We start from the raw sequence: 56010 nt of genomic DNA on the forward strand, positions 1-56010 counted from the left end.
AGCGACAGCCCGCCAACGATCAGCTTGCTTACGGGCTTCTGCCAGCCCAAGCGCCGGAAAGCCGCCTAGGCCCATTTCGCGTCGCCTGCCGTGAACTGTGACGCGCAGCACCCATTGCGCGCCGCCATCATCCCGCTTCACCAGCCAAAGCCCGCCGCCGTCACAGTGCTTGCCAGCCGTTGCCGTCTTGATACCCGCTGCCGATAGCCGATTCGTTGCCCGCATTTTCCATCCACCAAATTGTCCACCCTTTGCGGCTGGGTGTCGCCGGGCAAGGTAAGGCATATTTGGGCAATGGCAGGCGCTTTACAAGAGGGTAAGGGTGGATGTTTGGACAAAGAAATACTAATTTGATCAATGGTTTGGTGCCGTTCATCTGCACCGACAGTGCGGCGCCGGGCGCGCGGTCCAAGCGGATCAGCGGCACCGAATGCAGCCAGCTGCCCTGCGGCCCGGCCGGTTCCAGCCCGGCGGCCTGCAATCGGGCGGCGAGGAAAGCCAGCGTTTGCGCCTCGCCCACCTCGCCCGGCCCCCGCCCGGCAAAGGCGTCTGATGCCAGTGTTTCCACGTCATCCCCGATTCGGGCGGCGGAGAAACTGAAGGGTGCAGCCGCCACCGGCGCGGTGAGGAGAAGGGCGGAGAGGAGAAGGGTGCGCATGGCGACAACCTTGGCCCTTTGCCCGCCTGCTCGCAAGCTCTGGCGGGATGGCGCGGCTGCGGCTATGTTCATGGCTCGTTCCTGTTTTCCTGCTGGATTTGCCCGTGATCGAAGCTATCATTGCTGTCGTTGCCCTGATTGCCGGCCTGGTTGGAGGCTGGCTGCTTGGAAACCGGCCGGTGGCGGCACTGACGGCCGAGCGTGACGAGGCTAGGCGCGAAGCCGACGAGCGCCGCACCAGGATCGCCGAAACGGCGGTGGAGATCGCTGCCCTGCAGGCGCAACGCGACGAACGCGAGCAATCGCATGCCCGCCAGCTGGAGGAATTGAACACCCGTTTCGAGGCGCTGGCCGGGCGCGTGCTGGAACAGGCGCAGAGCCAGCTGATCACGCGTGCCGAACAGCGTTTTGCCGAAGCCGAGACCAAAAATCAGGCCAATCTGAAAGCCGTCCTCGGCCCAGTCGCCGAAACGCTGGCCAAATATGAAACCCGGCTGGGTGAAGTGGAGAAGGTGCGCGCCGAAAGCTATGGCGCGCTCACCCAGGCGCTGGAACAGGTAACCCAGGGCCAGGTCCGCGTGTCGGACGAGGCGGCGCGGCTGGTGACGGCACTGCGGAGCAGCGGTAAGACATCAGGCAGTTGGGGCGAACAGCAACTGGCCAACACGCTGGAAATGGCGGGCCTGCGCGCCGGCATCGATTTCACCCTGCAAACCCACATGCCCGGTGACGGTGGCGGCAAGCGGCCCGATGCCATCATCAAGCTGCCGGGCGATCGCCAGTTGATCGTCGATTCCAAGTGCAGCCTGAATGATTATCTGGCCGCGCTTGAGGCCGGCAACGATGTTGACCGGCTGGCCGCGATGAAGCGCCACGCTGCCGCCGTGCGCCTCCACGCCCGCGGCCTGTCGGAAAAAGCCTATTGGACCGAGTTTGGCGCGGCCGCCGATTTCGTCATCATGTTCATCCCCGGCGAAAACTTCCTTTCCGCCGCAATGGAGCATGATCTGGCGCTGCTGAGCTGGGCCTTTGAACAGCGCATCCTGCTGGCCGGGCCGATCAACCTGCTCGCGATTGCCAAGACGGTGGCGCTCAACTGGCGGCAGGACAAATTGGCCGATGAAGCCCGCGAGATCGGCAAGTTGGGGGCCGATATCTACAGCGCGATTGCGGTGATGGCCGATCACCTGGCCCGGATGCGCAAGAATCTCAGCGAGACCGTAGGCAATTACAATGATTTCGTCGGCTCACTGGAACGCAATGTGTTGCCCAAGGCGCGGCGCTTTGCCGATATGGGCGTTGAACAGGGCAAGAAGCCGATGCCGCAACTCGCCGCCATCGATGTGCCGGTGCGCACCGAACAGGCGACTGAACTGCTGCCGCCGCCGCCCGCTGCCGAATGATCAGTCGAACACGCCCGCCACGATCAGGATCAGGAGATAAAGGCTTAGCGTGAAGGCCGCTGCGATCGACAGATAGACGGTGCGCCAGTCGGCGCTGAACACGCCAAGGCCATAGGCACCGCGCAGCGATACGAACATGTGCAGCGATGGCGCCAGCAGCAGCGGCACCCAGAAGGCCTCTGTCACGACGTTGGCTGTCAGCGCCAGGCTGCCGGCAATGAACAGCAGGCTCATGAAGCTGATCGAATAGAGCGCGAAAATGGCATGATCATACACGCCAACACCGCGTTTCCACAGGAACACCAGCCACAGCCACGGCAGCGACATCGGCACCAGCAGGAAGCTGAGTTTATAGGCCTTGGTCTGCAATTTGTAGAGCACCAGACGGGGATTCTTCGGCGCTTCGCTGCCCTTGGCGTCCAGCGCCTTGATGCCGGTGTTGACCTTTAGCTTGCCTGACCGGGCGGAGGCTTCGATCTCGTCGGCGATCTTGTCGGTGACGCCGACATTGGCGCCGGGCACGCCAACGGCGGTCACCAGGCGGCGCCCGGCTTCTAGCTCGGCCAGTTTTGCCGTGTCACCCTTGGCCCTGGCTTCAACAATGCCGGCATCGATGTCGGCCAGCACCTTGGCAATGCCGGCCTGGTCGCTGGCAACGGCAGCCTTGCCGGCATCCTGATTGGCCACGCCCACCGTATCGTTGATGCTGACGAACTACAGCACGAAGAACATCAGGAAGATGACCATCAGGAACAGCGGCACCGGCGCGACATAGCGGGCGCGGTGGCCGTCGATATAGCTGCGGATCAGCTTGCCCGGCCGGAACAGCAGCATGGGCAGGGTGGTCCAGGCCTTGCCGTCAAAGTGCGTAATGCCGTGCAGGAATTCGTGGAACACATCGCCGATGCTGCGGTGCAGATGGGCGCGTTGGCCGCACTTGCTGCAGAACGGGCCAGACAGTGCGGTGCCACAGTTGGCGCAGGCGCCGCTCTGCCCGCCGTCGCCCGCAGGCCGATCCAGCGGATTGGCAGCCAGGCCCGCCGTGACCAAGGCGCCTGCCGCTTCGATCTGGTCAGACATCAAGCCCCCCGGTGTCTTTGAACTGTGCCTGTGAACACGGTGATGTTTGGCGTGAAATCCACAGCAAAGGCAAGTGGACAAGCCGCCACCACATTGCTTCGCCTGTGCCCCGGCGCTAGGGTTCAGGCCAAGATAGGGAGATGATGATGGCGGGCGTGAACAAGGTGATCCTGGTCGGACGGCTGGGCAAGGATCCGGAATCGAAAACCTTCGCCAATGGCGGCACCGTGGTGCAGTTCACCATGGCCACGTCGGAAAACTGGCGCGACAAGGCCACCGGCGAGCGCAAGGAAAAGACCGAGTGGCACAACATCGTCATTCGCAACGAGAATATCGGCCGGGTTGCCACGCAATATCTGCGCAAGGGCAGCGAAGTCTATGTCGAAGGCTCGATCGCCACACGCAAATGGCAGGATCAGAACGGCGCTGACCGGCACACCACTGAAATTGTTATCGGCCCTTTCAAGGGTGAGCTGACGCTGATCGGCGGCCGTGAAGGCGGCGGCGGGATGGCTGGTGGCGGTGGTGGCCGCGGTGCCGATGATTTCGGCGGCGGCGGCGGCGGTGGCTATGGCGGCGGCGCGCCTGCGGGTGGCGGCTTTGGCGGTGCACCGGCCAGCGGCGGCAAGCGCCCGGGCGCGTTTGACGACGATCTCGACGACGACGTGCCGTTCTGAGGTTCAGCTCTTCTTCAGCACCGCAAACGGGCTGCGCAGGGCAACCGCTTCATCTTCGCTGATCACGCCGGCCACGCTTACGGCCGAGCGCGGATAGGGATCAAGGCCCAGCGCAAAGGCCTGGGCGGTGATCTCGCCAAGATCGACGATGTCGCCCTCCAGCGGTTCAACGTCGAGATCGGCGCTGGACAGTTCGATCTCGCCGCCCTCGGGCGTTGCTTGCGTCAGCAGCAGCGCGATGCGCTCCGTCACCAGGAATGGCACCGGCTCGGCGCTGGCCACGCAGGGCTGGGTGCCGGCACCGTGCACTTCGCCGATGATGCGGATGCCGTTGGTGTCGCGCTTCACATCCAGCGACGCCGTCAACCGATCGAGGCTGAGCAGGGTGAAGCGGGTGGCCAGCGCGGTGCGTTGGCCGGCATCGGCTTCGAGCACATGTTGCTTGGGGCTGCCGATTTCGTGGGCTCGCACGACGCGGCTGAATTCAGGGGCAGCGCTGCTCACGGGGTCGGCTCCAGATCGCCGGCGGCCAGCCGGTCATAGGGGGTGTCAGAAAGGCGGCTCCACAGGCCCAGCGCAGCCGCTGCCACGAAGGCGACCGCGGCATCGGCCACCGGTGCGCCGCGATAGAGGTTGCGGCGTAGGGCCTGACCCATGGCTTCGGCATCGCCGCGCGCGTCGCGATAGGCGCCGATGCGGCCGCCCAGCGCGGCCATCATGCGGCCCATGTGCTTGGGGATCACCTGATCACCAATGCCGTCCTGGCGCAGATTGCCCTCCATGTCGGTGAGGAAATGATCGGTCAGATCGGCCGAAAGCTGCGCCGCCGGGTGGTGGGCATCACCGCCGGCGACCTCTTCCAGCCGCAGCAGCAACAAGGACAGCACCAGCACCACCATGTCGAAGCGGCCATCCAGTGTATCCGGCACGGCCCCTTCCACATAATAGTGCGGCTGCCGCGCTTCGTTCACCACGGCGGCATACAGGGGCACGACCGGCGACGGCGATGCGCCGCCCACAAGGCGTTTCAGGCGATCAATCAGACCCATGCGAGGACGCGCTAGCATAATCGCCTCGGCTGGCATAATGAACTTGCCGAACAGGGATGTCGCAGCGGGGGCGGCGCTGGAGTGTGAGATGAAGACCGGATTTGCCACCATAGTATTGATCGGTGCCGCCCTGGCCACCAGTGGCTGCTCGCGCATCAAGGCGCAGCAGGGTTACCTGATCGATGAAACCCTGTTCACCTCGATCCTGCCGGGCGTGGATAATCGCGAATCGGTATCTCGCACCCTGGGCCGGCCCACGTTCGCAGCCCAATTCAATACCGGCAGCTGGTATTATGTCAGCCGCCTCACCGGCCAATATGCCTTTGTCGCGCCGAAAACCCTGCAGCAGCAGATCCTGATCGTCAGCTTCGATGAGCAGGGCAATGTGTCGACCGTGCAGCGCCGCGGGATGGAAAAGATCGCCCGCATCAACCCCGAAGACGACAAGACCGCCACCCTCGGCAAGTCGGAAAGCTTCTTCCAAGAGTTGTTTGGCAACGTGGGCCAGGTCGGCGCTGCTGGCGGCCCGCTGGGCGGACAGCCGACAGGACGCGACGGCCCGCGCTGATCTGCGCCGCCGCGATGCGCCGCGCGTTTCTGCTGGCCGGCCTGATTGCCGCCCCGGCTCTGGCCGCCGATCACCTTCCCGATCCTGTTGCCCAACCGCGCCTGGAAGGCCGCTGGCTGGGCCTTGCTGCCGCCGATGCGCCGGCTGCTCTGTGGTGGGCCGGCCCCGTCCAGCGCGATGCCACCGGGCCCGACACAGTGGACGAAGCGCTGGCCAGCGTTCCGGGCCTGATACTCACTCCTGCTCCCGGCAACGGCACGGCCGCGCTGATCGTGCGCCATGGGCGCAGCCAACCTGAAGTGCACTTCGGCCCTGTGGCCCAACTTGGCGCGCCGCTGCTGCTCGCCGGCCTGTTCGATCATGATCTGCTGCTGCTGGCGCCCGCTGGCGGGCTGGGCGGCGCGGCCGGCGATATCAGCCTGTCGCTGCGCCGGCCGGGTGACCGGCTGGCCGGGCTGGCCGAGTTTGCCGCCGGCGCATTTGGCAGCCGCCGCGCGCTGGCGCGGATTGATGTGCCGGTGGGCAAGGGCGTGCGGCTGGGGCTGGGCGGGCATGTCCAGCATGATCTGGGCTGGCTGCAGGGCACGACCACCGGCGAACGGCTCAATCGCGGCTTGCGTGCCGGGCTGGCGGGCACGCTCGACATCGATCTGGCGCCCACGCTGAGCCTGGCGCTGACCAGCCTTTATGCGCGCAGCAAGCCGGGCAATCTGCCGGCCTTTGTCTGCGATCCCAATGCGCCGGCAACATGCGATGGCCGCTTTGCCAGCACCGGCTCGGCCGATCTCGGCGCGCAACCGCCGGGCCAGCGCGCTGATGTGGGGCTGCATGATCTGCGGCTGGTGCATCAGCGTGAGGCGCTGCGGCTGGAACTGATCGGCACTCTGGCGCGGCAGACTGGGCAGCTTGGCCTTGATCTGGGCCAAACCAGTCGCTTGGCCAACCCAGTTGCCGCCGGCTATGGCCTGATTGCCCGAAGCGTTGAGGAAAATCAAGGGCTTGATCTGATTGGCCAGGCGCATGTGGGCGCGATGACCGTGCGCGCCGGGGCCGGTATCAGTGCGGCGCAGACACGCCGTGATGCCATTGATACGCTGGCCGGCGCGGTGCTCGCCGATCGCCAACTGCGCCAGGACCGCGACAGCGTTCATGGCTTTGGCCAGTTGCGGCTGGAAGCCGGCCATGGCTTGGCGCTGGAAGCCGGGGTTCGGGTCGACCGCCAGACGCTGACGCTGGCCGTGAGCGACCGCCGCACCGGCTGTGCGCCCAATGCCATATCCTGCCTTGCGCCGGCTGACCCGGCCCGGCAGGAACGCACGCTCTTCACCCCTGAACTGGCGCTGTCGTAGGCGCTTTCATCCCGTTTGCGGCTGTTTGCGCGCAGCGCCCGGCTGCCGGGCTGGAACCTGCTGGCTCGCAGTACGGCCGAACTGGCGCTGATGCCGGATGAAACCTGCTGGCACCACCAAGCCGGGGTGAAGGCCGATCTGTGGGATGGCCGCGCGCGCATGGACGCCAGCGGCTTTGTGGCACGCACCCGAGGGCTGGTCTCGCCGCTGCTCGGCATTGGTCCGCTGGCGATGGCAGTGGCGGCGACGCAACGGCGGGACATGCGCAATCACGGGGTTGATGTGGTGCTGAGCGCGCGCCCTCTGGTTCAGTTGGAACTGTCGGCGACTCTTGGCTGGCAACAGGCGCGCTGGACCGGAGCGGTGCCGGCGGGCGGGCCCAATCGTCCGCTCTATGCGCCCGATACCACGGCCAGCCTGTCGGCGGCGTGGCGGCAGTCGCTGGTGGGCACCGGTTCCGTGCTGGTACCGCGCGTGGCCGCGCGCTGGCGCAGCGCCATGGCGGTGGGGCCGGCACTGGGTCTGACCGATGGGATCTCGCCCGGCGGCTGGCAGGTGGCCGCCGCCCTGCAATTGGAGATCCCCGATGGCGGCTGGCTGATGAGCCTGGAGTGCGAGAATTGCCTCGACCAGACGCTCACCGACGGAGCCGTGGTTGGCTTGCCCACGCTGAACCCGCCGCGCTGGTGGCAGCTGCGCTTCACACGGCGCTTCTGATTGGCGGTTTTTGTCTGGTCCAAAGTGGCACGAAAGCCACGTTTTGGCGTCTTTTCGCGCCTTATTGCGCTGCGATGACAAAATTCCGCTTGCACCGTGGGGGACAAGCCCGCTTTAAGCTATTCATCAGGGGAAAACTGATACTAAGTGTCCCCCGAGGGGCGTGTTTCACGAGAAGGGGAATTTATGGCCATTGAAGCCAAGAGCGGACGCAATACCTCGGCGCTGATGAAGCCGCTGACGCCGCAAGGCCCGCTCGCCGCCATTGTGGGCGCCAGCCCGCTGCCGCGTGGCCAGGTTGTTGCCAAGATGTGGGACTATATCCGCGCCAACAATCTGCAGAAGCCGACTGACAAGCGCGTGATCCTGGCCGATGCCAAGCTGAAGCTGGTCTTCGGCAAGGACGAATGCACGATGTTCGAAATGAACAAGTTCATCGCCCAATATCTGAAGTAAGCATTTCGGAACGAGATGTGAGGGGCGCTGCCGGGGATGACCCGGCAGCGCCCCTTTCGCGTTCAGGGGCAGGCATTCAGTCTGGCAGTTTCCGGAAGCGCGCGATGAAGAAGCCATCGATGCCGCCTTCCACCTGGCCCGGCAGGGTGCGCACCCAGCCATCGGCGGCGGGTTTGAAGCCGGCGGGCAGTTCGCTGGCCTCGATCATCTCGCGCGGCAGGCCGGCAATCACGCGCTCGGCGATGCGCTCGCCTTCCTGCGGGAACAGGCTGCAGGTGGCATAGATCAACCGGCCGCCGGGTTTCAGCGAGGCCGCGGCGCGGCGGAGCAGGGCGGCCTGCAGCAGGGTGACGGGCGCCAGATCGGTATTGCCCTTCAGGTGCAGCACATCCGGGTGGCGGCGGAAGATGCCGGTCGCCGAACAGGGTGCATCGATCAGGATATGATCGAACAACGCGTCGGGTTGCCAGCGCAGGGCATCGGCGGCGACCAGTTCGGCCGTCAGCCCAGTGCGCGCCAGATTCTCGCGCACCCGCTCCAGCCGGTGATCCGACACGTCGAGCGCCGTCACATGGCAGCCGCGCGCCGCCAGTTGCAGCGTCTTGCCGCCTGGCGCCGCACACAGATCGAGCACGCGATCGCCGGCCTTGGCCGGCAGCAGGCGGGCGGGCAGGCTGGCGGCGAGATCCTGCACCCACCAGGCGCCTTCGGCAAAGCCGGGCCATTCGGTGATGCTGCCCTTCTTCGCCGTGCGAACATGGCCGGGCGCTAGGCTGATGCCTTCCACCGCCAACGCCCATTGATCAGTTTGCGAAGGGTCTTTGAGCGTCAGATCGGTCGCCGGCTCTTCGGCCAGGGCGGCGCTGGCGGCTTCGGCCACGGCCACGCCCCAATCGCGCGCCCAGAATATATCGAACGGGCTGGGCAGGCGCGGCGCTGCCGGCAGGGTGGCCGGGCGGCGGATCAGGCTGCCGAGCACGCCATGCACCAGCCGGCGTGGCCCGCCTTCCACCAGCGGCAGCGCTGTGGCCACCACGGCGTGCGGCGGCGTTTCCAGCTTCAACCAGCCGGCCAGGGCGACTCGCAGGGCGTGGCGGGCGCGGGCATCGATGGGGAGCGGCCGCGGCGTCGCGCTGTCGATCAGCGCGTCCAGTTCCGGCAGCCAGCGCAGTACGGTCAAAGCCAGCAACCGAGCCAGCCCGCGATCCTGCGGCAGCGGCAGATCATCGGCATGGCTGGTGGCGGCATCGAAGGGCGCACCGCGATCGAGCACCGCCTGGATGATTTTCAGCGCGGCGCGGCGGGCGGCAACGCCGGTATCATCGCGATTGGTTGGCGGGCGGCCAGAGCGTTCCGGCTTGCGTTCGGGTTTGCGGGGTTGGTTCATCGCCCGCCCCTTGCCGCAAATGGGGGCGCTTTCCCACCTATTTCCGTCTTCCAAGGAAACTGCCGATCACCTTGAAATAGGAAACGGGGAACAGGCGCACCATCCAATCGATGAAACGCGCATCCGGCCCAATCAGCACGCGGGTGCTCCGTTTGGCCATGCCGGTGATGATGGTTTCGGCCGCCTGTTCGGGCGTGGTGGGGGCGTTCTTCTCGAACTCGGCGGCGAAATCGGTGTTGGGGTCCTGCCCCGGCAACAGCGCGATCTGCTTGCTGTTCTTCGCCACGTTGGTCTTGATGCCGCCGGGGTGGACGCGGATCACGCTCACGTTGGGATCGGTCACCGCCAGTTCCAGCGCCATCGCCTCGGTCAACCCGCGCACCGCATATTTGCTGGCGTTATAGGCGCTTTGGGTGGGGTAGCCCATCATACCGAACACGCTGGAAATATTGACGATCCAACCGATACCATCCTTGGCGGCTGCACCCCGCACATGCGGCAGCGCGGCGCGGCAGCCGGCGACGACGGCGTTGAAATTCACGTTCATCACCCGGTCGAAATCCGCTTCCGGGCAATCGGCAAAGGGCGCCACCACGCTGAGCCCGGCATTGTTGATGATGCCATCCAGCTTGCCGAAATCCGTCACCGCGCCCGCAACCCAGGCGTTGAGCGCAGCCGTATCGGTCACATCCAGCGCCGTGATGCTTGCCGGCCGATTGCCGAGCAGCCGCTTGGTCTCCGCCAAGCCGTCCGCGTCCTTGTCGGCCAGCGCCAGCACCGCGCCGCGCCCGGCCAGGTTCAGCGCCAACGCCCGCCCGATGCCGCTGCCGGCGCCGGTTATGGCAATCACCTTGTTGTCGAACATGTTACGCCCCCTGCTTCGCTTCACCCCATTGCTAACAGGCGGGCGGCGGTGGCAACACTGATTTATGGACAAGGACAAGCCCCAGACCCCCGATCCGCGCGACAAGCAGCCGGAAGCTCCGCCACCGCCGCCAACCGACAAGGAAGTCGGCGGCCGCAAGGGCCCTGATCCGGTCCGCTATGGCGACTGGGAAAAGGGCGGCATCGCCGTCGATTTTTGAGAGCGCGCTATTCGGCTTTCAATGGCCGCGCCAGCAAAGCGCTGATGGTTTCGCGCACCGACGCGCCGGCCAGCAGGGCGGCGACAGCCTCGGAAATCGGCATCTCGATACCGGCGGCGCGGGCAGCTTCCACCAGTACGGGCGCGGTAGCAGCGCCTTCGGCGACCGCCGGGCCGGCGAGCAGGTCGGCGAGTGAGCGGCCCTGGCCGAGGCCGACACCCAGGCGGAAGTTGCGGCTGTTTTCCGAAGAGCAGGTGAGGACGAGATCGCCCAGCCCTGACAGGCCGGCGAGCGTTTCGGCGCGGGCGCCGCGTGCCACGCCAAAGCGGGTCATTTCGGCAAAGCCGCGCGCGATCAGCGCCGCGCGGGCGTTGAGGCCGAGGCCGGCACCGTCCACTACCCCGCAGGCGACGGCGAGCACGTTCTTCACCGCGCCGCCGATCTCGGCCCCCACGACGTCGTCTGACTGGTAGAGCCGGAAGGTCGGGCGGGCCATCGCGGCCACCAAGCGCTCGCCCAGCGCACTGTTAGAGCACGCCAGCGTGATGGCGCAGGGCAGGCCCTTGGCGACTTCTGCGGCGAAACTGGGGCCGGAGAGGACGGCGATGGGGTTGGGCACAAGGCTTTGCGCCACCTCCACCATGAGTTCGTGGCTACCGGCTTCAATGCCCTTGGCGCACAACACCAAAGGCGTGGTGGCGGGGATCGCAGCCTGGCTGAGCACGGCGCGGAGATGTTGGGCAGGCACAACGACGAGGATGATCGCGCAGGCCGCAATGTCGGCCAGATTGGTCGTGGCGGTGATGCCGGCGGGCAGCTGAATGCCGGGCAGGAAGACGGAGTTTTCGCGGGTGGTGTTGATGGCGCTGATCACCTCTGCCTCGCGCGCCCACAATGTCACCGGGCCATTGCCGGCCAAAGTGCTGGCCAGCGCCGTGCCCCAGGCGCCAGCGCCGATCACGCCGAACCGAATCACGCCTTCACCCCGGCGCCGCGAACGGCTTCAGCAGCGGGATCGAGCGGCCAGCGCGGGCGGGCAGGCGCGTGGAGATCGTCCACGTCGCCCGTCTTGAGTCGCTCCAGCCCGGCCCAGGCGATCATCGCGCCATTGTCTGTGCACAGCCACATCGGCGGAGCGACAAAGGGCAGGCAGTGGGTGGCGGCAAGGCCGGCCAGGGTGGCGCGAATGGCTTGATTGGCTGCCACCCCGCCGGCGACCACCAAGGCGGTGGCTTCCGGGAACGCCGCGATGGCGCGCGCCGTGCGGTCGGTCAGGCAATCGCAGGCGGCCTGCTGAAAGCTGGCGGCGAGATCGGCGATGTCCTGTGCCGTCGGCTCGGCAAGGGCGGCGCGGGCGCGCAGTACGGCGGATTTCAGGCCGGCAAAGGAGAAATGCGGTTCGTCACTGCCCACCAAGGGGCGCGGCAGCGGGAATCGCGCCGGATTGCCAGTGTGTGCCGCCCGTTCCAGCGCCGGACCACCGGGAAAGCCCAGGCCCAGCACCTTGGCGGACTTGTCGAAGGCTTCGCCTACCGCATCGTCGATGGTGGTGGCGAGCCGGCGATAACGGCCGACGCCTTCCACGCCGAGCAACTGGCAATGCCCGCCGGAGACCAGCAGCAGCAGATAGGGGAATTGCAGGTTCGCATCTGCCAGGCGCGGTGACAGCGCATGGCCTTCGAGGTGATTCACGGCGATCAGCGGTTTGTTGGCGGCAAAGGCCAATGCCTTGGCCGTCACCAGGCCGACCATCACGCCGCCGATCAGGCCCGGCCCGGCGGTGCCGGCAATGGCGTCCACATCAGTCAGCGCGATGCCGGCTTCGGTCAGTACGGTCTCCACCATCGGCGCCAGCCGGTCGGCATGGGCGCGGGCGGCGAGTTCGGGCACCACGCCGCCAAAGCGTTCGTGGGCTTCGTTCTGGCTGGCGATGCGCTGGGACAGAATGGTGCGATCACCGCGCACCAGGGCGACCGCGGTTTCATCGCAGCTGGATTCGATACCGAGAACCAGTGGGCCAGTCATGGCGCACAGCTAGGGCCAGTCTTGCCAATCCGCAACCGTCGCGCCATGGCAGGCGCATGAGCTTCAAGATTGGTACCCGCGGTTCTCCCCTTGCGCTGGCCCAGGCGCACACGACGGCTGACGCCCTGAAAGCCGCGCATGGCTGGGGCGATGCAGACGTGGAGATCATCATCATCCACACCACTGGTGACAAAGTGCAGGATCGCGCGCTGGCCGAGATCGGCGGCAAGGCGTTGTGGACCAAGGAGCTGGATGCCGCCTTGATGGATGGCCGAATCGATATCGGCGTGCATTCGATGAAGGACGTCGAAACCCTGCTGAAAGACGGTATCTGCCTCGCTGCCATGCTGCCGCGCGCCGATGTGCGCGAACGGCTGATCGGCGCCGCCAGCATCGCGGCGCTGCCGCAGGGTGCACGCATCGGCACCTCAAGCCCGCGCCGGGCGGCGCAGTTGAAGGCGAAGCGGCCGGATCTGGTCACCGAAATCCTGCGCGGCAATGTTGCGCGCCGGCTGGCCCAGGTTGAAGCGGGCGTTATCGATGCCACACTGCTGGCCGCCGCCGGCCTTGATCGGTTGGGGCAGGATGTTGGCTCGCTGATCGAGATTGACGAAATGCTGCCCGCCAGCGCGCAGGGAGCCGTGGGCATCACGGTGCGCGACGGCGACGAGGCGACGCTGGCGCGGCTGGAACCGATCAATCACCTGCCCACCTTTCAGTGCGTCACCATCGAGCGCGCGTTCCTCGCGGCGCTGGGCGGCACCTGCCATTCGCCGGTGGCGGCGCTGGCTCGGCTGGAAGGTGAAGGCGTCACTTTCCGCGGCCAGATCCTCGCCGAGGATGGCAGCGAAGTTCAGGAAGGCGGCTTCAACGCCGCTCTGCATGAAGCCCATGAGCGGGTGGCGGCGTTGGCCGCGGAGCTGCTCGGCCGCTCCAGTCCGGCCGTGCGCGGGCTGTTCACGGTCTGATGCGCATCCTGGTCGTTCGCCCGCAGCCGGGTGCGGACGCGACCGCCGCCCGGCTGAGGGCAATGGGGCATGATCCGGTGGCTCACCCACTGCTGGCAACCCGGCCACTGCCGTGGGCTTTGCCGGCCGAATCGCCAGATGCCGTGATCCTTTCAAGCGCGGTGGCCGTGCGTCACGCCGGGCCGCTGGCTGATGCACTCAAGCACCTGCCCGCGCACGCGGTTGGGGAAGCAACCGCCGCTGCAGCGCGCGCCGCCGGCTGGAGCGCTGTGAAGGCTGGGCCGGGCACAATGCAGGCACTGCTTGATGGCTTGGCGAGCGGGCAATTTCTGCACCTCGCCGGCGCCGATCTGACAGCGGTGACGGTGCCGCCCGCGCTCGGCCTCGTCCGCGTCACCGTTTACGAAACGCCGCTGCTGCCGCTGCCGGGCCTGCCCGATGTTGACGCGGTGCTGCTGCACTCGCCGCGCACGGCAGCGCAGTTCGCAGGTGAATGGGACCGGCTGGGCGGCCGGCGCGCTGCTGTGCAGCTGTTTGCCATAAGTGGGGCGACGCTGGCCGCCGCTGGCAGCGGGTGGAGCACGGCGCTTACGGCTGCTGAACCGACTGAATCGGCGCTGCTGGCGATGCTGCCCAAAGCCTAGTAGGAAGGCGCCATGAACGATCCTTTCGACCGCAGCGACATTGAGGAATCGAGCCTTGCCGCCACCGAGCGGCTGCGCGCCCGGCTGATGACGCAGGGGCCGGCGGGCTCGCAGCAAACGTCGCGGCGCGGCGGGTTCGCCTGGGCGATCGCGGCGGCGCTGTTCGCCTTTGCTGCCGGGTTGATCGCCAATCCCTGGTTCGAACAGACGGTGCGCGGCCGGCTGCCGTTCGTCGCGGCGGCAAGCGGTGGCGAGGCTGACGCGCTGGAAAAGCGGCTGGCGGCGCTGGAGCGTGCCCGACCGAGTGCGCCGGCGGTGGCATCGGAGCGGTTGGCTCGTACCGAAGCCAAGGTGGAAAGCAGCGCCGATCAGATCCAGCGTGACGCCGAGCGCATCGATGAATTGAACCGCCTGCTTGCCCAGCTTTCGGCGCGGGTGGCGGCGGACGAAGCCCGCGATGCCAGCGTGGTTGCCACCGCGCAGGGTGCCGCCGATCGGGCCGAATCGATGCTCACCGTTCTGCTGCTTCGTCGCGCGGTGGAGGATGGCCGCCCGCTCGATGCGCTGCTGCCCGCCACGCGCCGGCTGTTTGGTGAGCAATATGCCGACGAAGTGGCGCCGCTTGAGGCGCTGTCCGCCGCGCCGGTGACGCGGGCGCAGCTGGCGCGGCAACTGGCCGGGCTTTCGGATGCCGGGCCGGGCGCGACGCGACCCGATTGGTGGCAGGCCTTCATGCGCCGGGTGGAAACCACCTTTTCCGCCGGCGAAGGCGCTGGCCCTGTGGTGCAAGCGCAAGGCCTGATGGCGCGCGGCAACCTGGCGGCCGCGGCGGCCGCACTGCGCCGGTCGACGGCTCTGCGCGGCAACGCCACGGTGCGCGGTTGGTTGGCGGCGGCGGATCGCCTGCTGGCCGGCGAAGCGGCTCTGGTGACACTGGAAGCCGCTGCCGCTACGCCGCTGCCGGCACCGGCGACTGTTACCGCGCCGACGCGTTGAGCGACACAGCCTCCCCGCGCGCGACGAGGGCCTGGGCTCTGGCCCAGGCGGTGCGCGATCCCTATGTGATCCTGATCACTATCTATATTTTCGTGCCGTGGTTCGTACGCGCCGTAGTGGGCGATCCGGTGCAGGGCCAGGCGCTGGTGGCGCAGGGCGGCAAATGGGGCGGCTGGGCGGTGATGCTATCCATGCCATTGCTGGGTGCCACGATCGACCGGTTGGGGCCACGCAAGCCGCTGCTGGCGCCGGTCGTGCTGGCGATGGTGGTGACCACCACTAGCTTGTGGTGGGTGATGCCGGCCGGGCATGCCGGGCTGGGCGTGATGTGGGTGATCGGGGCCGGCGCGGTAATGACCTGGCTGTTTTCGGCGCACGAGATGCTGCACAATGCGCTGCTGGTGCCGGCGGCCGGACATGCCGGCCTGGCGCAGGCCAGCGGGCTGGGGCTGGCCGGCGGCAACGCCATGAGCGTGGGGCTGCTGCTGTTCGTGCTGCTGGCCTTTGCACTGCCGGGATCGGTGGATTGGCCGTTCGTGCCGGCCACGCCGCTGATGGGCCTTGATCCTGCGCTGGGCGAACCGGCGCGCATCACAGGGCCGATCGTGGGGGCGTTGCTGCTGGTGGGCAGCATTCCGCTGTTCCGATCCGTGCCCGACATGCCGCGCACCCGTGCCCGGCTGGGCGCGGCGCTGGTGGGTGGCGCCAATGATCTTTGGCGGATGGTGCGCGATGTGCGCGGCAATGCCAATCCTTTGCTCTATCTGCTGGCGCGGATGATCTTTACCGATGGCCTCACCGCCATCCTGCTGTTTGGCGGCATCTATGCGGCGGGCACCATGGGATGGGGCACGTTGCCGATGCTGGGCTATGGCATCGTGCTGAGCTGCGCGGCGGTGGTGGGCGGACTGCTGGCGCCGCGGTTAGATGGATTGCTGGGGCCGCGCCTGGCCCTCATGCTGGAACTGCTTTTGCTGATTGTGTTGCAATCATTGGTGCTGGGGATGGGGCAGGATCGCATCCTGTTCCAGCCGGCTGCGGCCACGCCAATTTGGGACGCGCCGATGTTCACCACCCTGCCGGAACTGGTGTTCTTGGGCCTGGGTTGCGGCCTCGCCATCACGGTCACGGCGGCCTATGCCTCTTCACGCACGCTGCTTACCCGGCTGGTGCCGCCAGACAGGCTGGGGGCGTTCTTTGGCCTTTATGCGCTGTCGGGCACCGCCACCATGTGGCTGGGGCCGCTGCTGGTAGAGCAGGCGACTCGCATCGGTGGAAGCCAGGCGGCGGGCTTCGTACCAGTGATCGGCCTGCTGGCGGTGGGGTTGGTGCTGCTGCTGTTGGTGCGCGGCGGCGGGAAACTCGCAGTCTAGCCCCCAGATCAACCTTCAATCTTCTCGCGCGCGTAGGTGCCCCACATCTGGCCGCGCAGGATGTAACCGGATTTGCCATCCTTGCTCACCCGGCACCAGATATCCTCGCACAGGGTGATGTTCACCACCGCGCCAGGTGCGATCCGCCAGGCGATGCGGCTCTTCATGTCGGGCGCGACGTAAAGAAGGCGGGACTGATCCCGCACCATGCCGGTGCGCTGCCCGGTGAGCAGCGCCTTGTTCATCCAGCCGATGGTGCCATCGGGATCGCGCACCTGCCGCCAGATTTCATATTCCTTCAATATCTCCATCGGCAGGCCGGGGCGCTTGTACTCCCACAGGATTGGGAAACGCTCGCCGGGGCCGGAACGCATCATGGCGCTGCCGCCCTTGATCGAGACAAAGCGCGGTTTTTGCAGGTCGGTGGTGCCATCGGCGAATTCGGCGGCGTTCGCGGCGGTTGCGGCGCACGCAATCAACAGGATCAGGGCGGTCTTCATGGGCCTTCCTCTTGACCGTTTGGCCGTTGCCGCGCAAGCCTTGCCACATCGCAGCGAACCTGAATTCGGACCCGTTCATGCCCAACAAGCCCCGCCCCAAGGTCATCGTCACCCGCCGCCTGCCGCAGGCCGTGGAAACCCGTATGGCCGAATTGTTCGATGTCGAACTCAATCTCACCGATACACCGTTCACGCAGGAACAACTCTGCACGGCGGCGCGCAATTGTGATGTGCTGGTGCCCACCGTGACCGATCATGTTGATGCTGCGGTGTTTGCGGCGGCGGCCGAGGGTGGCCGGCTGAAGCTGTGCGCCAATTTCGGCGTGGGCGTTGACCATATCGATCTGCACGCCGCCCATGCTGCCAAGGTGACGGTGACCAACACGCCCGGCGTGCTCACCGAGGATACCGCCGATATGGTGATGGCGCTGATCCTGGCCGTGCCGCGCCGGCTGGGGGCCGGTGAAAAGCTGGTGCGCGCCGGCGAATGGGCGGGCTGGTCGCCCACCGGCATGCTGGGCCACCGCATTACCGGCAAGCGACTGGGTATCATCGGTATGGGCCGCATCGGCAGTGCCGTCGCCCGTCGTGCCCGCGCCTTCGGCTTGACCGTGCACTACCACAACCGCCACCGCCTGCCGGCCAGCGTGGAGGCCGAGATGGAAGCGACGTGGTGGACCGATCTTGATGCCATGCTGGCGCGGGTGGACATCATCACCATCAACTGCCCGCACACACCCGACACGCACCACCTGATCGATGCCCGCCGCTTCGGCCTGATGCAGAAGAGCGCCTATCTCATCAACGCGGCGCGCGGCGAGATCGTGGACGAGAATGCCCTGTGCGAGGCGCTGGCCGCCGGTCAGATCGCCGGTGCCGGCCTCGACGTGTTCGAACATGAACCGGCCATCGACGCACGCTTGCTGGCGATGACCAATGTGGTGCTGCTGCCCCACATGGGCAGCGCCACCTTCGAAGGGCGGCAGGCGATGGGCGAGAAGGTGATCGCGAACATCCGCGTGTGGGTGGATGAGCATCGGCCGCCGGATATTGTTTTGGAGGGGTGGGCCTGACGCTTTTTCCCTCCCGCAAGCGGGAGGCAAGGCAATCGCTCCTGCCGCGCTAGGCTGCCCGCAACCAAGGGAGCTACCACCATGAAAGCCATCCGCCTCCGCCACCCCGCCGGCATCGACAATCTGCGCCATGAAGACATGCCCGATCCCTGCGCGCCCGGCCCCGGCCAGATCAAGGTGCGGCTGCGGGCCAGCAGCCTCAACTATCATGATTATATCGTCGTTGTTGGCGGCATCCCCACGCCGGACGGCCGCATTCCGATGGGCGACGGCGCCGGTGAAGTGCTGGCGGTGGGCGAAGGTGTTACCGAATTCCGCACCGGCGACATGGTCGTTTCCACCTTCTTCCCGACCTGGCTCGATGGCCGGCCCAACATGGCAGGCTTTGCCGGCGTGCCGGGCGATGGCGCCGATGGCTATGCGGTGGAGGAGGCCGTTGCGCCGGCCACCAGCTTCACCCACGCGCCGTTCGGCTATTCCCATGCCGAATCCGCCACCCTCACCTGCGCCGGCCTTACCGCCTGGCGGGCACTGGTGCCGGAAGGCAATCTCAAGGCCGGCGATGTCGTGCTGGTGCAGGGAACCGGCGGCGTTTCGATCTTTGCGCTGCAATTTGCCAAGGCAATGGGCGCCACCGTGATCGCCACCAGTTCCAGCGACGAAAAACTCGCCCGACTGGCCGCGATGGGCGCCGATCACCTGATCAACTACAAGTCCACACCCGGCTGGGGCGCGGAAGCCATGAAGCTGACGCAAGGCCGCGGCGTGGACCACATCGTCGAGATCGGCGGGGCGGGTACCATGCCTGAATCGATCATCGCCTGCGCCGTGGGCGGCCACATCAGCCTGATCGGCGTGCTTGCCGGCTTTGCCGGGCCCATCCCCACCGTGCAGTTGATGGCCAAGCAGATCCGCCTGATCGGCATCACCGTGGGCACGCGCCGGCAACAACAGGACATGATCCGCGCCATCAACCAGAACGGCATCCGCCCGGTGATCGATTCGCACTTCCCGCTGGCCGAACTGGGTGCTGCCTTCCGCCACCAGGAATCGGGCAAGCATTTCGGGAAGATCTGCGTCGATATCTGAGGAAGGAAAGGGGCCTCCGGCGGGCAGGGTCGCAGACCCTGCCCGCCGGAGGCCCCAGATACTTCAACTTCTCTTCAGCCGACTTCCCGGCTGCGAGTCAGTCGGTGCAACATCTCGGACGGGTCGCGCGAATGAAAGGTAACAGGAGACTGGCCCCATGCGCATCCCCCTTCTTGCCTTCATCACCGCGGCCATCGCCGGCCCCGCTTTGGCTGCCGACATCGCCCACCCCACCGTGATCGAATTGTTCCAGAGTCAAGGCTGCTCGTCGTGCCCGGCGGCCAATGCCAACGTGATGGCGCTGGCGGATCGGCCGGATCTGCTCGTGCTCAGTTTTGGTGTCACCTATTGGGACCAGCTCGGCTGGAAGGACCGCTTTGCCCGGCCGGAGTTCACCCGTCGCCAATATGATTACCGCGATGGGCTGCGGCACGACAATGTCTGGACTCCGCAGACGGTGATTAATGGCCGCGTGGACGTGACCGGTGTGCGCGCGGCCGAACTGTCCGGCGCCGTTCGGCTGGGCGATCGTGGTACGGGTGGCCCCAGGCTCACTGCCACCGCCAACCGGCTCAGCATCGGCGCTGGCAGCGGAACCGCCGATGTCTGGCTCGTCCGATATGATCCGCGCATCGTGCAGGTGCCTATCAAGGCTGGCGAGAATGGCGGCCGCACCCTGCCGCACCGCAATGTGGTGCGGGAACTGGTGCGGCTGGGCCAGTGGACCGGCAGTGCAGCAGGCTTCAATCGGCCAGCGCCGGTTGTTGGCCTGTCTGAGGCCGTGCTGGTGCAGAAGCCCGGCGGCGGGCCGATACTGGCCGCGCTCAGGCTCCTGTGAGTAGCCTGTCCACCAGTTGCTTCACCGTCGGGATGAAGCCGTTCGAATAATAAGGATCACTGGAAAAGCGGTGGGCACTGTGGCCGGCGAAGGCCAGATTCTGTTCCGGATCGCCGCCATGGGCGATATCCTGGAGTGTTTTCTGGATGCAGAAGCTGCGCGGATCGGCGAGACGCCCGGTGCTGTTGCTATCCGTATCCTTCCACGCCGAAAAGCCGCAGTGCGACAGGCAGCCCATGCAATCGGCCTGATCCTTGCGGATGGTGGCGCGTTCGGCCGGGGTCACGAACACCAGTGTGTTGTCCGGGGTTTTCAGCGCTTCGGTAAAGCCCGCGCCATGCCATTCGCGCGCGTGCAGCAGATCGCCGCCGGTCGCGAAAAAGCGTTTGCTGCCGACGCCGACATCAAGCGCAAACTGGTGATCGCCGGTGGCGGCGGTGGAAAAGGCGATTTGCCGCTCGCTGCGCGATTCCAGCGCGCGCAGGTAAGGATTGCGGATGGCCGACGAATAGAATCCGGTCGGCGAAAATTTGTGCAGCAGGATATCGCCTTCGGTCAGATGCAGCAGGCGCTCTTTCCACGCCTGCGGAATCGGGCTTTCCTGCGTCAACAGCGGCCGCGTGCCGAACTGGAACACCACCTGGCCCAATTCGGGATTGTCGAACCAGTTGGCCCATTCGTCCAGCCGCCACACGCCGCCGGCCATCACGATCGGCACTGATTCGGACACGCCGAGTTCCCGCATGGTGGCGCGCAGCTCGGCAACGCGCGGGTAGGGATCCTGGGGTGCGAGCGGGTCTTCGGCGTTGGACAGGCCGTTGTGGCCACCGGCCAGCCACGGGTCTTCATACACCACCGCGCCCAACCACTCGGCCGCCTTGGAATAGGCGCGCTTCCACAGCGCGCGGAACGCCCGGGCCGAGCTGATGATAGGGTAATAATGCACGCCATATTGCGCGGCGATTTCGGAGAGTTTGTAGGGCATTCCGGCCCCGCAGGTCACGCCGTTCACCATGCCGCGCGTGCCTTCCAACACGCCATGCAGGATGCGCTGGGCACCGCCCATTTCCCACAACACATTGATGTTGATGGCGCCGATGCCGCGCTGCAATTCCGGGGCGGCGATCTCATAGGCGCGCTGCACCTGGGCGATGCCGCCATCGATGCCGTACTGCACCAGTTCTTCATGACGATCGCGGCGGGTGGCGGCGCGGTAGATTTGCGGGATGATGTTGCCATCAGCGTCATAGCTGTCGGCGTTGACCGCGCTCACCGTGCCAACGCCGCCGGCCAGTGCCCAGGCGCCCGACGAGGCGTGGTTGGTGGCCGAAACACCCTTGCCGCCTTCCACCAGCGGCCACACCTTGCGGCCACCCATCACCAGCGATTTCACACCCGAAAGCATCTTTTTCCGTTCTGTCACGGCCGGACCCATCTACCGGTCACCGCTCTCTTGCGGCAAAGATGTGGCAGTGTGCAAGCCGTGCTGTTGTCTCAGGTGGTCATAGGCAGCCTGCATCTGGCATAGCGGAAGGCCGGCCCGTCGAGATCAACCCGCTGGATCTCATCCTTTTCGCGCCAGTAATCCTGGGTGTGGCGCCATTCCGGGCCGGGCGCAGTTTTCGGCAGCAAGTGCTGGCCGCGGGCGAGATAACCGGGGTTGAAGTCCTCCGGATCCACCCAAAGGCCGCGTGGGCTGTCGACAAGATCGGGTGGCAGCACCACCTCGACCCTGTCGACGCCTTTCTCGTCCATGTGCTGCAGCAGCCGGCAGGTGAATTCCGAGATCATGTCGGAGCGTAGCGTCCAACTCGCCCGGAAATAGCCGAACACCCAGACCAGATTGGGCACGCCGGTGAACATCATGCCGCGCCAGGTCACGGTATCGCCCATGTCCAGCGGCTTGCCGTCGATTGAGAAAGCAATGTCACCGAACACACACAGGTTGAAGCCGGTGGCGAGCACGATCATGTCGGCTGGGACGTGCGTACCATCCTGCATCTCCACGCCATTGGGCGTGAAGCGCGCGATCGTGCCGGTGACGACATCGGCCATGCCGGCGCGCACGCCAGCGAACAGATCGCCATCGGGCACGAAGGCCAGCCGTTGCCGCTATGGCCGGTAGTTGGGTGTGAAGTGCTTCATGTCAAAGCCTTCGGGCAGCAGCGCCTGCACCCCAGCCAGCAGTTCGGCCGTGACGGCTTCAGGGGCTTCACGGCACTGGCGCACGATCTGATCCTGATCGAACAGAATCTTGCGCCGCACCACATCGTGCACGACAGCCGGATCCAGGCCCAGAGGCCGCAACATCTCGGCGGTTTCATTCACGTTCTGACCCGGCATGAAATAGGTCGGGCTGCGCTGGATCATGGTGATGTGGGACGCTTTTTCCGCCATCGCCGGAACCACGGTGGCCGCCGTTGCGCCCGATCCGATCAGCACGACGCGCTTGCCTTCATAGTCGGTGCGCTCGTCCCACTCTTCGGTGTGGAGCAGTGCGCCCTTGAAATCGGCCATGCCTGGATAATCTGGCCAAAAGCCCTCATGGTGCCGGTAATAGCCTTGCGCCATCCACAGGAAATTGGCGCGAAACTGGCGGCGCGTGCCATCGGGCAGGGTAGCGGTGAGCGTCCAGCGCGCGGTGGCGCTGTCCCACTTGGCCGTTTCGATGCTGTGATTATAGCGGATGTGGCGATCGAGGTCATTCTCCTCGATCATCTCGCCCAGATAGGCCTGGATTTCGCCGGCCGTGGCGATTGGCGGCCCCACCGACGGTTTGAAGCCGAAGCCGAAGGTATAAAGATCGCTATCGGAACGGATGCCGGGGAATTTGTGGGTGAGCCAGGTGCCGCCGTAACTGGCCTCCCGTTCCAGTACCAGGAAGCGCTTGTGTGGCAGGCGTTGCTGCAGGTGCCAGGCTGCGGAGAGCCCGGAAATGCCGGCACCAATCACCAGCACATCAACATCGGTGATCGCGCCTGAGCCTGCGCTTTCAGGGGCCGGGCGGGCCGGGGTATGAGCGTCCATCATCTATCCTCCCGAATCTGGATCGCAGTTTCGGGCCGGCGGCATCCTGGTGCCTTGATCTGCATCAATGGCCACGCCTGCCCTTTTCCACAGGCACGCAATCGGGCATGGCCGCCACCATGAGCGACGCAATCAGCGATTCTGGGGTTTCCGATCCGACCACCATCCGCCGCCTTTACGGCCGCCGGCAGGGCCACGCCTTGCGCCAGGGCCAGGCCGAATTGTTTGCCGATCTGTTGCCGCGCCTCGCGGTGCCGCCGGAAAGGCCGATTACCGCACCGGGCCTGTTTGGCGATGAGCGCCCGCTGTGGCTAGAAATCGGCTTTGGCAAGGGCGAGCATATGGCCGGGCAGGCGGCTATGCACCCCGATGTGGGCCTGATCGGTGCCGAACCGTTTGTGGATGGCGTGGTCGGCGCGTTGATGGCGGTGCGCAATGGTGGTCTCACCAACGTGCGCATCCACCATGGCGATGCGCTTGATGTGCTGGAACGGCTGCCCGAAGCCAGCGTGGAACGCATGTTCCTGCTCCACCCTGATCCCTGGCCCAAGGCCCGCCACGCCAAGCGCCGTTTCATGAACCCCGGGCCGATTGATCGCATCGCCCGCGTGCTCAAGCCGGGCGGTGAATTCCGGTTCGGCACCGATCACCCGATCTATTGCCGCTGGGCGCTGATGCAGATGGCCAAGCGCAGCGATTTCCGCTGGTTGGGCGACACTGCGGCGGACTTCCTCACCCGGCCCGCCGATTGGCCGCAGACGCGCTATGAAGCCAAGGCGCGCCGGTTGGGCCATGAGGTGTGGTATTTCCGCTGGCAGCGGCAGTGAGCTTGGCTGTGACGTTGCGGCCATTGACCACGCCGCGTCATTTCGCCTAGGCGAAGGCCTGTGAGCACCTATCTCGACTTTGAAAAGCCGATCGCCCAGATCGCCCAGCGCGCGACCGATTATCGCGCCGCCGGCGATGATGCCGGCGCCCGCCACGCTGAAGGTGCCGCGCGCCGCCTGCTGGCCGAGACCTATGCCAAGCTGTCGCCGTGGCAGAAGACGCTGGTGGCCCGCCACCCGGCGCGGCCGCATTTTTCCGACATCGCCAAGGCACTGGTGGAGGATTTCACGCCGCTGGCTGGTGACCGCGCCTATGGCGAGGATCTCGCCATATTGGGCGGGCTGGGCAAGCTGCGCGGGCTGAACGTCCCGGTGATGCTGATCGGCCATGAAAAGGGCAACGACACCGCTTCCCGCGTTCGCCACAATTTCGGCATGGGACGGCCCGAGGGCTATCGCAAGGCCGCGCGGTTGGTGGAGCTTGCCGCCCGATTCAACGTGCCGGTGATCACCTTGGTTGACAGTGCCGGCGCTTATCCCGGCGTTGACGGTGAAGCCCGCGGCCAAGCCGAAGCCATTGCGCGTGCCACCGCCGCTTTCCTCGGTGCGCCGGTGCCGATCATCACCGCCATTACGGGTGAAGGCATGTCGGGCGGCGCCATCGGCATCGCCGCGGCCGATCGAGTGATCATGCTGGAACACGCGGTTTATGCGGTGATCTCGCCGGAAGGCTGCGCCTCCATCCTGTGGCGCAATGCCGACAAGCAGGCCAATCGCGCGGCAGACGCAGCCGAAGCGATGAAGGTGTCGGCGGCCGACTGCAAGGCGCTCGGTGTGATCGATACCATTGTGTCCGAACCGCTCGGCGGCGCCCATCGTGATTCGGCGGCCGCCATCGCCTCGCTGTCGATGGCGATTGCCAGCGAATTGCAGCCATTGCTGGCGCTGTCGCCGGCCGCGCTGGTGAAGGCCCGCCGAGCCAAATATCTGGCGATGGGCCGCAATCTCTAGAACCACCTTCCGCCGCCTTCTGGCGCAATGACCCGCTTTCACGTTATGCTGCGCCGATGAAAAATCTGGTTCGCACGCTTGCCTTGTCAGCCTTGCTGGCCGTCCCGGCGCTGGCGCAGGCACCCCCCGGCCTGACCGAAAGCGAGCGCCGGTCGGGCGCGCAAGCCCATCCGCAGATCCTGCAGCAATTCGGTGGCGCCATGAGCGGGCCGGTGGCGGATTATGTGCGGGGCGTTGGCCAGAAGATTGCCGTGCAATCGGGCGGCGGCGCGCGGGCGACGGATTACACCGTGACCTTGCTGAATTCCAATGTGAACAACGCCTTCGCCATACCCGGCGGCTATGTCTACATCACCCGACAACTGCTGGCGCTGATGAACGACGAGGCCGAAATGGCCTTCGTGATGGGGCATGAAGTGGCGCATGTCGCGGCCCGTCATGGCCAGAAGCGCCAGAACCGCGCCGCGCTGTCAAACGTATTGGCGGGTGTGGCCGGGGCGCTCACCGGTTCTGATCTGATCGGGCGCGGGGCCGGGCTGGTCGCAGGGCTGACCACGCTGGGCTACAGCCGCGATCAGGAACACCAGGCGGACAGCCTGGGGGTGCGCTATCTGACCACCGCCGGCTATGATCCCAATGCCGCCACCGACAGCCTGGCGGCGCTGGGCGCGCAGACGGCGCTGGAGGCGCGGCTGAAGGGCCAGGGCGGCGCCGAACCATCGAAGTGGCTTTCCACCCATCCGCCCAGCGGCGAACGCGTGGCGCGGATGCGCACCGAAGCGCAGGGCATTCGCACCTCCAGTCGCGCCCTCAACCCTGATGCGTTCCTCAATGCCATCGACGGCATGATCTATGATGATGATCCGGCCGAAGGCGTGGTGGTGGGCAGCGGCTTCCGCCACGGCGGGCTGGCGCTGGCGTTGGATGCGCCGCGTGGTTTTGCGATCAGCAATTCGTCGCAGGCCGTCACCGGCAGCGGGCCGGGCAATCTGCGCTTTGATCTGCGCGCCGCCGATGCGCGCAACGCTGATCTGAACAGCATCGCCGGCGCCCGCTGGCAGCAACTGGGGGTTTCGGCCCAGCCGATGCGTGCCACACGGATCAACGGGGTGGAGGCGCTGGAAGGCAGCATCCGCGCCGGATCGCAGGCCGGCCCGGTGGAAGCAACACTCACGGTGTACCGCTGGTCGCCGCAGCTGACGCTTACGCTGGTCAGCATCGCGCCGCAGGGCCAGTTGGGGGGCGTGGCGCCGGTTGCGGCCAGCGTGCGCCGGCTGAGCCCGCAGGACATCGCCAGCATCCGCAGCCGCCGCCTGCAGGTGGTGCGGGTTGGCGCCAACGACACGCTGCAGAGCCTGGCCAACCGCATGGCCTATGATGACGACAAGATGGCGCGCTTCCTCACGCTCAACCAGCTGCGCGCCAACGCCAAGTTGAAGGCCGGCGACCGTGTGAAGCTGGTGACGTTGCGCTGATGAAGATCGTTTATGTCGTTGCCGCCGCCTTGGTGGATGGCGATGGCCGGGTGCTGCTCGCCCAGCGCCCGGAAGGGAAATCGCTGGCCGGCCTGTGGGAATTTCCCGGCGGCAAGCTGGAGTCGGGCGAATCGCCGGAAGCCGCCCTGGTGCGCGAGCTGGATGAGGAGCTGGGCATCGTGGCCGAAGAGTTGGCGCCCTTCACCTTCGTCAGCTTTGGCTATCCCGATTTCCATCTGGTGATGCTGCTGTACTGGTGTCGACAGTGGAAGGGGCAGCCGCACGGCCGCGATGGCCAGCCGCTGCGCTGGGAATACCCCAAGGCGATGGCGGTGCTGCCGATGCCGCCAGCCGATGTGCCTTTGGTGGACGCTTTGGTGGCCGCAATCGGCGCGTAAGGCCGCAGCCAAGGTTGCACCTGTGTGACAGGGCGGCTATGGCCAGCCAAACCCGTCAGCTAGGGCGCCGCGACATGAAGATTCTGGCCGGCAACGGCAATCCCGAACTGGCCCAGGCGATTGCCGCCTACCTGGAAATCCCGCTTACTAGCGCGTCGGTGCGCCGCTTTGCCGATGAAGAAATCTTCGTTGAAATTCATGAAAATGTGCGCGGCGAAGATGTGTTCGTGGTCCAGTCCACCGCGGCGCCTGCCAATGACAATCTGATGGAATTGCTGATCTGCATCGATGCGCTGCGACGCGCGTCGGCGCGGCGGATCACGGCGGTGGTGCCCTATTTTGGTTACGCCCGCCAGGATCGCAAATCCGGCTCTCGCACGCCGATTTCGGCCAAGCTGGTGGCCAATCTCATCACCATGGCCGGCGCTGATCGCGTGCTGTGCCTTGATCTGCATGCCGGCCAGATTCAGGGTTTCTTCGATATCCCCACCGACAATCTGTTTGCCGCCCCGGTCATGGCGGCCGACATCACGGCGCGCATGGGCATGAAAGATCTGATGGTCGTCTCGCCCGACGTGGGCGGCGTGGTGCGCGCCCGCGCCCTGGCCAAGCGGCTGGGTAACGCGCCGCTGGCCATCGTCGACAAGCGCCGCGAACGGCCCGGCGAATCGGAAGTGATGAACATCATTGGTGATGTGCGCTGCCGCCGCTGCATCCTGGTGGATGACATCGTCGATTCGGCCGGCACGCTGTGCAACGCGGCCGCCGCCCTGCTCGAATCCGGCGCAAAGAGCGTGACCGCCTATGTGAGCCACGGCGTGCTTTCGGGTGGCGCGGTTGCGCGCGTCGATGGTTCGGCGCTGGCGGAACTGGTCGTCACCGATTCGATTGCGGCGACTGCGGCGGTGAAGGCCGCGCAGAAGGTGCGGCGCATCACCATCGCGCCGCTGCTCGCCGAAGCCATGCGGCGGACCGCCGAAGAAAGCTCGGTCAGTTCGCTGTTTGATTGAGGGCCGCCGCCCGAGCGCTCAATCGCCTGTCGAGCGATTGATCACCGTGCCATCGGGTTTGTAGACCTTCTCCGGGGTCACATATTCGCCCTTGGCCGTGCAGATGCCGCCCGGATCCTGCGCGCGCATCTTGGCGCAGAATTCCGTATCGGGCTTGGGCTGGGCCTGTGCATAGGCTGGCGCAAGCGCCAAGGCGCTACCCGCGGCAATAGCCAAGGCACCAAGAGCGGCGGAGATGATCGAGCGGTTCATGACGCGGTGATACACCGCAATGGCTTGCGCCGCCATGAACAACCGCACTAATCCGGTGCGGTGTCGCCCCCGCCCCCCCCTCCGCCGCAAGCGCGGCTGCTGCTCGACAGCGCTGCGCTGATCGCCAACTGGCAGGATTTCGCCCGTGCCGTGGGTGGTGCCGCGTGCGGTGCGGCGATCAAGGCCGATGGCTATGGCCTAGGCGCGCGTGAAACACTGGTGCGGCTGGCCGCGGTCGGCTGCCGGCATTTTTATGTGGCACACTGGCAGGAAGTGCCACCGTTGCTGCCGTTGCCCGATGGCATCATCCTATCGGTTCTTCATGGCGTTACGGCGGACGAGCTTCCAGCTGCGCTCGCCTTGCCGGCTCGGCCAGTGCTGGTGACGGCTGCACAGGTCGCGCTGTGGCGGCAGACCGGTCGGCCATGCGAAGCGATGGTGGACAGCGGCATGAACCGGCTCGGCCTTGCCCCGGCAGAAACGGCGGACGTGCTGGCCGGGATGGAGGTGGCGGTGCTGCACAGCCATCTCGCCTGTGCCGACAATCCGGCGCACCCGCTGAACGAGGCCCAGCGTGCCTGTTTTGCCGAGGTGACGGCGCGCGTGCCAGCGGGCGCCTATGCCCTGGCCAACAGTGCGGGCATCGCGCTTGGCCCGGCGTTCCATCTCGATCTGGTGCGTCCCGGCATTGGCCTGTTCGGCGGCGGGTTAATGCCGGATGGCCGCATGTCCCGCACAGTGGGCCGAATGCAGGCCCGCATTATCCAGCTGCGCGACGTGCCGTCCGGCGGCTCGGTGGGCTATGCGGCCGCGTTCGTGGCCAGCCGGCCCAGCCGCATCGCCACGGTGGCCTTGGGCTACGCCGATGGTTATGCGCGCGGCCTGTCGGGCGTGGCCTGGGCGATTGCGGCTGGTGTGCGCTGCTCGGCAGCGGGCCGCGTTTCCATGGATCTGGCCGCGTTTGACGTTACCGACGCGCCGGCGCTGACCGAGGGTGACTGGCTGGATATCCCCTTCGATCCCGAAACCGCGGCCAGCCTGTCGGGCCGCACCAGCTATGAACTGCTGGTGGCGCTGGGCCAGCGTTTCGAACGGGTGTGGGCATGATCGCCGCGCTGGTCGCCATCGGCGCGCCGCTGCTGGCGGCGCTGGCGAGCATCGGCCGGCTGACGCGCTTTGCCGTCACCGCGCTCAGCCGGCTGCTGCAACCGCCGTGGTATCCAGCCCAGATGGCGCAGCAGATGCTGGTGATCGGCTGGCTGTCCTTGCCGGTGGTGGGCCTCACCGCGATTTTCACGGGTTCCGCGCTGGCGCAGTAGATCTTCATCGGTGGCAGCCGCTTCAACGCGGCCTCTACAGTGCCGGCCGTCACTGTGATCGGTGTGGTGCGTGAACTTGGCCCGGTGCTGGGCGGGCTGATGGTGGCCGGCCGTGTCGCCAGCGCCATGGCGGCCGAACTGGGCACGATGCGGGTGACGGAACAGATCGACGCGCTGGTGACGCTGCGCACCGATCCCTTCCGCTGGCTGGTCGGCCCGCGCATTCTCGCCGGCGTGCTGGTGATGCCGTTCCTGGTGCTGGTGTCGAACGCGCTGGGTGTGATGGGCGGCTGGCTGCTGGCGACGCAGCGGCTGGGCTTCAACAGCGCGCAATATCTCGCCACCACGCAGCGGTATCTTGAGGTAGATGACGTCGTCTCGTCGCTGGTGAAGGCCGGGGTGTTCGGATTCTTCATCGCGCTGATGGGCTGTTACCATGGTTATCACAGCGGCGGCGGCGCGGCCGGCGTTGGGCGGGCGACGACCAATGCTGTGGTCTCCAGCTTCATCCTGATCCTGCTATCCAACCTGATCATCACCGTGATCGTGTTTGGTTCATGACGCCGCGGATCGAACTGGCCGGCGTGTCCAAGCGCTTTGGCAGCCGCCAGGTGCTCGATGGCCTTGATGTGGCTGTGATGCCGGGGGAAAGCCTGGTGATCATCGGCGGTTCCGGCACCGGAAAATCGGTGATGTTGAAGTGCATCCTGGGGCTGATCCCGATCGATGGCGGATCGATCAAGGTGGATGGTGAGGAGGTCGCCGGGCTGAGGGGCGCCGCGCTTGATGCCCATCGCACCCGGTTCGGCATGTTGTTCCAGGGCGGCGCGCTGTTCGATTCGCTGCCCGTGTGGCGCAATATCAGCTGTGCGCTGTGGGGCACTCCGGCCGATCGTCGGTCGGCGGCCATCGACAATCTGGCCCGGGTGGGCCTGGCAGCGGAGGTGGCCGATCTCAAGCCGGCCGAGCTTTCCGGCGGGATGCAGAAACGTGTCGCCCTGGCCCGCGCCATCGCGGCGCGTCCGCCGATCATCTTCTTCGATGAGCCGACGGCGGGGCTGGACCCGATCACGGCGGCGGTGATCAACCGGCTGATCCGCACTTTGGTTACGGATTTGAAAATCACCGCAATTACCATTACGCACGACATGGCGAGAGTGCGTTTGATCGCCGATAGTGTTGCCATGTTGCACGCGGGAAAGATCATCTGGAACGGGCCGTTGGCCGGCCTTGCTGCCTGCGACAATGCCTACGTGCGCCAGTTCATCACCGGCAGTGCAGATGGCCCCATCCAGATGCCGGGTGCCCGGCCTTGAGCCGCCCGAATCAACCCTTTACCACCGGCTCGACCGAGCTGGCGGCCTTGCTGGTGCGGGTCGCCGATGGCGATGCCGCCGCCTTCCAGGCATTTTATGATCGCACCAGTGCAAAACTCGTTGGCGTGATCCTGCGTTTCTTGATCGAACGGCAGGAATCCGAAGACGTGTTGCAGGAAGTGTATCTCATCGTGTGGCGAAAGGCGGCGACCTTTGATGCGTCGAAAGCCAGCCCGATCACGTGGGCAGCCACCATCGCGCGCAACCGCGCCATCGATCGTTTGCGCGCCCGCCCACCGCGCGCCCACGTCCCGATGGAGGCTGCCATTGATCTGGCCGATGGCGGACCAGCGCAGGATGCCGGGCTGATCCATGATCAGGATGCACGGCGCATCGCGGCGGCGCTGGCCACGCTGGAACCGCGCCATGCCGCTGCCATCCGCGCCTGCTATTTTGATGGTGTAACCTATGATGAGCTGGCAGCGCGTGAACAGGTGCCGGTGGGCACCTTGAAAAGCTGGGTACGGCGCGGCCTGATCCGCCTGCGCGACCTTCTGGAAGGAAGCCAGGCATGAGCCAGCAGCCCCAGCCCAGCGGCCTTGATGGCCTGACCGAACTGGAAGCCCTGGCCATGGACCATGCGCTGGGCGGCGGTAGCCGTGCCGAGCGCAAGGCGGCCGAACTGCGCCTGTTGAGCGATCCCGAAGTCCGCGCAGCGGTTGAACGCTGGCAAACGCTGCTGGCGCCGTTGGATGACGTGACGCCGGGTGTTGCCCCGCCGCCATCGGTGTTGGCGGCAATCGCAGCAGAGGTGGAACCGCAGCCGCGGCGTGCCGCGGCGCTGCCGGCGGTGGCCGTCGCTGCTCTGGTGCAGCCCGGTGCCGTGGCGCCCGGTGTGCCGGCCACTGTTGCCGATGGCCCGGCGCTGGTCGCAACGCTGGCTGATGCCGATGGCAAGCCGCTGATTGCCGCCGCCTTTGATCCGGCCAACGGCCAGGTACGTTTGGCCCCGGTTTCAGCCAGCGATAAGGCCACCGGCGGCACGGTTCCGGAACTGTGGGTGATCGAAGGCAAGAATCCGCCGCGGTCGCTGGGCGTGATCGATATCGCCGTCGGTCGCAGCCAGACCATCCCGCGCGATCGGCTGGCCGGACTCAAACCCGGCGTGATCCTGGCGATTTCCATCGAACCCACCGGCGGTTCGCCCACCGGCGCGCCCACCGGGCCGGTGATTGCGACCGGCAAATTGTCGGCTGACTGATTGCTGGCCCATTTCGTCGCAGCGGCACTGGCAAGTGCAGCCTTGTCACCCATATTGTGTATCTGAGGGGCTCGCCTATTCCGGCGGCACCTGATCAACGAGATGGAGAATCTCATGCGTTCCAACACTGCCCTGCGCGCTGCGCTGTTTGTCATTGCCGCGGCCGGCCTGTCCCCCATGGTCAGCGCACAGCCGATCGTGGGCGGCGCCCCCATGCTGCCCACCAAGGATATTATCGATAATGCCGTGAACTCGGCCGATCACACCACGCTGGTTGCTGCCGTGAAGGCCGCTGGCCTGGTTGAAACGCTGAAGGGCAAGGGCCCGTTCACCGTGTTCGCCCCCACCAACGCCGCTTTCGCCAAGCTGCCGGCCGGCACGGTGGAAACCCTGCTGAAGCCGGAAAACAAGGCCACGCTCACCGCCGTGCTCACCTATCACGTGGTGGCCGGCAAGTTCACCGCCGCTGATGTGGTGAACGCCATCAAGGCCGGCGGCGGCAAGGCCGAACTGACCACCGTGCAGGGCGGCAAGCTGACCGCCTCCATGATGGGCAATCTGGTGATGCTGCGCGACGCCAAGGGCGGCATGAGCCATGTGCGCCAGGCCGATGTGATGCAGTCCAACGGCGTGATCCACGTCGTCGACGCGGTTGTGCTGCCGTAAGCGTTTCGTTTCTTGCGTAAAAAAAGGGGGGCGGCTCACAAGAGCCGGCCCCCGATTTGTTTCACGCGGTCGCCGGCTCGGCGGTGCTGTCGTCTTCCTCGGCCTGTTGCAGCGCCCACATCTCGGCATAGGCGCCGGCCTGCGCCAGCAATTCCTCATGGCGGCCGCGTTCGCTGATGCGGCCGGCGTCCATCACGATGATCTCATCGGCATCGGTGATGGTGGATAGGCGGTGGGCGATCACGATGGTGGTGCGCCCGGCGGATACACCGCCCAGCGCGTCCTGGATGCTGGCCTCCGTCGCTGAATCGAGCGCGCTGGTGGCTTCGTCAAGGATCAGGATTGCCGGGTTCTTCAGGATGGTGCGGGCGATGGCGACGCGCTGTTTTTCGCCGCCCGACAGTTTCAGTCCGCGTTCGCCCACTTGCGTCTTGTAGCCATCGGGCAGGCTCAGAATGAAATCGTGGATGGCCGCGCCGCGCGCTGCCGCAATGATCTCAGCCTCCGTTGCATCTGGCCGGCCATAGGCGATGTTGTAACCGATGCTGTCGTTGAACAGCACCGTATCCTGCGGAACGATGCCGATGGTGCGGCGCAGACTGTCTTGCGTGACATGGGCAATATCCTGCCCGTCGATCAGCACGCGGCCGCCCTGGATGTCGTAGAAGCGGTAGAGGATGCGGCTGAGCGTCGATTTGCCGGCGCCCGAATGGCCGACCACGGCGAGCTTGCGCCCCGGTTCCACGTCGAAGCTGACGCCGTGCAGGATCTGCCGGCGCGGATCATAGCCGAACTGCACGGCGTCGAAGGTGACCCGCGCGCCCGACAGGCTGAGTGGAACCGCGCCCGGCGCGTCGGCGATTTCCGGCGCGGTGTCGATCAGGCGGAACATCGCGTCCATGTCGATCAGGCCCTGGCGGATTTCGCGATAGACCATGCCGAGCAGATCGAGCGGGCGGAACAACTGCATCAGCAGGCCATTGACGAAGGCAATATCGCCGATGGTGAAGCGGCCCTGATCCCAGCCCCACACCACATAGACCAGCGCGCCGGCCATCAGCGCGTTGGTGATGAAGCTCTGCCCGATGTTGAGCCAGGCGAGGCTGACTTCGGATTTGGTGGCGGCATCGGTGTAACGCTTGATGGCACGGCCATAATTGGCATTTTCGTGCGCTTCCGCGTTGAAATATTTGACTGTTTCGTAATTCAGCAGGCTGTCCACGGCGCGCGCTGTGGCGTTCTGGTCGCTGGTCACCATTTCGCGGCGCAGGTTGGCGCGCCAATCGGTGATGCGCTGGGTGTAGACAATGTACGCCGCGACCATCGCCAGCGTGGCCACCACCAGTTCCCAGCCGAAACCCCGCCCGAACAAGATGCAGACGGCGGTGAGTTCGATCACGGTCGGGAAGATATTGAACAGCAGGAAATAGAGCATGGTGTCGATGCTCTTGGTGCCGCGCTCGATCAGCCGGGTGAGTGCGCCGGTGCGGCGTTCGAGGTGGAAACGCAGCGAAAGCCGGTGGATGTGACTGAACACATCTAGACTGAGGTGGCGCGCGGCTTCCTGGCCAACCTTTTCGAACAGCGCATTGCGGAAATTGTCGAACAGCACGCCGCCGAAGCGGGCCAGTGCATAGGAGGCAACCAGCGCCATCGCCACGCCGGCCCCGCCCGACAGATTGTCGGACATCGCATCGAGCGCCAGCTTCAGCGTGTAAGGCATGGCGAGCATGACGCCCTTGGCCAGCAACACGAGGCACAGCGCGCCGACAACGCGCAGTTTCAGATCGGAGCGATCGGCCGGCCACAGATAGGGAAGGAAACGCTTCAGCGTCTTGAAATCGGCCTCACCTTGCGGTGGGCCGGACGAAGCGGCCCTGGATTGCATGGGGACGCATATGGGCCGCGGCAGCTTTGGACACAATGGGCGCACTTGCCCCACCCGGCCCGAACGCCCATGGTAAGCCCATGCCGCGCACCCCCCGCAACAACCCGCACAACAGGACTCTGGCCGGCCTGCCCGACCGGCAAGCCATCCTGGATTTCATCGCCACCCAGAAAACCAGCGTGGGCAAGCGCGAGATCGCCAAGGCGTTCGGCCTGCACGCGCAGGACAAGATCGCTCTGAAGGCGCTGCTCAAGGAAATGATGGAGGCCGGCGAACTGGAAACCGGCCCCGGCCGCAACCTGCACAAGGGCGGCGGCCTGCCCAAGGTGACGGTGATCCGCATCTGTGATGTTGCCGATGGCGTGGCGATTGCCGTGCCCGACAGATGGGAACACGCCACCCCGCCGCCGCGCCTGCGTGTGATCGAGCTGCGCCGCCGCGCCGTGTTTGGTCTGGGTGATCGGCTGCTGGCGCGGATCGAGGAACAGGGCGGCGGGCTGCTGGCGTTCCCGATGAAGGCGCTGGCGAAATCCGAGGAGTTTGTGCTCGGCATCTTGCGCAAGGAAGCGTTGGGCTGGCGGCTGGTGCCGGTGGACAAGAAGGCGCGCACCGATCTGGCGATCAACGATCCCGGCGACGGCCAGCCTGGCGATCTGGTGCTGGCCGAACCCAGTGGCCGCCCGCCGCGCCAATATGGCCGCGTTGTCGAAGTGCTGGGCGATCCGTTCCAGCCCAAATCGTTCAGCCTGATCGCCATTCACGCCAAGGGCATCCCCAACCGCTTTGACGAATCGACGCTCGATGAAGCCGATCGCATGGCCCGGCAATCACTTGGCGAGCGCGAGGATCTGCGCGCGCTGCCGTTCCTCACCATCGATCCCGCCGACGCGCGCGATCATGACGATGCGGTATGGGCGGCGCCGGATGACGAGAAGCCCGGGCACTTTCGGGCCATCGTCGCCATTGCCGATGTCAGCTTCTACGTCCGCCCCGGCACCGCGCTCGACCGTTCGGCACGCAGCCGCGGCAACAGCGTCTATTTCCCCGATCGCGTCGTGCCGATGCTGCCGGAGGTGCTATCCGCCCATGTCTGCAGCCTGGTGGAGAATGAAGATCGCGCCGTGCTGGCCTGCCATCTGCACATCGATCCGGAAGGCAAATTGGTCGATTGGCGCTTCACCCGCGCGGTGATCCGCTGCGTCACCAACATCGCTTATGAAGAAGCGCAGGCAACCATGGACGCTGACAAGGGCGAATGGCTGCACGTGCTGAAGCCGCTGTGGGCCGCATGGGGCGCGCTGGCCAAGGCGCGCGCCGACCGCGAACCGCTCGATCTGGAGCTGCCGGAAAAGCGCGTGGTGCTGGATGAGGCCGGGCGCATCGCCGGCATCTCGATCCGCGAGCATCTGACCGCGCACCGCGTGATCGAAGATTACATGATCGCCGCCAACGTCGCGGCGGCCAAGGCGCTCGAAAAGAAGAAGGCCGGCTGCATCTTCCGCTGCCACGAGGCACCGAGCCGCGAAAAGATCGTCGCGCTGCGGGATTATCTCGAAACGCTGGGGCAGAATATTGCGTTGGGCCAGGTGGCCAAGCCCGCCGTGTTCAATCGCATCCTCGCTCGCGCCAAGGATGGCGAGAATTACCAGCAGGTCACTGAACAGGTGCTGCGCACCCAGACCCAGGCCTATTACTCGCCGGCAAACGTCGGCCACTTCGGGCTGAGTCTGGGCAGTTATGCCCACTTCACCTCGCCGATCCGCCGTTATGCCGATCTGGTGGTGCACCGCAGCCTGGTCGCGGCTTACCGGCTGGGTGACGGCGCGCTGCACAAGGAAGAGGAAAAGGGTCTGACCAAGACCGCCGACCATATCAGCATGACCGAACGGCGGGCGATGGAAGCCGAACGCGACACCATCGATCGCTATGTCGCCGCCTTCCTCTCCACCAAGGTCGGCGAAATCGTGAAGACGCGCATCACCGGCGTCGCCAAGTTCGGCTTCTTTGCCACCGTCGAAGGGCTGGGCGGCGACGGGCTGGTGCCGGTCTCCACGCTTGGTGAAGAACGCTTCGTTTTCGATGAAGACGCCCGCATCCTGGAAGGCATCCAGACCGGCACGCGCTATGCTGTGGGCCAGCGCATGGAGCTGCGCCTCGCCGAAGCCAGCCCGATCACCGGCGCGCTGCGCTTTGAGTTGCCCGAAGGCGGCAGCAGCAGCGGCCCGCGCCGGGATCGGACCCGGCCACGCGGGTTCCAGCCGAGGCCGGGCAAATCCCGCGTGCCGCCGGGGATCAGAAAAGGAAGAAAGTGATGCCTCCGGCGGGCAGGGGCTAAGCCCCTGCACCCACTTTCGTTTTCAGGCGCGCTTGACGATGCGGGTGCTTTTCTGCTGCTGAACACCACAAATTACAAAAAGGGGTTGTCGATGAAACTTGTGACTGCACTGCTGCTGACGGCCCTGGCCGCGCCCAGCCTCGCCCAGGAAAAGCGCCAGACGCCGCGCGATGCCATGGTGGCCGAAGCCGATGCCGCCACTGCCCGTGCGCCGGTGGAGGAAAAAGCATCCGTGTCCAAGGGCAGCGTTTCCATCAAGGGCAAGGCCGTGGCCTATACCGCCACCGCCGGCACGCTCACCATCCGTGATGACAATGCCCGGCCCACTGGCAGCCTGTTCTACACCGCCTACACCACCGGTGAAGCCAACCGCCCGGTCACCTTCTTCTACAACGGCGGTCCCGGTTCGGCGACGATCTGGCTGCACATGGGCAGCTTTGGCCCGGTGCGCGTGAAGACCGACAAGCCGGTGTACGTCACCCCCGATCAGTATAGCGTCACCCAGAATCCGTGGTCCCTGCTCGACAAGACCGATATCGTCTTCATCGATGCCATGGGCGCCGGCTGGTCCCGCCCGCTGGGCGACAAGACCGGCAAGGATTTCAACGGCGTCGATCAGGATGCCGATGCCTTTGCCCGCGCCATCATGCGTTATGTGAGCAAGAATAACCGCTGGAAATCACCGAAATTCATACTCGGCGAATCCTATGGCACGCTGCGCTCCGGCGTGGTGGCGCGGATGTTGGAGGAACGTGGGCTTTCGCTGCACGGCGTCGCCCTGCTGTCCACCATCATGAACTACGGCGTCCGCCAAGCCGGCTATGATCAGAACCACATGGTGCTGTTCCCCGGCTTTGCCGCGACCGCCTGGTATCACGGCACGCTGCCCGGCCAGAAGCCGGCCGATCTCGACGCCTTCGTGAACGAAGTGCGCGGCTTCGTGGCCGGGCCCTATGCCGCGGCCCTGGCCAAGGGCAGCAGCATTTCCGACGCCGAAAAGGATGCCGTCGCCCGCCAGATGAACGCCTATACCGGGCTGCCCATCGATTTCATCAAGCGCGCTAACCTGCGGGTTGATCTGCAGCATTTCCAGACCGAACTGCTGCGCCCGCGCGGCCTTTCGATCGGCCGGCTCGACACGCGCTACACACTGCCGCCCACCGATCTGAACGCAGACAGCCCGGATGAGGATCCGGCCGGCACCGCCATCACCGGCGCCTACATCTCGGCCTTCCACGATTATGCGGTGAAGACACTGGGCGTGAAAACCGAACTGCCCTACAAGCTGACGGCGCGCGAGCCGGGGTACAGCTGGGACTGGTCCCACCGCCCGCCCCGCGGTGGCGTGCAGACGACGCCCAACACGGCGGTCGATCTCGCCTTCACCATGCGCGCGAATCCGAAGCTGAAAATACTGTTCCTCAACGGCTATTACGACATGGCGACGCCGTTTTATGGCGCCGAATTTGACGCCAGCCACATGCTGCTGCCGGCCGAGCTGAACAAGAACATCAAGTTCACCTATTACCAGTCGGGCCACATGATCTATCTGGCGGAATCTGAACTGGCAAAGATGCGCGACGATGTGGCGGCCTGGTATGATGAGGCGCTGAAGTAAGGAGAGCCTCCGGCGGGCAGGGGCTGAGGTCCTGCACCCGTTTGATTTTGGGTAGCCCCTGTTTCTCGAGCGCAAACCAGCGCCGCAGGCAAAGGACAACAGCCTGCGGTGCTCTCGTCAAAACACAAGTGCGGCCCAAAAACGAAAGTGGGTGCAGGACCTCAGGCCCTGCCCGCCGGAGGCATGACAGCGCCGCCGTTCAGCGGCCTTCCAGGACGCCCGCGACAGCCAGGAAAACGTCGGCACGGATCTGCACGCCCAGGTGGCTGCTGTTGATCTCGATCGATCGGCCGTGGCTGTCGCGGCAGATTTCGCCGGCGACCAGTCCGTCGGACTGGCTCCAGATGGCGGTGCTGGGGACGGAGAGAGGGGCGGCGATTTCGGCGCTGCGGGCCGCCACCGCCGGATCATCGAGCCGTTCTCCCGTGAACCATTCGAAGAACCGCCAGACATTGGTGGCCTTGCCGCTGCCGGCGAATGGTGAACTGATCGTGATGACTTCGCGCACCAGACCGGGCCGGCGCTGCGCGACCAGCCGCGCAATGATGCCGCCCAGGCTGACGCCAATCAGTGTTACCGGGCCGTTTGTGGCGGCGATCGTCTCAAGGCGTTCGATGAGCTGTTCGGCCTGGGCGCCGGTCGTTCGCGCGCCAAAGTTGCGGCCCAAACCCCAGCTGTGCGCCTGGTAGCCACGGTCCCGCAGGAAGCGCTGCAGCGGGAAAAACGCCCGCTCCCCTTGCATCAGGCCGGGCAGCAGCATCACCGGGCGGCCGTCACCGGCCGGCTCGCCGCGCAGCAAGCTCTTGTGACGTGGCCGGTTCATCACGGTCCAAGCGGCACGCGGCAGTTCGGCAGCCCACAGCAGTTTGGACGGTGGAAGGATGGATTCGGTCAACACTGTCATCGTTATGTCATATAACGGTAACCGTCGCGTCGCAAACGACATCTGAGTTTCGTCGATCTGTCGCCAGCGCATCGGCCCGCGACATTTATTTACTTTCGAAGCGCTGCCCAAAAGCGAAAGTGGGTGCAGGGCCTCAGGCCCTTCTTCAATCCACTGAAATCGCGACCGTATCCCCCAGCGCCATCGTGTCGAGCCAGCGCGCCTGCGCATCACGCTCCATCGCCAGGCAGCCTTCGGTGGGGCGCCCATCAGGTTGGCGGACGTGCCAGAAGATGGCGCTGCCGAGGCCGGGGATGGGTGGGCTGTCGTTGTGGGCCAACACAAGGATGAGGTCGTAGGCATGATCGTCGCGCCAAAGGGATTCATGGCTGTGGGGGTGCTGGATTGTGACGGGGCGGTTGTAGGCCGGGTCGGCGGCGCCGTCGCTCCAGCCGTCCCACGGGCGCAACCAGCGCCAGGGCAGTGCGGTTTGCGGTGCAGGCAGGCGATCAGGGCGCAGGAGCGCGGCGCGGATGGGCCAGAGGCCGAGCGGGGTCTTTCCGTCGCCTTCGCGTTTGTCGGCGGCGTGGCAGAAGCCGCCCTTGCCGAAGCTGGCGGCGTGGGTTTCGCCGAACGCGCTGACCGTGCCGGTGGCAGGGTTGGCGCGGAAGATTGTCACAGCATGTGCCCCTGCCGGTCGCGCTTGGTGGCGAGATAAGCCGCGTTGTGCGGGTTGGGCGGCATGTCGTGAGCGACGCGGCTGACGGTGAAGCCGTGGGCGGCGAGGCCGGCGACTTTCAGGGGGTTGTTGGTCATCAGCGCGACGCTCGAGACGCCCAATGCCTTGAACATCGCGGCGGCCAAAGAGAAGTCACGCTCGTCCGGTTCGAAGCCGAGGCGGGTGTTGGCGTCCACCGTGTCCCAGCCCTGATCCTGCAGGGCGTAAGCGCGCAACTTGTTGAGCAGGCCGATGCCGCGGCCTTCCTGTTGAAGGTAGAGCAGGGTGCCGCCGCCGGGATTGGCCGCTATGGCGGCAAGCGCGGCGTGAAGTTGTGGGCCGCAATCGCATTTCAGACTGCCGAGCACATCGCCGGTAAGGCAGGAGCTGTGCAAGCGGGTGAGTACCGGCTGGTTCACATCCGGATTGCCGATCACCAGCGCCAGATGCTCCGGGCCGCCATCATCGGGGCGGAAGGCAACGACCTGCGTATCTTCGGCGCTGGCGAGTGGCAGGCGGGCGCGGCTTGAGATGCGGACGCGGGCGACGGCAGGCGGCAGGGCGAGGGCGGCTTCTGAGGGGCAGTTAACGGCAATTTCTGCCCCGGCCAGCGGCACGGCATAAACGGCAGGGATAAGGCCGGCATGTTTTACCAGTGCAATCGCGGCGCGGGCGGAGGCGGCATCGCCGTCCAGTGCGCGAGTGCGGAACGGGCCCTTGAACGGGGTGGCGAGATCGAGCACCGGATCGGCGACCGCGCGGCTTCCGGCGAGATCGAGCCAGTCCGGCCGGTCCACCCACACCGGCTCCGGATCGGGCGCGGCCGCCGCAATCTGGTTGGCGAGGTTGAGCACGGCAGCGCGGCGCGCGGTGATGATCAGGCCGGCGCGGCTTCGGGTTTCCAGCGCGGCCAGCGTGTCGGCATCGGCGAGTTCGGCGGAGAGGATGGCCAGGCTGCCCACGCCCACGGCACGACCCCGGCGCAGGGCATCGCTGGCGGCTTCGGCCAGATAATTGGCCGCGATGCTCACAGGTCGAGCGTCACGATCTGTGGGATGTGATCGGAAGGTTTGCCCCAGTCGCGGGCGTCCCGGATGGCTTCGAAAGCGGTGGCTTGTTTGGCGACGCTGGGCGAGGCCCAGATGTGATCGAGGCGGCGGCCGCGATCCGACAGGCGCCAATCGATATTGCGATAGCTCCACCAGGTGAAAAATTTCTCCGGCGCCGGGTTGAAATGGCGGCCCAGATCCACCCAGTCGTGGCTCTGCTGCAAGCGGTTCAGCACGTCGACTTCCATCGGTGTGTGGCTGACGACATCGAGCAGGGCCTTGTGGTTCCACACATCGCAGTCCAGCGGCGCGACGTTGAAATCGCCGACGATCACGGCGGGCTCGTTCAGCCCTTCCGACCAGCGGGTCATGCGTTCGATGAAGTCCATTTTCTGACCGAATTTCGGGTTCACCTCGCGGTCGGGCACGTCGCCGCCAGCTGGCACATAGACGTTTTCCAGCAAGACGCCGTTTGGCAAACGCACGCCGATGTGGCGCGCTTCGCCATTGTCCTGCCAGTCATAGCGCCAGGCGCCTTCCAGCGGCACGCGGCTGATGGTGGCAACGCCGTGGTGCATGCGCTGGCCGTTCAGAATGCGGTGGGTGTAGCCCAATTGCTCGAACAGGCCGTGTGGGAAAATGTCGTTGGCGACCTTGGTTTCCTGCAGGCACAGCACATCGGGCCGATGATCGCGCAGGAACTGCTCCACGATATCGGCGCGGGCGCGGACGCTGTTGATATTCCAGGTGGCGATGCGAAGGGACATAGGCAGCGTTTAAGCGAAGCTTTGGCGCGCGTCACCTGTTCAGAAAACAGTTGACCCCTGGCACCGGGGGCGTGGTGCCAGGGGTCTTGTCTGCGCTCGTCACGCACACAGGCGGAAATTTTACGCGGTGCTGTCCGGTCAACAGGGGGCAAACCCGTCAGCACCAACCGCCTGATGAACTGCTTATGCCTGATTCGACCTTGCCCCATCATGGACGGGATTCAGGGTCTGTGTTCAGGTTGGGCAACCGCGTTATCGGGGCCCATCCTTGCGCGGATCGGTGAAGCCAAACGACACGCCGGCCAGACTGGCGCCATAACGCACATTGGCCAGCCGCACCTCGCTGCGGCCGCCTTGCGCGTCCAGAGCGGTCCACCCGGCCAGTGCCAGCCCGCCCGGCGCACCGGCGGCGCGCACGAAACGGATGGAAAGGGTGCCGAATTCCGGCCGCTTGGGATCGCAGGCGGCGACTTCCACCCCGTCGGGCGTGTCGGCGGTGATGCGGGCGATGGGGGCAAGATCAGGCTCGGCCACCAGCAGGATCTGCAGCGGTGTGCGGCGCACCGGCCACTGGCTGACCTGTTTCACCTCATAGTCGATGAACGACAGCGTGCGGCCATCGCCGACCAGCAGCATTTTCGATGTGTTGTACTGGAATCGCACCTTGCCGGGGCGGGCCAGCCACAATTTGCCAGCCAGCACGCGGCCATCGGCGCCGGCCTGGGTGAAATCGGCCGAAAGGCTGGTGGTGCCTTTCAGCGAGACGGCGATATCGGCCAGCGACATTGCGCTGGCCGGGGCGGCAAGGGCAAGCAGAGGGAGCAGGAACAGCTGTTTCATGCCTCTGCCTTAGCCGGCAGCGGCTTCACACGCCATGAACGGAATGCAGCTTACGCAGCGGCGCCGAGATAACCCAGCTGCGCTGCCTTGAAGATGGTCTGGCTGCGGTTGACGGCGTTCAGCTTCTCGCCGGCGTTCTGGATGTGAAAGCGCACGGTGGCGTGGCTGCGCGACAGGATCAGGCTGATTTCCTTGTCGGTCTTGCCGATGCTGGCCCAGCGCAGGCACTCCACTTCGCGCTTGGTGAGTTGGCAATCGCCCGGCAGCCAGCGGCGGGTGCGATGCGCCTTGACGTAACCCGCCAGGAACCGATGCGACATCAGTGCCAGGATGTCGGCCCATTGTTCATATTCGGCTGAAAGATCGGTGCGGCTGGCATCGCGCGAGACGAAACAGACGGCGCCGATCTGGCCAAACGGCAGATGCACCGGCACCACGATGGCCGCCTTGGTGAGTGCCCGTTTCTCGAAATTGTCGAGGCTCATCTCGTCGAGATAGGGATTGGGCTGGCGGGTGAAAAAGCCCGTGGCATTGGCCCAGAACACTTCGGATTCATACCGGCAGGCGCGCGGCAGTGGGGACGACAGGGCGAGCTTTGAATCCTTCCACCAATGCTCGTTCTCGCCGGTCCAGCCGAACACGTCGGCGGCGAGGATATTGCCGTCGATATCCTCCATCGGCGCCTTGGACGCGATATTGTCGACCGCGATGACATGCAGGCCAGTGCACTCCAGCACAATGTCGCGCATGGCTTCGGCGGCTTTGCGGGCATCACCCATCGATCGAACGGAAACGGCGGCAAGGCTGGCGTGCAGGTCCATCGGTCACTTCCCAGAACATGGTGCGAGGGGGTGGTCTCTACAGGACCCTTGGGGCGAACCCCGTGCTCCCTCACGCTTATCGTAGCATGCGAAGTAATCACAGCCGGACACGCCCTGCAATGGGCTTTGACCGAACAGGCCAAAACAGTGGGCCGATTCGGCGAAATCGGCGGCCCATGCTTGCATGTTGTCAGCACTTTGCTAGGAAGTGCCTCACCGGGGGGGAACGGACAGTGCTTGCGCAAGCAACGAGGAACATTCGCGTGTTGGCAGAATGCATGGCGGCAGCCAGCCATTGGTTGCGAGTCGCCATTGCAGTGGGCGTGCTGGCTGGTGCCACCGTCGGATCGCCGTTGGCGGCCGCGCCGATTGATCCCGCCGTGCACCAGGGCGTCGCCAGCTGTGGCAGTTCCACCTGCCATGGCCGTCAGGAAGCCACGGGGTCACGTGTGCGCCAGAACGAAGTGATCAGCTGGTCAGATCCCGCCAGCCTGACCGGCGTCCACAGCCGCGCCTGGAAAGTGTTGAACGAGCCGCGTGCTCAGGCCATCGGCAAGCGTTTGGGTATCGCCAATGTCGCGGCCTCCAAGGAATGCATCAGCTGCCACGGTGATCCGGCACCCGTGCGCGGGCCGAAATGGCAGCAATCCGATGGCGTGGGCTGTGAAGCCTGCCACGGCGGATCGGAACGCTGGCTGGCCAGCCATGCCAGCGTGAACGCCAGCCATGCTGACAATGTCGCCAAGGGCATGTGGGCGGTGAATGACCCGGCAGTAAAGGCCAGCGTGTGCCTCGATTGCCATTTCGGTTCCGACAAGCCGGGCCAGTTTGTGTTCCACCGCATCATGGCCGCCGGCCACCCCCGCGTGGCTTTCGAACTTGATCTGTTCACATCTCTGCAGCGGCACCATGACGAGGATGCTGATTATGCCGCGCGCAAGGGTGTCACCGGAGGGGTGAAGACCTGGGCCGTGGGCCAGGCGCTGGCAGTGGAGCGCGCGTTGTCGCTGTTGCCCGCCGCATCGGGCCGCCTCAACGGTCCGGATTATTATTTCTATGATTGCCGTTCCTGCCACCGGACCTTCAGTGATGATCCGGCGACGCAGATCGTCGCGCGCACCAATGGCTGGCGGCCGATTCCGCCGGGCCAGCCGGTGTGGAACGATGAGCAGATGATCATGCTGGCGGCTGCCGCGCGTGTGGCCGCGCCGGATGTGGCGCGCAGTTTCGACAATCAGAGCCGTGCCTTCCACGCTGCGCTGGGCGGCGATCGCGCCGGGGCGATAAAGGCCGCGGCTACGCTGAAGGGGACCGCTGCAACGCTGGCCCGGCGCTTTGCCGGCACCAGCTTTGATCGGGCGCAGACTTTTGCGCTGATCGATGCCGTTCTGGTGGGCAATGCGGCAGCTTACACTGATTATCAGGGCGGTGCGCAGGCGGTGATGGCGGCCGATACCCTGCTTTCGGCGCTGGTAACGGCTGGCCAGGTCGATCGCGGCGCGGCACAGGCGCTGCGGCCTGATCTTGACCGCGCCTACGCGCTGGCTCGCGATGCCAACCGCTGGGATCCGGCCGCGTTCCGGGTCACGCTGGCGCAGATTGCCGGCCGGTTGCGGGGGCTGAAGTGACGCCCAGCCGCGCCCGGATCGCGGCAGGGGTGGCAGCGCTGGCGCTGCTGCTGGCTGGCTGTGGCGGCAGCGGTGCGCCGCCGAGCCAGGCCGTCAATCCCGCTCCAAGCCCGTCGCCAACCCCAACGCCGGCCAGTGTGTTCACCAAGCCGGCGCAGGAGGCGCTGAGCGTCGCTGACGTGCAGTCGGTCATTGCCCGCGCCACCGCCGAAGCCTCGGCCCGCAATCTGCCGGCAGTGATCGCCGTGGTTGATCGGGTCGGCAATGTGCTTGCCGTCTATCGCATGGCCGGCGCCCGGGCGACCGCCACCACGCGGCCCAACGCCAACGGCGCCAATATCGACGCGCAAGGCGTGACGGTGCCGGCGGAACTGGCCGCGATCGCCAAGGCCATCACCGGCGCCTATCTGTCGTCGGGCGGCAACGCCTTTTCCACCCGCACTGCCTCGATGATCGTGCAGCCGAATTTCCCGCCGTCGACGCGCACGGTGGGGCTTGAATCCGGCCCGCTCTATGGCGTGCAGTTCAGTCAGCTGCCCTGTTCCGATCTGTCAGCACGGTTCGGTGTCGGCAGTCCCTTTATCGGCCCGAAGCGCTCGCCATTGGGCCTCGCTGCCGATCCGGGCGGCTTTCCGCTCTACAAGAATGGCGTGATGGTTGGTGGCGTCGGCATCATGGCCGATGGCGATTATGGCTTTGATGCCGAAGTGGTGGATGTGGACGATGATGCCGAAGAGCATATCGCGCTCGCCGCCACCGCCGGCCACGCTGCGCCCGAAACCATCCGCGCCGAACGGATTTCGGTGGACGGCACACTGCTGCGCTATTCCGACGCCGTTGCCGCCGGCCTGAAGAGCAATCCGGCAAGCCCGCCGGCCTTTGCTGGCCTCGCCGGCAGCCTGGTGGCAGTGGCCGGCTTCAATGCCGCCGGCATCATTGCCGGCACGCCTTATGGCAGCGAGGCCAGCGGCGTGCGCAATGCCGCAGCAGCCGAATTCAACCATCCCGATGCATTCATCCTGTCCGACGGCGCCGGGGCCAATCGCTACCCGATCCGCGCCGGCACCGATGCCGGCGACGTGGCGCAGCCGCTCAGCGCCGCCGAAGTGCGCGCTGTGCTGGAAGAAGCGTTCACCATCATGTCGCGCGCCCGCGCCCAGATCCGCCAGCCACTCGACAGCCGGGCCCAGGTCTCGCTGTCGGTGGTGGATACGCGGGGACAAGTGCTGGGGTTGGTGCGGTCACCCGATGCGCCGGTGTTCGGCATTGATGTGAGCTTGCAAAAGGCGCGCACGGCGGCCTTTTTCTCCAACGCCCGCGCTGCCAGCGATCTGGGTGCGGTGACGACGGCCGCCGGCGCTGCCGATGCGAACGTCCGCGATTTCGTGTCCCGCACCAATAGCTTCTTCAGCGGCACCGGTTTCCTCACCGGTGCGTTCGGCGTGTCCAACCGCGCCATTGGCAACATCAGCCGGCCCTATTTCCCGGATGGCGAAGCCGGCCGACCGCCGGGTCCGCTGTCGCGCGACATCGCCGGCTGGTCGCCGTTCTCGACCGGGCTGCAATCTGCGCTGATCGTGCAGAACCTGGTGCAGGTGCTGGGTGGCGGCGATCCGCGCCAATGCACCTTCCTGCCCAATACCGGCAGCGGGCGGAACCGGCTGGCCAACGGCATCCAGATCTTCCCTGGCGCCGTGCCGATCTATCGCGGCAACAATCTGGTGGGCGCCATCGGCATTTCCGGCGACGGCATCGATCAGGACGACATGATCAGCTTCCTTGGGCTGAGCAACGCCAGCACAAGGCTCAATGGCAGCATCAGCCTGCCGCCGGCCAGCATCCGTTCCGATCAGGTGCAGGTGACGGTTGCGGGCACGCCTGTCCGCCTGCGCTTCGTGGGTTGCCCGTTTGCGCCGTTTGTCGACACGGCAGAAAACAATGTCTGTCAGGCGCGTTGAGATGCGGGCGCTGATCCTCATCCCCCTTTTGGCCACCGCCTCGCCGGTCATCGCAAAGCCGTTCGGCAAATGGTTTGACTGTTATGCCAAGGTCGCCCCGCCGGCCGAACGCCTGCCCGCCGAACCGGAAGCGGGCCTGGTTGATCCGAACGCCGCCTCGCTGGAAGGCCGGCGTGTGCCCGGCATGGGCGGGCCGCAGACGTGGGACCCGGTGGTGCAGGCCAACCAGGGCGCGGTCGCCGGGCCGAAACAGGGCGATTTCCCCACCGATCACCTGCCGGTGCCCGATCGCTGGCGCCTGGTCGAAACGTTGGGGTTGGTGAAATCCAACTGGAAAGACCCGTACAATCAGAACACGCTGAAGGGCGACCGGCCGGTCTGCGGCACCCATGATCTGTTCGTGCAGCTGACAGCGATTTCCGACACACTGGCTGAACCGCGCAGCTTTCCCACCCCGGTCGGCGTGCAGACCACCGAGCGGCCGGGCAGCAATGACACCTTCGGCCGCCAATACAGCGAAGTGTTTGCGCAGACCTTCATTCTGGGCGCGGCGCTGACCAAGGGCAGCACCGCCTTCAAGCCGCCGGAATATGAACTGCGCGCCGCCATCGCCTTCAACATGAACCATGTCGATGTGACGGAACGGCGGGTGCTTTCCGTGCTGCCGTCGAAGCGCAGTCTGCGCACCGATGCGTTCGTGGGCGTGCAGGAATTGTTCCTTGATTATCACCTGCGCAACACGTCGGATCGGTATGATTTCGACTCGCTGCGCATCGGCATCCAGCCCTTCTCCAGCGATTTCCGCGGCTTCCTGTTCCAGGATAACCAGCTCGGCGTTCGCCTGTTCGGCAACCGCGACAACAACCGCTTCCAGTACAACCTCGCGGCCTTCTGGCGGCTCGAGAAGGATTCGAACTCCGGCCTCAACGCCGTCCTGCGCAGCCCGCGCAACGATTTCGTGGTCGTCGCCAATCTCTACCGTCAGGATCTGCCGGTGCCCGGCATGACCAGCCAGGTCAGCGTGACGTGGAATGCCAACCGCGAACGCAATGATGTGCAGGTCGATACCAACGGCTTCCCGGTGCGGCCGGCGTTGCTCGGCACATTGCGCGGTCGCAGCTATGATGTCGTCTATCTCAGCTACAACGCCGATGGCCATATCGGCCGGCTGAACATAACCTTCAGCGGCACCTATGCCGCCGGCACCAACCGCAACAACATCTTCACCGATCGGCGCGCGAAGATCAGCAGCTGGTTTGCCGCGTTCGAGCCCAGCTATGACCGTGGTTGGGTGCGGGTGCGCGGTTCGGCCTTGTTTGCCAGCGGTGATTCCAATCCGTTCGACGATACCGACAGCGGCTATTCGGCGATCTTTGAAAACCCGCAGTTTGCCGGTTCCGACACCAGCTACTGGATCCGCCAGACCATTCCCTTTGCTGGCGGCGGCCGTGTCATCTCGGTCAACAGCCGCAACGGCATCCTGAACGATCTGCGATCGTCCAAGGAACAGGGCCAGGCCAATTTCACCAACCCCGGCACCATGTTGCTGGGCGCCGGTGCGGATTTCGATGTGCTGCCCGAGCTGCGGGTGAGCGGCAATCTCAACCATCTGTGGTTTGCCACCACCGCCACGCTGCAGGCGCTGCGCGTGGAAGGCACCATTCCTAACGATATCGGCTGGGATCTGTCGGCAGCGGCCACCTACCGCCCGCATTTCAACCAGAATCTCGTGTTCCGCCTGTCGGGCGCCCTGCTGAAGCCCGGCGATGGTTTCCGCGATCTCTTCACCAACGCACCCCGCACCGGGTCTTATTATTCGGTGCTGTTCAACGCTGTTCTGGCTTATTGACATGCTGAAGCGCCTGCTCCTCCTTTTCATGGTGCCGCTGGTCGGCATGGCCTTCGCGTCCGAAGGCGAAAAGCCGGTGGCGCGGGATTACACCCGTGTCCATGCCGGGCCGGCGCCGAAATGGCAGACGGCGGAACTGGCCGCTGCCAAATCCGCCGGCTGCATCAGCTGCCACACCGCCAGCGATGAAGCGACGATGCACGCGCCCAAATCGGTCGTGCTGGGCTGCACCGATTGCCACGGCGGCGATGCGAAGATCGTCGCGCCGGGCGGGTTGGCAGCGACCGACGCCAATTACATCAAGCTGCGCGATGATGCCCACGTGCTGCCGATGTTCCCGGAAAGCTGGCACTTCCCGTCTTCGGCCAACCCCAAGCGCAGCTATACCCTGCTCAACCGCGAATCCCCGGAGTTTGTGCGCTTCGTGAACCCGTCGGACTATCGCGCCGCGCGTGATGCTTGCGGTTCCTGCCACCTTGAAATCATCGAGCGGGCCGAGCGCAGCCTGATGGCTACCGGCGCCATGCTGTTCGGCGGCGCGGCTTATAACAACGGCATTCTGCCCTACAAGAATTATGTGCTGGGCGAAGTATACACCCGCCCCGGCCAGGCCAACGCCATGCTGGGTGCGTGGAACGGCGATGCGTCGGGCCATGGTGAAGTCGGGCTGAAGCACGAGGAAGGCCATGGCGCTGCGGCGGGCCACGGCGAGAAGGCAGGCCATGGCCAGAAGGAAGGCCACGGCGGCGGCGCTCATCATGACAACAGCCTGCCGGGCTTTATGTTCAGCGCCGGTGCGGGCGGGCGCGGGGTGGGCGAATTGTCTGACGCTGAAAGAGCGCGCGGCGCGCTGCCGTTCCTGGCTCCGCTGCCGGCGTGGCAGGTGATCCCGCCCGGGGATATCTTCCGCGTGTTCGAACGCGGCGGCCGCAACATCAATCCCACGTTCCCGGAAATCGGCCTGCCCAACTCACTGGGCTCCATCCAGCGCCTGGAAGAGCCTGGCCGCCCCGATATCCGCCAGTCCAACCGTGGCCCCGCCACCGGCCTGCGCATCTCGGTGCCAGTGATCAATATTCACAAGACCCGCCTGAACGATCCCTTCACCTGGTTCATGGGCACCAATGATCAGCCCGGCGATTATCGCACCTCGGGCTGCGGTTCTTGCCACATCGTTTATGCCAATGATCGCGAAGTGCGGCATTCGTCGGTGTATGCCGCGGCCGGCCGTGACGGGCAGACGCAAACCGCCGATCCAACGATCTCGAAAACCGAAAGCGGCCACCCGATCAAACACGCCTTTACCCGCGCCATGCCGTCCAGCCTGTGCATGAATTGCCACATGCACCAGCCCAACATGTTCGTGAACACCTACTATGGCTACACGATGTGGGATTATGAAAGCGACGCGCCGCGCATGTGGCCGGGCAAGGAAAATCCGTATCCCAAGCCGCCAGGTATGAGCGATGCCGAGTATCAACGCCTGTTCAAGCAGCAGCGTTACCCCACGGCCGCCGAAGTGCGCACCACCAACGAGCGCAACCCCGAAGCCGCAGCGGCGCGCGGCGCCTGGTCTGATCTGGATTTCCTGCGGACGGTGAACGACCGCAATGACCAGATGAAGGATACCCAATTCGCCGATTATCACGGCCACGGCTGGAATTTCCGCGCCGTGTACAAGCGCGATCGCGAAGGCAATCTGCTCGATGCCGGCGGCAACATGGCGAGCTATGGCACCGATACTGCACACATCGTCGATCCGAATGATCCGGAAAAATTCCGGAAGGCCGGCCAGCCGCAATTCGTGAAACCCGCCGCCACCCCCGGCCCCGGCCAGCCCGGCAAGGCGGTGCACCTGATGGATATCCACACCGAAGTGGGCATGCAGTGCGCCGATTGCCACTTTACCCAGGATGGCCACGGCAACGGCATGATCCATGGCGAAGTTGCCAACGCCGTGGAGATCGGCTGCAAGGATTGTCATGGCACCGCCGATGCCTATCCGACGGTGCGAACCTCCAACGTGGCTGCGCCGCCGCCGGGCAGCAATCTGATCGCCGTGCGCAACCCCGATGGCCGGCTGCGCTTTGAATGGAGCCAAGATGCCGCCGGCCGCCGCATGTTGCTGCAACGGTCGGCCAGCGATCCGGCCTTGGTGTGGCGGGTGAAGCTGGTGAAGGACAGCGTCAACCGCGACCACCCCGATTTCAACGCCAAGGCAGCGCGCGCCAAGCTGGTGGGCACGCTGGCCAGCACGGGCGGCAAGATGAATTTCGGTCCCGGCGTGGGGGAACGCGCGCACAAGGACGACAACATGGCCTGCTTTGCCTGCCATACCAGCTGGACCACCAGTTGCGGCGGCTGCCACCTGCCGATCGAGGCGAACTGGAAGACCAAGACCAACAAATATGAGGAGCAGGAAACCCGCAACTTCGCGACCTACAATCCACAGGTCGCACGCGATGAGATCTTCCAGCTCGGCCGTCACCAGACCACGAAGGGCGGCATCATCACGCCGATCCGTTCAACTTCGGCGCTGATCCTGACCAGCACCAACATCAACCGCGAGCGCATCTATGTGCAGCAACCGCCGATTTCCGCGTCGGGCTTCTCGTCCCAGGCCTTTGCGCCGCACTACCCGCACACCGTGCGCACCCAGGAAACCAAGACCTGCACCGATTGCCATGTGAGCGATGAGGACGATAACAACGCTATCCTGGCGCAGCTGACGTTGCAGGGCACCAACTTCATCAACTTCGTCGGCATGCACGCCTTTTTCGGGCTGGATCGCGCCGTCGAAGCGGTGCGGGTGACGGAATTTGGCGAACCGCAGGCGGTGTTCGGCTCCTATCTGCACCGTTATGCCTATCCCGATTTCTGGAAGCTGCATGTCGAACAGAACAAGCGCGAGCTGATCAACTGGAACCGCGGCCGCATCTTCGACAAGAAGCTTTCCGGCGAGACCAACCAGACCGAGGAAATCCGCAACATCACGCAAGGCGCCAGCGGCGAAGTGCGCTGCATCCAGAACCGCGGCGAATATCTCTATGTCGCCGAAGGCAAGGGTGGCTTTATCGCCTATGATATCGCCAATCTGTCGAACAAGGGTGTTTCCGAACGCATCGTCAAATCGCCGTTCTCGGCGCTGGGCCACGATGCGCAGGTGAAGACCGCCAACGCCACCTGCATGGCGATCGCTACCAACCAGCCAATCGCCGTGCCGCGCAACGACAAGATCGTGGGTGAGCAGGACGCTCGCGCCGCCGGCAAGCCGCTGGCCGATCCGCTCGCCGGCTACAACCAGGAGCAGAGGATGCACGAGATCTACCGTTATGCGGTGGTGACCGATGCGGTTGAAGGCCTGGTGCTGGTGAATGTCGACACGCTCACCGACGGCGAGCCACGCAACAACTTCTTGAAGCGCACGGTGCTGGCGGGCGGCAAGACAGCGTGGAATCCGGACGGCGTGCTGAACGGCGCCCGCCACGTAACGCTGGCTGGCTACATGGCCTATATCACCACGCCGCGCGGCGTGGTGGTGGTGAACCTCGATAATCCCAAGGCACCCAAGCTTGCGGCTGCCCTGCCGTTGAACGACGCGCGGGCCAGCGCAGTGCAGTTCCGTTACCTGTGGGTGACGACGGCGGCAGGCCTGGAAGTGTTCGACATCGCCGATTTGTCGCGGCCGGTGCATCACCCCGAGGCAACGCTGCCGATTGCGGACGCGCGCAAATTCTACCTGGCCCGCACCTATGCTTATGTCGCTGCCAAGGGCGAAGGCCTGGTGATCGTCGACATCAAGAAACCGCTGGCACCAAAGCTTTACCAGCGCTTCACAGCGGGCGGCACGCTCAACGATGCGGAGGATGTGGTGGTTGCCACCACCAACGCGACCTTGTTCGCCTATGTTGCCGACGGGAAGAACGGCGTGAAGGTGCTGCAATTGACCAGCCCCATCAGCCAGCCCAACTTCTATGGCTTCTCACCCAAGCCGATGCCGGAACTGATCAGCTTCGCCCGTACTGCCCGCCCGGCGCTGTCGGTGGCCAAGGGGCTGGACCGTGATCGGGCGGTGGACGAGACCGGCAGCCAGATCGCTATCCTCGGCCGCCTCGGCTCACGCCCGTTCAACCGGAAGGAAACGGAGCATTTCTTCATCGGTGAGAACGGCCAGCCCTATCGTGTGAATGACCGGGTGGACATGGGGGCCTGGTCACCGCTGCGCAAGTAATGCGGTGACCTGACCGCAATGCACAAGTCATGCTGGCCTGCGCCAGCCTGACGGCGTGGGCTTACGGTGCGACCAGCGGGAAATCCGGCTTCGGCGGCTGGAACAGCGTCATGAAGCGTTGCAGCACTGCCAGATCGCCTTTGATCTCCAGCTGCCCTGCCGCGATCAGATCGGGCGCTTTCACCGCGCCGCCGATCAACCCGATCAGCGCCCGGCGCGGCACCACCAGCGTGGCCTGCGCGGGATCGGTGATGCCCTTTTCGTGCAGCATCACGCCGTTACCGATGCTGACGAGGTGGCGTTCCTTGGCATCGGGAAATTCGAACGCGATGGTCATCGGCGCGATGGCCCGGTCCGGCACCAGCCGCACGCTCATGCTGTCCAGCAGCATCGATACGGTCAGATTGGCGGCAATGCCGGCCGCGCTGGCTGGCTCGCTGGGCTTGATGCCCTGTTCCAGTTCCTGCGCACCGGTCAGATAGAAATTGCGCCACGGCGCGGCCTCGGCGCGCCAGGCCAGCTGGCGATAGACGCCGGCCAGCGCCTCCTTGGCGCCCGGTGTATCCGGCGCGGCACGCACCAGGGTGGAGAGCAGGGTGGCGGCCCAGCGGTCATCACCCTTGGCAGCAGCGGCCTTGCCCGCGGCCAGCACCTTTTTCGGGCCGCCCATTTGCGCCACCAGGCGCGGCGCCAGTAGGCCACGCGGCAGTGGATCGAGCGTCGCCGGATCACCGTCGAACGCACCCAGATAACGCTGATAGACGGCGCGGGCGTTGAACTTCAGGCTGCCGTAATTGGGCCGGTTGAACCAGGCCTTGGCCAGTGGTTCGGGCAGTTTGATCGTCTCGCCGATCTCCACCGCGTTCAGGCCGGTGTTCATCAACCGCACGCTTTCATTGTGGACGAAGGCATAGGCCTGCGCATGGCGCAGCAGATAGTCGCCGATATGGTCCTTGCCCCAGCGCGGCCAGAAATGGCTGGTGAACAGCACATCCGCCTCGCCGCCCCAGCGCCGCCGCGCTTCCACCAGATAATCCGCCCAGCCCTTGGCATCGCGCACCAGCGCGCCGCGCGGCGTGAGCAGATTGTGCATCGAGGCATTGGCATTTTCCGCCAGGCACAGGGCTTTCCATGCCGGCAGATAGAGGTTCATTTCTGCTGGCGCTTCGGTGTTGGGGGTAAGCTGGAACTGGATTTCCACCCCATCGACGATGCGGTTGCTGCTGGCCAGCGTGATGCTGTCTGTCGGCGGGATCAGGCCGTAGGTGCCGGGCGTGTTGAACGACGACAGGCCGGAGGAGACATGGCCGGTGGCATTGTGCGGCAGGCTGGTGCCAAACATATAGACAGCGCGGCGCAGCATGGCCGGGCCGGCGATGACATTTTCAGACACGGCGTGTTCGAGGAAGCCTTCGGGCGCGATGATCTGCACCTTGCCGGCGGCCACATCGGCCGGGTTCACCACACCCAGCACACCGCCGAAATGATCGACATGGCTGTGGGTGTAAATGACCGCGACCACCGGCCGCTTGCCCAGCTTGTCAGTGACCAGCGCCATCGCGGCCTTGGCGGCTTCGGCGCCGGTGAGCGGATCAACGATGATCCAGCCGGTGGTACCGCGAATGACCGTCATGTTGGCCAGATCAAGCCCGCGCACCTGCCAGATACCATCGGCCACCTGGAACAGGCCGTGTTTCGCCACCAGCGTCGCGTTGCGCCACAGGCTGGGGTTCACGGTCGCAGGCGCCGGGCCGCTGAACTGGGATTCATCCGCCAGATCGCGAAGCACGTCGCCCTTGGCGTTCCTGATCTTGCCGTCGGGGATGGTGCCCAGGAAGCCGCGACTGGCGAAATCGAAATCCTGTTGGTCTGCCCAATTCAGAGTGGCGGCCAGCGCGGCATTATCGGCCTGCGCCTGTGGGCTGGCCGTTGGCGGTGGTGTTGCCGTGGCGGCAGAGGCGAGGAGGAGGGCGATGAGGTGCGGTGTCATGCTGGAAGGCTAAACCCGCCCAGCCACGCCCTCAACTGTGAATTCGCACAATCAGGCTTTGGCTTGCCGTGGCCAGCAAGGTGCCATCCTGGGCAAACAGGTGCACGCGGCCATGGGCAAAGCCAGCGTGAACGGCGTGGATGCGGGTATCGGCCAGCACCCATTCGGTTGGCACGAAATTCATGTAGCGAATGGTGTTGTCGAGGCTGTTGCCACCGGCGTTCGCCCCCAACGCATTGCCGACGCCCGAAGGCAGGAAATCCGCCATCACCGCCAGCACCAGGCGATCAATGGAGAGATCGCGATTGACCGGCCGCACCCATAGCCGGCCAATGCCATCGGTTGCCGGCGGCGCCTTGCCCCGTTCGCGACCGAAACTGCCGGCAGCGACGCGGCGTTCCCACTGGCTGTTCATGTCGTCGGGATCGCGCTGCCAGCGGATGGTCATTTCCGGGCAGTCTTCCGGCGGCGGCACGGCCGGCATTACGGCCCACTGGTGATGCGGGCTGTCGGGCCGGCTGCCGAGCGCGGCGTTGACGGTGATGATCTCCTGATCGCCGGCTCGGGTGATGACACGGGCCTGGCTGTTGTACTTGCCGGCCACCGGCACGATCACTTCCAGGTCAAGCTCCGTGCCCGGCCGTGCGTAGCTGAGATACTGCGCGGCGGCCCACACGGTCGTGCGGCCGGTGAAATGCTCCACGGCCGACAAGGCACTGGCGAGACCCACCCCGCCGAACATGAACAGCCGGTCGGGCGGGCCGACGCACAGATTCTTCGGCACGGTGAAGCGGTAGTGGCCGGGGCGGTCAGTCGGTTCGACGGGGATGAAGGGGTACAAGGCTCAACTCTCGATGAAGGCGCGGATGCGGGCGGTGAAGGCCGGATCGGCGAAACGGGAAATCGGGGCGGGGGCGGTGCCAGTATCGGCCAGCAGG

The 56010-nt window shown here is 65.6% G+C and carries 55 protein-coding genes and 1 pseudogene (1 of these 56 only partly in view); 31 read left to right on the forward strand and 25 right to left on the reverse strand.

The genetic code is table 11. The annotated features are described in order from the left end of the window. Together Q7O19_RS13485 and Q7O19_RS02565 are read right to left on the reverse strand one after the other, a co-directional pair. Nucleotides 1-225: Arm DNA-binding domain-containing protein (locus tag Q7O19_RS13485; RefSeq protein WP_369692401.1), on the reverse strand; the 225-nt coding region annotated here is incomplete at its 3' end. Further along, nucleotides 161-658, reverse strand: coding sequence for a hypothetical protein (locus Q7O19_RS02565; protein WP_303808465.1), 498 nt, complete (start codon nucleotides 656-658; stop codon nucleotides 161-163). The genes Q7O19_RS02565 and Q7O19_RS13485, both read right to left, overlap by 65 nt. 104 nt (nucleotides 659-762) lie before the next feature. Here Q7O19_RS02565 and rmuC point away from each other — a divergent pair, with 104 nt between their 5' ends. Further along, a complete protein-coding gene (gene rmuC, locus Q7O19_RS02570) occupies nucleotides 763-2061 on the forward strand; it encodes a DNA recombination protein RmuC (RefSeq protein WP_303808466.1) in 1299 nt (432 codons plus the stop codon). Here the strand turns inward: rmuC and Q7O19_RS02575 are convergent, their stop codons facing one another. Beyond that, nucleotides 2062-2748, reverse strand: a complete 687-nt coding sequence (locus Q7O19_RS02575; RefSeq protein ID WP_303808467.1) for a hypothetical protein — start codon at nucleotides 2746-2748, stop codon at nucleotides 2062-2064. 27 nt (nucleotides 2749-2775) lie between these two features. After that, a complete protein-coding gene (locus tag Q7O19_RS02580) occupies nucleotides 2776-3141 on the reverse strand; it encodes a DUF3667 domain-containing protein (protein ID WP_303808468.1) in 366 nt (121 codons plus the stop codon). A gap of 143 nt (nucleotides 3142-3284) precedes the next feature. Between Q7O19_RS02580 and ssb the strand changes: the two genes are divergently transcribed. After that, the gene (gene ssb, locus Q7O19_RS02585; protein ID WP_303808533.1) at nucleotides 3285-3818 is read left to right on the forward strand and encodes a single-stranded DNA-binding protein; all 534 of its coding nucleotides are present in this window, start codon (nucleotides 3285-3287) and stop codon (nucleotides 3816-3818) included. 3 nt (nucleotides 3819-3821) lie between these two features. On the opposite strand, the gene Q7O19_RS02590 is transcribed toward ssb, so the two are convergent. Continuing rightward, entirely contained in the window at nucleotides 3822-4322 is a 501-nt protein-coding gene (locus Q7O19_RS02590; RefSeq protein WP_303808469.1) for a DUF177 domain-containing protein, read from the reverse strand. Next, the gene (locus Q7O19_RS02595) at nucleotides 4319-4867 is read right to left on the reverse strand and encodes a ubiquinol-cytochrome C chaperone family protein (protein ID WP_303808470.1); all 549 of its coding nucleotides are present in this window, start codon (nucleotides 4865-4867) and stop codon (nucleotides 4319-4321) included. The genes Q7O19_RS02590 and Q7O19_RS02595 overlap by 4 nt, the downstream gene beginning before the upstream one ends. A gap of 88 nt (nucleotides 4868-4955) precedes the next feature. Between Q7O19_RS02595 and Q7O19_RS02600 the strand changes: the two genes are divergently transcribed. The 4 genes from Q7O19_RS02600 (at nucleotide 4956) to Q7O19_RS02615 (ending at nucleotide 7957) form a co-directional block, all read left to right on the forward strand. Continuing rightward, a complete protein-coding gene (locus tag Q7O19_RS02600) occupies nucleotides 4956-5435 on the forward strand; it encodes an outer membrane protein assembly factor BamE (protein ID WP_303808471.1) in 480 nt (159 codons plus the stop codon). Nucleotides 5436-5449: 14 nt separating this feature from the next. After that, nucleotides 5450-6784 (forward strand): hypothetical protein, encoded by a 1335-nt coding sequence (locus Q7O19_RS02605; protein WP_303808472.1) that lies wholly within the window; start codon nucleotides 5450-5452, stop codon nucleotides 6782-6784. Between the two features lie 15 nt (nucleotides 6785-6799). After that, entirely contained in the window at nucleotides 6800-7501 is a 702-nt protein-coding gene (locus tag Q7O19_RS02610) for a TonB-dependent receptor (protein ID WP_303808473.1), read from the forward strand. Between the two features lie 186 nt (nucleotides 7502-7687). Next, nucleotides 7688-7957 (forward strand): SWIB/MDM2 domain-containing protein, encoded by a 270-nt coding sequence (locus Q7O19_RS02615; RefSeq protein ID WP_303808474.1) that lies wholly within the window; start codon nucleotides 7688-7690, stop codon nucleotides 7955-7957. A gap of 76 nt (nucleotides 7958-8033) precedes the next feature. Here the strand turns inward: Q7O19_RS02615 and Q7O19_RS02620 are convergent, their stop codons facing one another. Then, on the reverse strand, nucleotides 8034-9344 hold the full coding sequence (locus tag Q7O19_RS02620; protein WP_303808475.1) for an RsmB/NOP family class I SAM-dependent RNA methyltransferase: 1311 nt from the start codon (nucleotides 9342-9344) through the stop codon (nucleotides 8034-8036). A gap of 37 nt (nucleotides 9345-9381) precedes the next feature. Beyond that, nucleotides 9382-10209 carry an SDR family oxidoreductase gene (locus tag Q7O19_RS02625; RefSeq protein ID WP_273461214.1) on the reverse strand — a complete coding sequence of 276 codons (828 nt, stop codon included), beginning with the start codon at nucleotides 10207-10209 and terminating at the stop codon, nucleotides 9382-9384. 64 nt (nucleotides 10210-10273) lie between these two features. Here Q7O19_RS02625 and Q7O19_RS02630 point away from each other — a divergent pair, with 64 nt between their 5' ends. Then, nucleotides 10274-10429, forward strand: coding sequence for a DUF1674 domain-containing protein (locus tag Q7O19_RS02630; protein ID WP_022679549.1), 156 nt, complete (start codon nucleotides 10274-10276; stop codon nucleotides 10427-10429). Between the two features lie 7 nt (nucleotides 10430-10436). Here the strand turns inward: Q7O19_RS02630 and Q7O19_RS02635 are convergent, their stop codons facing one another. Continuing rightward, nucleotides 10437-11402 (reverse strand): NAD(P)H-dependent glycerol-3-phosphate dehydrogenase, encoded by a 966-nt coding sequence (locus Q7O19_RS02635; protein WP_303808535.1) that lies wholly within the window; start codon nucleotides 11400-11402, stop codon nucleotides 10437-10439. Beyond that, entirely contained in the window at nucleotides 11402-12454 is a 1053-nt protein-coding gene (gene tsaD / locus Q7O19_RS02640) for a tRNA (adenosine(37)-N6)-threonylcarbamoyltransferase complex transferase subunit TsaD (RefSeq protein WP_303808476.1), read from the reverse strand. Before tsaD ends, Q7O19_RS02635 begins: the two co-directional genes overlap by 1 nt. Before the next feature lie 56 nt (nucleotides 12455-12510). On the opposite strand from tsaD, the gene hemC reads away from it, so the two are divergent. The 4 genes from hemC to Q7O19_RS02660 are packed head-to-tail and all read left to right on the forward strand — an operon-like array spanning nucleotide 12511 to nucleotide 16435. Continuing rightward, nucleotides 12511-13422 carry a hydroxymethylbilane synthase gene (gene hemC / locus Q7O19_RS02645; protein ID WP_303808477.1) on the forward strand — a complete coding sequence of 304 codons (912 nt, stop codon included), beginning with the start codon at nucleotides 12511-12513 and terminating at the stop codon, nucleotides 13420-13422. Beyond that, nucleotides 13422-14066 (forward strand): uroporphyrinogen-III synthase, encoded by a 645-nt coding sequence (locus tag Q7O19_RS02650; RefSeq protein ID WP_303808478.1) that lies wholly within the window; start codon nucleotides 13422-13424, stop codon nucleotides 14064-14066. Before hemC ends, Q7O19_RS02650 begins: the two co-directional genes overlap by 1 nt. A gap of 12 nt (nucleotides 14067-14078) precedes the next feature. After that, nucleotides 14079-15062, forward strand: coding sequence for a hypothetical protein (locus tag Q7O19_RS02655; RefSeq protein ID WP_303808479.1), 984 nt, complete (start codon nucleotides 14079-14081; stop codon nucleotides 15060-15062). Continuing rightward, the gene (locus Q7O19_RS02660) at nucleotides 15059-16435 is read left to right on the forward strand and encodes an MFS transporter (protein WP_303808480.1); all 1377 of its coding nucleotides are present in this window, start codon (nucleotides 15059-15061) and stop codon (nucleotides 16433-16435) included. Before Q7O19_RS02655 ends, Q7O19_RS02660 begins: the two co-directional genes overlap by 4 nt. A gap of 8 nt (nucleotides 16436-16443) precedes the next feature. Here the strand turns inward: Q7O19_RS02660 and Q7O19_RS02665 are convergent, their stop codons facing one another. Further along, complete coding sequence (locus Q7O19_RS02665; RefSeq protein ID WP_303808481.1) at nucleotides 16444-16935, reverse strand: SH3 domain-containing protein; 492 nt, start codon at nucleotides 16933-16935, stop codon at nucleotides 16444-16446. A gap of 77 nt (nucleotides 16936-17012) precedes the next feature. On the opposite strand from Q7O19_RS02665, the gene Q7O19_RS02670 reads away from it, so the two are divergent. The 3 genes from Q7O19_RS02670 (at nucleotide 17013) to Q7O19_RS02680 (ending at nucleotide 19935) form a co-directional block, all read left to right on the forward strand. Then, nucleotides 17013-18008, forward strand: coding sequence for a D-glycerate dehydrogenase (locus tag Q7O19_RS02670; protein ID WP_303808482.1), 996 nt, complete (start codon nucleotides 17013-17015; stop codon nucleotides 18006-18008). An 81-nt stretch (nucleotides 18009-18089) separates the two neighbouring features. Continuing rightward, nucleotides 18090-19097 (forward strand): NAD(P)-dependent alcohol dehydrogenase, encoded by a 1008-nt coding sequence (locus tag Q7O19_RS02675; protein ID WP_303808483.1) that lies wholly within the window; start codon nucleotides 18090-18092, stop codon nucleotides 19095-19097. 157 nt (nucleotides 19098-19254) lie between these two features. After that, a complete protein-coding gene (locus tag Q7O19_RS02680; protein ID WP_303808484.1) occupies nucleotides 19255-19935 on the forward strand; it encodes a thioredoxin family protein in 681 nt (226 codons plus the stop codon). Here Q7O19_RS02680 and Q7O19_RS02685 read toward each other — a convergent pair. From Q7O19_RS02685 to Q7O19_RS02695, 3 genes are all read right to left on the reverse strand, one after another. Beyond that, entirely contained in the window at nucleotides 19922-21340 is a 1419-nt protein-coding gene (locus Q7O19_RS02685) for a nitronate monooxygenase family protein (protein ID WP_303808537.1), read from the reverse strand. The two genes, Q7O19_RS02680 and Q7O19_RS02685, sit on opposite strands and share 14 nt — an antisense overlap. An 89-nt stretch (nucleotides 21341-21429) precedes the next feature. Continuing rightward, nucleotides 21430-22029, reverse strand: a complete 600-nt coding sequence (locus tag Q7O19_RS02690) for a hypothetical protein (protein ID WP_303808485.1) — start codon at nucleotides 22027-22029, stop codon at nucleotides 21430-21432. Nucleotides 22030-22047: 18 nt separating this feature from the next. Beyond that, a complete protein-coding gene (locus Q7O19_RS02695) occupies nucleotides 22048-22965 on the reverse strand; it encodes an NAD(P)/FAD-dependent oxidoreductase (protein ID WP_303808486.1) in 918 nt (305 codons plus the stop codon). Nucleotides 22966-23093: 128 nt separating this feature from the next. Between Q7O19_RS02695 and trmB the strand changes: the two genes are divergently transcribed. The 5 genes from trmB to Q7O19_RS02720 all read left to right on the forward strand — a co-directional run bounded on the left by trmB (nucleotide 23094) and on the right by Q7O19_RS02720 (nucleotide 27683). Beyond that, on the forward strand, nucleotides 23094-23789 hold the full coding sequence (gene trmB, locus Q7O19_RS02700; RefSeq protein WP_303808539.1) for a tRNA (guanosine(46)-N7)-methyltransferase TrmB: 696 nt from the start codon (nucleotides 23094-23096) through the stop codon (nucleotides 23787-23789). Nucleotides 23790-23849: 60 nt separating this feature from the next. Further along, nucleotides 23850-24800: an acetyl-CoA carboxylase carboxyltransferase subunit alpha gene (locus Q7O19_RS02705; RefSeq protein WP_303808487.1), complete on the forward strand. Its 951-nt coding sequence runs from the start codon at nucleotides 23850-23852 to the stop codon at nucleotides 24798-24800. Between the two features lie 56 nt (nucleotides 24801-24856). Continuing rightward, on the forward strand, nucleotides 24857-26275 hold the full coding sequence (locus Q7O19_RS02710; RefSeq protein ID WP_303808488.1) for a M48 family metalloprotease: 1419 nt from the start codon (nucleotides 24857-24859) through the stop codon (nucleotides 26273-26275). Next, a complete protein-coding gene (gene mutT, locus Q7O19_RS02715) occupies nucleotides 26275-26673 on the forward strand; it encodes an 8-oxo-dGTP diphosphatase MutT (protein WP_303808489.1) in 399 nt (132 codons plus the stop codon). Before Q7O19_RS02710 ends, mutT begins: the two co-directional genes overlap by 1 nt. Before the next feature lie 74 nt (nucleotides 26674-26747). Then, entirely contained in the window at nucleotides 26748-27683 is a 936-nt protein-coding gene (locus tag Q7O19_RS02720) for a ribose-phosphate pyrophosphokinase (protein ID WP_303808491.1), read from the forward strand. An 18-nt stretch (nucleotides 27684-27701) separates the two neighbouring features. Here the strand turns inward: Q7O19_RS02720 and Q7O19_RS02725 are convergent, their stop codons facing one another. Then, nucleotides 27702-27971 (reverse strand): hypothetical protein, encoded by a 270-nt coding sequence (locus Q7O19_RS02725; protein WP_303808493.1) that lies wholly within the window; start codon nucleotides 27969-27971, stop codon nucleotides 27702-27704. Between the two features lie 24 nt (nucleotides 27972-27995). Here Q7O19_RS02725 and Q7O19_RS02730 point away from each other — a divergent pair, with 24 nt between their 5' ends. The 6 genes and pseudogenes from Q7O19_RS02730 to Q7O19_RS02755 all read left to right on the forward strand — a co-directional run bounded on the left by Q7O19_RS02730 (nucleotide 27996) and on the right by Q7O19_RS02755 (nucleotide 32497). Beyond that, nucleotides 27996-29042, forward strand: coding sequence for an alanine racemase (locus Q7O19_RS02730; RefSeq protein WP_303808494.1), 1047 nt, complete (start codon nucleotides 27996-27998; stop codon nucleotides 29040-29042). Next, nucleotides 29039-29815 (forward strand): annotated as a pseudogene (locus Q7O19_RS02735) (MlaE family ABC transporter permease). Before Q7O19_RS02730 ends, Q7O19_RS02735 begins: the two are co-directional and overlap by 4 nt. Next, nucleotides 29812-30570, forward strand: a complete 759-nt coding sequence (locus tag Q7O19_RS02740) for an ABC transporter ATP-binding protein (protein WP_303808495.1) — start codon at nucleotides 29812-29814, stop codon at nucleotides 30568-30570. Before Q7O19_RS02735 ends, Q7O19_RS02740 begins: the two are co-directional and overlap by 4 nt. After that, on the forward strand, nucleotides 30567-31145 hold the full coding sequence (locus Q7O19_RS02745) for a sigma-70 family RNA polymerase sigma factor (protein WP_303808496.1): 579 nt from the start codon (nucleotides 30567-30569) through the stop codon (nucleotides 31143-31145). Before Q7O19_RS02740 ends, Q7O19_RS02745 begins: the two co-directional genes overlap by 4 nt. Beyond that, complete coding sequence (locus Q7O19_RS02750) at nucleotides 31142-31831, forward strand: anti-sigma factor domain-containing protein (protein WP_303808498.1); 690 nt, start codon at nucleotides 31142-31144, stop codon at nucleotides 31829-31831. The genes Q7O19_RS02745 and Q7O19_RS02750 overlap by 4 nt, the downstream gene beginning before the upstream one ends. A 177-nt stretch (nucleotides 31832-32008) precedes the next feature. Continuing rightward, nucleotides 32009-32497, forward strand: a complete 489-nt coding sequence (locus Q7O19_RS02755) for a fasciclin domain-containing protein (protein ID WP_303808540.1) — start codon at nucleotides 32009-32011, stop codon at nucleotides 32495-32497. A 61-nt stretch (nucleotides 32498-32558) separates the two neighbouring features. Here Q7O19_RS02755 and Q7O19_RS02760 read toward each other — a convergent pair whose 3' ends face one another. Further along, on the reverse strand, nucleotides 32559-34385 hold the full coding sequence (locus Q7O19_RS02760; RefSeq protein ID WP_303808499.1) for an ABC transporter ATP-binding protein/permease: 1827 nt from the start codon (nucleotides 34383-34385) through the stop codon (nucleotides 32559-32561). 80 nt (nucleotides 34386-34465) lie between these two features. Between Q7O19_RS02760 and Q7O19_RS02765 the strand changes: the two genes are divergently transcribed. Further along, a complete protein-coding gene (locus Q7O19_RS02765) occupies nucleotides 34466-36697 on the forward strand; it encodes a ribonuclease R family protein (RefSeq protein ID WP_303808501.1) in 2232 nt (743 codons plus the stop codon). Nucleotides 36698-36811: 114 nt separating this feature from the next. Then, nucleotides 36812-38338: a S10 family peptidase gene (locus tag Q7O19_RS02770; RefSeq protein ID WP_303808503.1), complete on the forward strand. Its 1527-nt coding sequence runs from the start codon at nucleotides 36812-36814 to the stop codon at nucleotides 38336-38338. Between the two features lie 199 nt (nucleotides 38339-38537). On the opposite strand, the gene Q7O19_RS02775 is transcribed toward Q7O19_RS02770, so the two are convergent. From Q7O19_RS02775 to Q7O19_RS02800, 6 genes are all read right to left on the reverse strand, one after another. Further along, a complete protein-coding gene (locus Q7O19_RS02775) occupies nucleotides 38538-39242 on the reverse strand; it encodes a triacylglycerol lipase (RefSeq protein WP_303808505.1) in 705 nt (234 codons plus the stop codon). 145 nt (nucleotides 39243-39387) lie between these two features. Next, complete coding sequence (locus Q7O19_RS02780) at nucleotides 39388-39900, reverse strand: L,D-transpeptidase (protein ID WP_303808507.1); 513 nt, start codon at nucleotides 39898-39900, stop codon at nucleotides 39388-39390. Beyond that, a complete protein-coding gene (gene ribA / locus Q7O19_RS02785; protein ID WP_303808509.1) occupies nucleotides 39897-40970 on the reverse strand; it encodes a GTP cyclohydrolase II in 1074 nt (357 codons plus the stop codon). Before ribA ends, Q7O19_RS02780 begins: the two co-directional genes overlap by 4 nt. Next, nucleotides 40967-41761: an exodeoxyribonuclease III gene (locus Q7O19_RS02790; protein WP_303808542.1), complete on the reverse strand. Its 795-nt coding sequence runs from the start codon at nucleotides 41759-41761 to the stop codon at nucleotides 40967-40969. Before Q7O19_RS02790 ends, ribA begins: the two co-directional genes overlap by 4 nt. A 246-nt stretch (nucleotides 41762-42007) precedes the next feature. Next, on the reverse strand, nucleotides 42008-42595 hold the full coding sequence (locus Q7O19_RS02795) for an outer-membrane lipoprotein carrier protein LolA (protein WP_303808510.1): 588 nt from the start codon (nucleotides 42593-42595) through the stop codon (nucleotides 42008-42010). A 50-nt stretch (nucleotides 42596-42645) separates the two neighbouring features. Continuing rightward, nucleotides 42646-43416: a helix-turn-helix transcriptional regulator gene (locus tag Q7O19_RS02800; protein ID WP_303808511.1), complete on the reverse strand. Its 771-nt coding sequence runs from the start codon at nucleotides 43414-43416 to the stop codon at nucleotides 42646-42648. A gap of 278 nt (nucleotides 43417-43694) precedes the next feature. On the opposite strand from Q7O19_RS02800, the gene Q7O19_RS02805 reads away from it, so the two are divergent. Genes Q7O19_RS02805 through Q7O19_RS02820 form a run of 4 tightly spaced genes read left to right on the forward strand, consistent with a single transcriptional unit; the run spans nucleotide 43695 to nucleotide 53082 of the window. Beyond that, on the forward strand, nucleotides 43695-45044 hold the full coding sequence (locus tag Q7O19_RS02805; protein ID WP_303808512.1) for a multiheme c-type cytochrome: 1350 nt from the start codon (nucleotides 43695-43697) through the stop codon (nucleotides 45042-45044). Beyond that, entirely contained in the window at nucleotides 45041-47002 is a 1962-nt protein-coding gene (locus tag Q7O19_RS02810) for a heme-binding protein (RefSeq protein WP_303808515.1), read from the forward strand. The genes Q7O19_RS02805 and Q7O19_RS02810 overlap by 4 nt, the downstream gene beginning before the upstream one ends. Nucleotide 47003: 1 nt before the next feature. Further along, nucleotides 47004-48851: a hypothetical protein gene (locus Q7O19_RS02815; protein ID WP_303808517.1), complete on the forward strand. Its 1848-nt coding sequence runs from the start codon at nucleotides 47004-47006 to the stop codon at nucleotides 48849-48851. 1 nt (nucleotide 48852) lies between these two features. After that, the gene (locus tag Q7O19_RS02820; protein ID WP_303808518.1) at nucleotides 48853-53082 is read left to right on the forward strand and encodes a multiheme c-type cytochrome; all 4230 of its coding nucleotides are present in this window, start codon (nucleotides 48853-48855) and stop codon (nucleotides 53080-53082) included. A 61-nt stretch (nucleotides 53083-53143) separates the two neighbouring features. On the opposite strand, the gene Q7O19_RS02825 is transcribed toward Q7O19_RS02820, so the two are convergent. The 3 genes in view from Q7O19_RS02825 to Q7O19_RS02835 are tightly spaced (at most 31 nt apart) and all read right to left on the reverse strand, a layout consistent with a single transcriptional unit that may run on beyond the window. After that, on the reverse strand, nucleotides 53144-55072 hold the full coding sequence (locus Q7O19_RS02825) for an alkyl/aryl-sulfatase (protein WP_303808519.1): 1929 nt from the start codon (nucleotides 55070-55072) through the stop codon (nucleotides 53144-53146). 31 nt (nucleotides 55073-55103) lie between these two features. After that, nucleotides 55104-55913: an acyl-CoA thioesterase II gene (locus Q7O19_RS02830; protein ID WP_303808520.1), complete on the reverse strand. Its 810-nt coding sequence runs from the start codon at nucleotides 55911-55913 to the stop codon at nucleotides 55104-55106. Nucleotides 55914-55916: 3 nt separating this feature from the next. Then, nucleotides 55917-56010, reverse strand: partial view of a glycosyltransferase gene (locus tag Q7O19_RS02835; protein WP_303808522.1) — the 3' end only. The gene runs 395 nt beyond the window's last position; the window shows 94 of its 489 coding nt (coding positions 396-489); its start codon lies beyond the right edge, outside the window; it ends in the stop codon at nucleotides 55917-55919.

Origin of the sequence: Sandarakinorhabdus limnophila DSM 17366, assembly GCF_945882885.1 — a bacterium.
Taxonomy (GTDB): domain Bacteria; phylum Pseudomonadota; class Alphaproteobacteria; order Sphingomonadales; family Sphingomonadaceae; genus Sandarakinorhabdus; species Sandarakinorhabdus limnophila_A.

What these genes read in the sequence shown, in the direction of transcription:
- Q7O19_RS02565 (WP_303808465.1), bottom strand. Translation starts at nt 658, where the DNA reads ATGCGCACCCTTCTCCTCTCCGCCCTTCTCCTCACCGCGCCGGTGGCG.
- Q7O19_RS02580 (WP_303808468.1), bottom strand. Translation starts at nt 3,141, where the DNA reads ATGTCTGACCAGATCGAAGCGGCAGGCGCCTTGGTCACGGCGGGCCTG.
- ssb (WP_303808533.1), top strand. Translation starts at nt 3,285, where the DNA reads ATGATGGCGGGCGTGAACAAGGTGATCCTGGTCGGACGGCTGGGCAAG.
- Q7O19_RS02595 (WP_303808470.1), bottom strand. Translation starts at nt 4,867, where the DNA reads ATGGGTCTGATTGATCGCCTGAAACGCCTTGTGGGCGGCGCATCGCCG.
- Q7O19_RS02600 (WP_303808471.1), top strand. Translation starts at nt 4,956, where the DNA reads ATGAAGACCGGATTTGCCACCATAGTATTGATCGGTGCCGCCCTGGCC.
- Q7O19_RS02605 (WP_303808472.1), top strand. Translation starts at nt 5,450, where the DNA reads ATGCGCCGCGCGTTTCTGCTGGCCGGCCTGATTGCCGCCCCGGCTCTG.
- Q7O19_RS02615 (WP_303808474.1), top strand. Translation starts at nt 7,688, where the DNA reads ATGGCCATTGAAGCCAAGAGCGGACGCAATACCTCGGCGCTGATGAAG.
- Q7O19_RS02620 (WP_303808475.1), bottom strand. Translation starts at nt 9,344, where the DNA reads ATGAACCAACCCCGCAAACCCGAACGCAAGCCGGAACGCTCTGGCCGC.
- Q7O19_RS02625 (WP_273461214.1), bottom strand. Translation starts at nt 10,209, where the DNA reads ATGTTCGACAACAAGGTGATTGCCATAACCGGCGCCGGCAGCGGCATC.
- Q7O19_RS02630 (WP_022679549.1), top strand. Translation starts at nt 10,274, where the DNA reads ATGGACAAGGACAAGCCCCAGACCCCCGATCCGCGCGACAAGCAGCCG.
- tsaD (WP_303808476.1), bottom strand. Translation starts at nt 12,454, where the DNA reads ATGACTGGCCCACTGGTTCTCGGTATCGAATCCAGCTGCGATGAAACC.
- hemC (WP_303808477.1), top strand. Translation starts at nt 12,511, where the DNA reads ATGAGCTTCAAGATTGGTACCCGCGGTTCTCCCCTTGCGCTGGCCCAG.
- Q7O19_RS02650 (WP_303808478.1), top strand. Translation starts at nt 13,422, where the DNA reads ATGCGCATCCTGGTCGTTCGCCCGCAGCCGGGTGCGGACGCGACCGCC.
- Q7O19_RS02655 (WP_303808479.1), top strand. Translation starts at nt 14,079, where the DNA reads ATGAACGATCCTTTCGACCGCAGCGACATTGAGGAATCGAGCCTTGCC.
- Q7O19_RS02665 (WP_303808481.1), bottom strand. Translation starts at nt 16,935, where the DNA reads ATGAAGACCGCCCTGATCCTGTTGATTGCGTGCGCCGCAACCGCCGCG.
- Q7O19_RS02670 (WP_303808482.1), top strand. Translation starts at nt 17,013, where the DNA reads ATGCCCAACAAGCCCCGCCCCAAGGTCATCGTCACCCGCCGCCTGCCG.
- Q7O19_RS02675 (WP_303808483.1), top strand. Translation starts at nt 18,090, where the DNA reads ATGAAAGCCATCCGCCTCCGCCACCCCGCCGGCATCGACAATCTGCGC.
- Q7O19_RS02680 (WP_303808484.1), top strand. Translation starts at nt 19,255, where the DNA reads ATGCGCATCCCCCTTCTTGCCTTCATCACCGCGGCCATCGCCGGCCCC.
- Q7O19_RS02685 (WP_303808537.1), bottom strand. Translation starts at nt 21,340, where the DNA reads ATGCTTTCGGGTGTGAAATCGCTGGTGATGGGTGGCCGCAAGGTGTGG.
- Q7O19_RS02695 (WP_303808486.1), bottom strand. Translation starts at nt 22,965, where the DNA reads ATGATGGACGCTCATACCCCGGCCCGCCCGGCCCCTGAAAGCGCAGGC.
- Q7O19_RS02710 (WP_303808488.1), top strand. Translation starts at nt 24,857, where the DNA reads ATGAAAAATCTGGTTCGCACGCTTGCCTTGTCAGCCTTGCTGGCCGTC.
- mutT (WP_303808489.1), top strand. Translation starts at nt 26,275, where the DNA reads ATGAAGATCGTTTATGTCGTTGCCGCCGCCTTGGTGGATGGCGATGGC.
- Q7O19_RS02720 (WP_303808491.1), top strand. Translation starts at nt 26,748, where the DNA reads ATGAAGATTCTGGCCGGCAACGGCAATCCCGAACTGGCCCAGGCGATT.
- Q7O19_RS02725 (WP_303808493.1), bottom strand. Translation starts at nt 27,971, where the DNA reads ATGGCGGCGCAAGCCATTGCGGTGTATCACCGCGTCATGAACCGCTCG.
- Q7O19_RS02740 (WP_303808495.1), top strand. Translation starts at nt 29,812, where the DNA reads ATGACGCCGCGGATCGAACTGGCCGGCGTGTCCAAGCGCTTTGGCAGC.
- Q7O19_RS02750 (WP_303808498.1), top strand. Translation starts at nt 31,142, where the DNA reads ATGAGCCAGCAGCCCCAGCCCAGCGGCCTTGATGGCCTGACCGAACTG.
- Q7O19_RS02755 (WP_303808540.1), top strand. Translation starts at nt 32,009, where the DNA reads ATGGTCAGCGCACAGCCGATCGTGGGCGGCGCCCCCATGCTGCCCACC.
- Q7O19_RS02760 (WP_303808499.1), bottom strand. Translation starts at nt 34,385, where the DNA reads ATGCAATCCAGGGCCGCTTCGTCCGGCCCACCGCAAGGTGAGGCCGAT.
- Q7O19_RS02765 (WP_303808501.1), top strand. Translation starts at nt 34,466, where the DNA reads ATGCCGCGCACCCCCCGCAACAACCCGCACAACAGGACTCTGGCCGGC.
- Q7O19_RS02770 (WP_303808503.1), top strand. Translation starts at nt 36,812, where the DNA reads ATGAAACTTGTGACTGCACTGCTGCTGACGGCCCTGGCCGCGCCCAGC.
- Q7O19_RS02775 (WP_303808505.1), bottom strand. Translation starts at nt 39,242, where the DNA reads ATGACAGTGTTGACCGAATCCATCCTTCCACCGTCCAAACTGCTGTGG.
- Q7O19_RS02795 (WP_303808510.1), bottom strand. Translation starts at nt 42,595, where the DNA reads ATGAAACAGCTGTTCCTGCTCCCTCTGCTTGCCCTTGCCGCCCCGGCC.
- Q7O19_RS02800 (WP_303808511.1), bottom strand. Translation starts at nt 43,416, where the DNA reads ATGGACCTGCACGCCAGCCTTGCCGCCGTTTCCGTTCGATCGATGGGT.
- Q7O19_RS02805 (WP_303808512.1), top strand. Translation starts at nt 43,695, where the DNA reads ATGGCGGCAGCCAGCCATTGGTTGCGAGTCGCCATTGCAGTGGGCGTG.
- Q7O19_RS02815 (WP_303808517.1), top strand. Translation starts at nt 47,004, where the DNA reads ATGCGGGCGCTGATCCTCATCCCCCTTTTGGCCACCGCCTCGCCGGTC.
- Q7O19_RS02820 (WP_303808518.1), top strand. Translation starts at nt 48,853, where the DNA reads ATGCTGAAGCGCCTGCTCCTCCTTTTCATGGTGCCGCTGGTCGGCATG.
- Q7O19_RS02825 (WP_303808519.1), bottom strand. Translation starts at nt 55,072, where the DNA reads ATGACACCGCACCTCATCGCCCTCCTCCTCGCCTCTGCCGCCACGGCA.